General features: G+C 45.0%; 53 protein-coding genes and 1 pseudogene (2 of these 54 running past the window's edge). 27 read left to right on the top strand and 27 right to left on the bottom strand.

The genetic code is table 11. The features are described from left to right. From NFI80_RS00790 to NFI80_RS00780, 3 genes are all read left to right on the top strand, one after another. Window positions 1-901: the 3' portion of a Rossmann-fold NAD(P)-binding domain-containing protein gene (locus tag NFI80_RS00790; RefSeq protein WP_235164341.1), read on the top strand. It extends 137 nt beyond the left edge of the window; 901 of the gene's 1038 nt are visible here — the last part of the coding sequence; its start codon lies off the left edge, out of view; it ends in the stop codon at window positions 899-901. Window positions 902-1232: 331 nt separating this feature from the next. Further along, complete coding sequence (locus NFI80_RS00785; protein WP_235164340.1) at window positions 1233-2186, top strand: immunoglobulin domain-containing protein; 954 nt, start codon at window positions 1233-1235, stop codon at window positions 2184-2186. A 45-nt stretch (window positions 2187-2231) separates the two neighbouring features. Further along, entirely contained in the window at window positions 2232-2834 is a 603-nt protein-coding gene (locus NFI80_RS00780) for a T9SS type B sorting domain-containing protein (RefSeq protein ID WP_235164339.1), read from the top strand. Between the two features lie 245 nt (window positions 2835-3079). On the opposite strand, the gene NFI80_RS00775 is transcribed toward NFI80_RS00780, so the two are convergent. Both NFI80_RS00775 and NFI80_RS00770 read right to left on the bottom strand, forming a co-directional pair. Beyond that, entirely contained in the window at window positions 3080-4201 is a 1122-nt protein-coding gene (locus tag NFI80_RS00775; RefSeq protein WP_235164338.1) for a PQQ-binding-like beta-propeller repeat protein, read from the bottom strand. Window positions 4202-4565: 364 nt separating this feature from the next. Continuing rightward, window positions 4566-5492, bottom strand: coding sequence for a hypothetical protein (locus NFI80_RS00770; protein ID WP_235164337.1), 927 nt, complete (start codon window positions 5490-5492; stop codon window positions 4566-4568). A gap of 423 nt (window positions 5493-5915) precedes the next feature. On the opposite strand from NFI80_RS00770, the gene NFI80_RS00765 reads away from it, so the two are divergent. Together NFI80_RS00765 and NFI80_RS00760 are read left to right on the top strand one after the other, a co-directional pair. Further along, window positions 5916-6644: an AraC family transcriptional regulator gene (locus NFI80_RS00765; protein WP_235164336.1), complete on the top strand. Its 729-nt coding sequence runs from the start codon at window positions 5916-5918 to the stop codon at window positions 6642-6644. A 65-nt stretch (window positions 6645-6709) separates the two neighbouring features. Continuing rightward, window positions 6710-7198 carry a VOC family protein gene (locus tag NFI80_RS00760; RefSeq protein ID WP_235164335.1) on the top strand — a complete coding sequence of 163 codons (489 nt, stop codon included), beginning with the start codon at window positions 6710-6712 and terminating at the stop codon, window positions 7196-7198. A gap of 204 nt (window positions 7199-7402) precedes the next feature. Here the strand turns inward: NFI80_RS00760 and NFI80_RS00755 are convergent, their stop codons facing one another. The 10 genes from NFI80_RS00755 to NFI80_RS00710 all read right to left on the bottom strand — a co-directional run bounded on the left by NFI80_RS00755 (window position 7403) and on the right by NFI80_RS00710 (window position 23804). Beyond that, complete coding sequence (locus tag NFI80_RS00755) at window positions 7403-8392, bottom strand: nucleoside hydrolase (protein ID WP_235164334.1); 990 nt, start codon at window positions 8390-8392, stop codon at window positions 7403-7405. Window positions 8393-8492: 100 nt separating this feature from the next. Beyond that, a complete protein-coding gene (locus NFI80_RS00750; RefSeq protein ID WP_235164333.1) occupies window positions 8493-9950 on the bottom strand; it encodes a BNR-4 repeat-containing protein in 1458 nt (485 codons plus the stop codon). A 45-nt stretch (window positions 9951-9995) separates the two neighbouring features. Continuing rightward, window positions 9996-12173, bottom strand: coding sequence for a polysaccharide lyase family 8 super-sandwich domain-containing protein (locus NFI80_RS00745; RefSeq protein ID WP_235164332.1), 2178 nt, complete (start codon window positions 12171-12173; stop codon window positions 9996-9998). 26 nt (window positions 12174-12199) lie between these two features. Then, window positions 12200-14065, bottom strand: coding sequence for a heparinase II/III domain-containing protein (locus NFI80_RS00740; RefSeq protein ID WP_235164331.1), 1866 nt, complete (start codon window positions 14063-14065; stop codon window positions 12200-12202). A 2-nt stretch (window positions 14066-14067) separates the two neighbouring features. Further along, window positions 14068-15231: an alginate lyase family protein gene (locus NFI80_RS00735; RefSeq protein ID WP_235164330.1), complete on the bottom strand. Its 1164-nt coding sequence runs from the start codon at window positions 15229-15231 to the stop codon at window positions 14068-14070. Window positions 15232-15441: 210 nt separating this feature from the next. Further along, on the bottom strand, window positions 15442-16425 hold the full coding sequence (locus NFI80_RS00730) for a DUF4466 family protein (protein ID WP_235164329.1): 984 nt from the start codon (window positions 16423-16425) through the stop codon (window positions 15442-15444). 18 nt (window positions 16426-16443) lie between these two features. Beyond that, window positions 16444-16851: an SGBP N-terminal domain-containing protein gene (locus NFI80_RS00725; RefSeq protein WP_235164328.1), complete on the bottom strand. Its 408-nt coding sequence runs from the start codon at window positions 16849-16851 to the stop codon at window positions 16444-16446. Between the two features lie 40 nt (window positions 16852-16891). Next, window positions 16892-18730 carry a RagB/SusD family nutrient uptake outer membrane protein gene (locus NFI80_RS00720; RefSeq protein ID WP_235164327.1) on the bottom strand — a complete coding sequence of 613 codons (1839 nt, stop codon included), beginning with the start codon at window positions 18728-18730 and terminating at the stop codon, window positions 16892-16894. An 11-nt stretch (window positions 18731-18741) separates the two neighbouring features. Then, window positions 18742-21867, bottom strand: coding sequence for a SusC/RagA family TonB-linked outer membrane protein (locus tag NFI80_RS00715; protein ID WP_235164326.1), 3126 nt, complete (start codon window positions 21865-21867; stop codon window positions 18742-18744). Window positions 21868-22928: 1061 nt separating this feature from the next. After that, complete coding sequence (locus tag NFI80_RS00710) at window positions 22929-23804, bottom strand: alpha/beta fold hydrolase (RefSeq protein ID WP_235164325.1); 876 nt, start codon at window positions 23802-23804, stop codon at window positions 22929-22931. A gap of 472 nt (window positions 23805-24276) precedes the next feature. Between NFI80_RS00710 and NFI80_RS00705 the strand changes: the two genes are divergently transcribed. The 3 genes from NFI80_RS00705 to NFI80_RS00695 all read left to right on the top strand — a co-directional run bounded on the left by NFI80_RS00705 (window position 24277) and on the right by NFI80_RS00695 (window position 27137). Continuing rightward, window positions 24277-24600 carry a hypothetical protein gene (locus tag NFI80_RS00705; protein WP_235164324.1) on the top strand — a complete coding sequence of 108 codons (324 nt, stop codon included), beginning with the start codon at window positions 24277-24279 and terminating at the stop codon, window positions 24598-24600. Window positions 24601-24852: 252 nt separating this feature from the next. Further along, a complete protein-coding gene (locus NFI80_RS00700; protein WP_235164323.1) occupies window positions 24853-25794 on the top strand; it encodes an RraA family protein in 942 nt (313 codons plus the stop codon). Between the two features lie 59 nt (window positions 25795-25853). Continuing rightward, entirely contained in the window at window positions 25854-27137 is a 1284-nt protein-coding gene (locus NFI80_RS00695; protein WP_235159673.1) for a mandelate racemase/muconate lactonizing enzyme family protein, read from the top strand. Window positions 27138-27518: 381 nt separating this feature from the next. Here NFI80_RS00695 and NFI80_RS00690 read toward each other — a convergent pair whose 3' ends face one another. From NFI80_RS00690 to NFI80_RS00660, 7 genes are read right to left on the bottom strand one after another with little or no spacing between them, the layout of a single operon-like run. Beyond that, window positions 27519-28820, bottom strand: a complete 1302-nt coding sequence (locus NFI80_RS00690; RefSeq protein ID WP_235164322.1) for an OmpA family protein — start codon at window positions 28818-28820, stop codon at window positions 27519-27521. Window positions 28821-28854: 34 nt separating this feature from the next. Next, window positions 28855-29475 (bottom strand): response regulator, encoded by a 621-nt coding sequence (locus NFI80_RS00685; RefSeq protein ID WP_235164321.1) that lies wholly within the window; start codon window positions 29473-29475, stop codon window positions 28855-28857. After that, complete coding sequence (locus tag NFI80_RS00680; protein WP_235164320.1) at window positions 29472-31475, bottom strand: ATP-binding protein; 2004 nt, start codon at window positions 31473-31475, stop codon at window positions 29472-29474. The genes NFI80_RS00685 and NFI80_RS00680 overlap by 4 nt, the downstream gene beginning before the upstream one ends. Before the next feature lie 42 nt (window positions 31476-31517). Beyond that, window positions 31518-32954 (bottom strand): S41 family peptidase, encoded by a 1437-nt coding sequence (locus NFI80_RS00675; protein ID WP_235164319.1) that lies wholly within the window; start codon window positions 32952-32954, stop codon window positions 31518-31520. Further along, window positions 32951-33709, bottom strand: coding sequence for a MotA/TolQ/ExbB proton channel family protein (locus NFI80_RS00670; protein ID WP_235164318.1), 759 nt, complete (start codon window positions 33707-33709; stop codon window positions 32951-32953). The genes NFI80_RS00675 and NFI80_RS00670 overlap by 4 nt, the downstream gene beginning before the upstream one ends. A 27-nt stretch (window positions 33710-33736) precedes the next feature. Beyond that, window positions 33737-34585 carry a hypothetical protein gene (locus tag NFI80_RS00665; RefSeq protein ID WP_235164317.1) on the bottom strand — a complete coding sequence of 283 codons (849 nt, stop codon included), beginning with the start codon at window positions 34583-34585 and terminating at the stop codon, window positions 33737-33739. 33 nt (window positions 34586-34618) lie between these two features. Further along, window positions 34619-35350: an outer membrane beta-barrel protein gene (locus tag NFI80_RS00660; protein WP_235164316.1), complete on the bottom strand. Its 732-nt coding sequence runs from the start codon at window positions 35348-35350 to the stop codon at window positions 34619-34621. Between the two features lie 186 nt (window positions 35351-35536). On the opposite strand from NFI80_RS00660, the gene NFI80_RS00655 reads away from it, so the two are divergent. Continuing rightward, window positions 35537-35953 (top strand): hypothetical protein, encoded by a 417-nt coding sequence (locus NFI80_RS00655; RefSeq protein WP_235164315.1) that lies wholly within the window; start codon window positions 35537-35539, stop codon window positions 35951-35953. A gap of 175 nt (window positions 35954-36128) precedes the next feature. Beyond that, window positions 36129-36455 carry a hypothetical protein gene (locus tag NFI80_RS00650; RefSeq protein WP_235164314.1) on the top strand — a complete coding sequence of 109 codons (327 nt, stop codon included), beginning with the start codon at window positions 36129-36131 and terminating at the stop codon, window positions 36453-36455. 825 nt (window positions 36456-37280) lie between these two features. Here NFI80_RS00650 and NFI80_RS00645 read toward each other — a convergent pair. Together NFI80_RS00645 and NFI80_RS00640 are read right to left on the bottom strand one after the other, a co-directional pair. Further along, window positions 37281-37796, bottom strand: coding sequence for a DUF892 family protein (locus NFI80_RS00645; protein ID WP_235164313.1), 516 nt, complete (start codon window positions 37794-37796; stop codon window positions 37281-37283). 3 nt (window positions 37797-37799) lie between these two features. Next, window positions 37800-38159: a response regulator gene (locus NFI80_RS00640; protein WP_235164312.1), complete on the bottom strand. Its 360-nt coding sequence runs from the start codon at window positions 38157-38159 to the stop codon at window positions 37800-37802. 129 nt (window positions 38160-38288) lie between these two features. On the opposite strand from NFI80_RS00640, the gene NFI80_RS00635 reads away from it, so the two are divergent. From NFI80_RS00635 to NFI80_RS00620, 4 genes are all read left to right on the top strand, one after another. Then, window positions 38289-38651 (top strand): response regulator, encoded by a 363-nt coding sequence (locus NFI80_RS00635; RefSeq protein ID WP_235164311.1) that lies wholly within the window; start codon window positions 38289-38291, stop codon window positions 38649-38651. A 957-nt stretch (window positions 38652-39608) separates the two neighbouring features. Next, window positions 39609-40445 (top strand): phytoene/squalene synthase family protein, encoded by an 837-nt coding sequence (locus tag NFI80_RS00630; RefSeq protein ID WP_235164310.1) that lies wholly within the window; start codon window positions 39609-39611, stop codon window positions 40443-40445. A 105-nt stretch (window positions 40446-40550) separates the two neighbouring features. Then, window positions 40551-42020, top strand: coding sequence for a 1-hydroxycarotenoid 3,4-desaturase CrtD (gene crtD, locus NFI80_RS00625; protein ID WP_235164309.1), 1470 nt, complete (start codon window positions 40551-40553; stop codon window positions 42018-42020). 74 nt (window positions 42021-42094) lie between these two features. Continuing rightward, the gene (locus NFI80_RS00620) at window positions 42095-42670 is read left to right on the top strand and encodes a carotenoid biosynthesis protein (protein WP_235164308.1); all 576 of its coding nucleotides are present in this window, start codon (window positions 42095-42097) and stop codon (window positions 42668-42670) included. Between the two features lie 58 nt (window positions 42671-42728). On the opposite strand, the gene NFI80_RS00615 is transcribed toward NFI80_RS00620, so the two are convergent. Then, window positions 42729-43445, bottom strand: a complete 717-nt coding sequence (locus NFI80_RS00615) for a spheroidene monooxygenase (RefSeq protein ID WP_235164307.1) — start codon at window positions 43443-43445, stop codon at window positions 42729-42731. A gap of 193 nt (window positions 43446-43638) precedes the next feature. On the opposite strand from NFI80_RS00615, the pseudogene NFI80_RS00610 reads away from it, so the two are divergent. Then, window positions 43639-43773, top strand: a pseudogene (locus tag NFI80_RS00610) (IS3 family transposase); the annotation flags it as partial. Between the two features lie 366 nt (window positions 43774-44139). Here NFI80_RS00610 and NFI80_RS00605 read toward each other — a convergent pair. Next, window positions 44140-44499, bottom strand: a complete 360-nt coding sequence (locus NFI80_RS00605) for a winged helix-turn-helix transcriptional regulator (RefSeq protein ID WP_233793555.1) — start codon at window positions 44497-44499, stop codon at window positions 44140-44142. Window positions 44500-44627: 128 nt separating this feature from the next. Between NFI80_RS00605 and NFI80_RS00600 the strand changes: the two genes are divergently transcribed. The 6 genes from NFI80_RS00600 to NFI80_RS25635 all read left to right on the top strand — a co-directional run bounded on the left by NFI80_RS00600 (window position 44628) and on the right by NFI80_RS25635 (window position 49506). Further along, window positions 44628-45416 carry an SDR family oxidoreductase gene (locus NFI80_RS00600; protein WP_235164306.1) on the top strand — a complete coding sequence of 263 codons (789 nt, stop codon included), beginning with the start codon at window positions 44628-44630 and terminating at the stop codon, window positions 45414-45416. A 67-nt stretch (window positions 45417-45483) separates the two neighbouring features. After that, entirely contained in the window at window positions 45484-45807 is a 324-nt protein-coding gene (locus tag NFI80_RS00595) for a nuclear transport factor 2 family protein (RefSeq protein WP_235164305.1), read from the top strand. A 26-nt stretch (window positions 45808-45833) separates the two neighbouring features. Then, window positions 45834-46751: a hypothetical protein gene (locus NFI80_RS00590; protein ID WP_254414163.1), complete on the top strand. Its 918-nt coding sequence runs from the start codon at window positions 45834-45836 to the stop codon at window positions 46749-46751. 148 nt (window positions 46752-46899) lie between these two features. Continuing rightward, entirely contained in the window at window positions 46900-47805 is a 906-nt protein-coding gene (locus NFI80_RS00585) for an alpha/beta fold hydrolase (protein ID WP_235164303.1), read from the top strand. Between the two features lie 386 nt (window positions 47806-48191). Then, complete coding sequence (locus NFI80_RS00580; RefSeq protein ID WP_254414162.1) at window positions 48192-48725, top strand: TlpA family protein disulfide reductase; 534 nt, start codon at window positions 48192-48194, stop codon at window positions 48723-48725. A gap of 670 nt (window positions 48726-49395) precedes the next feature. Next, window positions 49396-49506, top strand: a complete 111-nt coding sequence (locus tag NFI80_RS25635) for an integrase core domain-containing protein (protein WP_374759653.1) — start codon at window positions 49396-49398, stop codon at window positions 49504-49506. Between the two features lie 192 nt (window positions 49507-49698). Here the strand turns inward: NFI80_RS25635 and NFI80_RS00575 are convergent, their stop codons facing one another. The 3 genes from NFI80_RS00575 to NFI80_RS00565 are packed head-to-tail and all read right to left on the bottom strand — an operon-like array spanning window position 49699 to window position 53720. Beyond that, entirely contained in the window at window positions 49699-52365 is a 2667-nt protein-coding gene (locus tag NFI80_RS00575; protein WP_235164301.1) for a cation-translocating P-type ATPase, read from the bottom strand. Between the two features lie 14 nt (window positions 52366-52379). After that, window positions 52380-52940 carry an NAD(P)H-dependent oxidoreductase gene (locus NFI80_RS00570; protein WP_235164300.1) on the bottom strand — a complete coding sequence of 187 codons (561 nt, stop codon included), beginning with the start codon at window positions 52938-52940 and terminating at the stop codon, window positions 52380-52382. A gap of 33 nt (window positions 52941-52973) precedes the next feature. Then, window positions 52974-53720: an SDR family NAD(P)-dependent oxidoreductase gene (locus tag NFI80_RS00565; protein ID WP_235164299.1), complete on the bottom strand. Its 747-nt coding sequence runs from the start codon at window positions 53718-53720 to the stop codon at window positions 52974-52976. A 237-nt stretch (window positions 53721-53957) separates the two neighbouring features. Here NFI80_RS00565 and NFI80_RS00560 point away from each other — a divergent pair, with 237 nt between their 5' ends. The 4 genes from NFI80_RS00560 (at window position 53958) to NFI80_RS00545 (ending at window position 55685) form a co-directional block, all read left to right on the top strand. Continuing rightward, on the top strand, window positions 53958-54335 hold the full coding sequence (locus NFI80_RS00560) for a hypothetical protein (protein WP_235164298.1): 378 nt from the start codon (window positions 53958-53960) through the stop codon (window positions 54333-54335). A gap of 226 nt (window positions 54336-54561) precedes the next feature. Continuing rightward, window positions 54562-54981: a hypothetical protein gene (locus tag NFI80_RS00555; RefSeq protein ID WP_235164297.1), complete on the top strand. Its 420-nt coding sequence runs from the start codon at window positions 54562-54564 to the stop codon at window positions 54979-54981. Further along, entirely contained in the window at window positions 54981-55172 is a 192-nt protein-coding gene (locus NFI80_RS00550) for a hypothetical protein (RefSeq protein ID WP_235164296.1), read from the top strand. The genes NFI80_RS00555 and NFI80_RS00550 overlap by 1 nt, the downstream gene beginning before the upstream one ends. Window positions 55173-55175: 3 nt before the next feature. After that, window positions 55176-55685, top strand: a complete 510-nt coding sequence (locus NFI80_RS00545; RefSeq protein WP_235164295.1) for a hypothetical protein — start codon at window positions 55176-55178, stop codon at window positions 55683-55685. On the opposite strand, the gene NFI80_RS00540 is transcribed toward NFI80_RS00545, so the two are convergent. Continuing rightward, a complete protein-coding gene (locus NFI80_RS00540) occupies window positions 55682-55906 on the bottom strand; it encodes a hypothetical protein (RefSeq protein ID WP_235164294.1) in 225 nt (74 codons plus the stop codon). The genes NFI80_RS00545 and NFI80_RS00540 overlap by 4 nt on opposite strands. A gap of 281 nt (window positions 55907-56187) precedes the next feature. Here NFI80_RS00540 and NFI80_RS00535 point away from each other — a divergent pair, with 281 nt between their 5' ends. Next, a complete protein-coding gene (locus tag NFI80_RS00535) occupies window positions 56188-57027 on the top strand; it encodes a putative universal stress family protein (RefSeq protein WP_235164293.1) in 840 nt (279 codons plus the stop codon). 11 nt (window positions 57028-57038) lie between these two features. Continuing rightward, window positions 57039-57671: the 5' portion of a universal stress protein gene (locus NFI80_RS00530; protein WP_235159627.1), read on the top strand. The gene runs 204 nt beyond the window's last position; the window shows 633 of its 837 coding nt (coding positions 1-633); the start codon lies at window positions 57039-57041; its stop codon lies off the right edge, out of view.

The following is a 57671-nucleotide window of genomic DNA, read 5'->3' as shown; positions in this document are numbered from 1 at the left end:
GCTGGCCGCTGAATTAAAGAACGCAAAAACAGCCTATGTTAACTTGGAGGAAGGACTTGATTTAAGCAAACTCGGTAACATCGATCTTATCATAACAGCGATGCAAGACCGGAGCAATATTTCAAGGGAGACTGCCATTTCGAATGGTATCGCTTGTATTACCGTCAGTGAATTAGCTGATCAAATCGCTCCGATAACATTTTTAAGTCTGCATAAACCGATTGTTGCCCCGATCGTCTTTGCTGGCCATTGGCAAGCAGGATTATTGACGCTTGCTGTTAAACACCTGGCCACCAAATTTAATTATATCACAAGTATTGAAATGGCAGGATTGTATGACACGAAGGACCAGGTAGGGCCGGAGGTTGCAAATGATGTCAACGGTTTTATAGGTCAGGCGCTAATCCGGCAAGATGGAGAGTGGCTATCCGTGCCCGCAAAAGATAACCCAAGAGAGATCTGCTTATACAATCGGTCTCTGGCCAAAGCTTATCCATTGAGTACGCTGGATGTTCCAAGTATTGCCGCTTTTACTAATGCTGCCAACATTCGATTTGATTTTGCTACGGGTGAATCCATTGGCAGCAGTAGAGGTTTAGAAGCCTCGCATGATCTGTATATCGATATGGAGGGTTTGTTGTTATCCGGAGAAAAGAAAAAGCTTCGAATGATTGTGTCTGGCAAAAAAGGAAACGCTCGAATGACCGCGGTGGGTGTCTATTTAATAACAGAACGGATATTGGGCATTAATGGAAAAAACGCAACAATAGCCGGAGGCCTCTATCTTCCGGAAACAATCGTTCAGGTAGCTGATCTTATAAATCGTTTAAAGGATTTCGATATAGAATTCATTGACATTAATGCCTTTGGAAGTTTGATTCACTTTGAATCGCGCACCTAAACTGTACTTCCCAACGGCTCAAAATATAGTTCAAATGTAATTGATATAGCCGTTTCAGGCAAAGATGTGTACTGTGTTACTAATGTAGTGTATAACGGCAATACTAACGCCGCATGAATCTGGAAAAATGGTGTATCAGTAAAAACTACTAATAGTCGTACAAGCGCATTGGCTAGTTCAATATTTGTCAAAAACCCATAACTATGCTAAAATGTCCCTCACCAACGATAGGTGGCAAGATCACAAGTTTATTTTTATTTGATAAGTAAGCTAGCAGGAGCTTGCACTTGAGTAATTGCTTTCTCATATCGATTCGTCCATAAATTGAAATATGCAGACGAGAATAAAAAACGGCAGGCGGATGTTGGCAGATTTTCCGGCTTCTTTACTGTTGATGGTGGCTCTGTCCTTCTGCAATGATGTTTTTGCTTCCGGTTCAGAAGCAGCGTTGTTATCTTTTGAAGGTATTATGGTCCCCCCAGGTTCTGATTCAATCGTTTTACAAACACCAGATACGTATTGCCGTGATACTGATCCAATAATATTAACAGTCACTGGTGAGAATATTACATGGTATGCGGATGCAGCCCTAAAAACTAAGCTTGCGCAGGGGAACACCTATTATCCTTCTCCGTTAAACGTCACCACCACCTATTATTTAACTCAAAATGTCAATGGACTTGAATCTCCGCCACAGGCAATCACTATTGAAATTGTTGAGTTTTTTTTGACCGATGTCACGACAACACGTGCCAGCTGTGGAAAAAATGATGGAACGATGATCATTAATGCCAGGGGAGGTTCGGTCAGTCACCCACTGCATTACAGGCTGGATGATGGAGATTTACAGCTTTCCCCCGTTTTTACTAGTCTTTCACCAGGTACCTATAAACTGTCAGTTTACGCAGCTAATTGTTGGGGCTCAATCGACATTAAAGTGGATCAACGACCAACGCCGGTCATTTCTTTAGTTGATTCAATACTGCCTTATTGTGGAAACTCGAATGGTTCACTACGCATTGTCGCCTATGGTGGCTCCGGTTTATTAAGCTACTCTATAGACGGCATTGATTTCAAAACCGATAATTTGTTTGGAAATCTGAACGGAGGGGCATACACCGTTTTTGTGAAAGACGATAGCCTATGCGTCGCTTCCCGGCAAGTTTTCCTGAAAAATAGTGTAAAGCTCAAAATGAATACCATTGAAGTAATGCCAACAAGCTGTGGAAAATCCAATGGTCAGATAAGAGTTGCCGCAGCGGAAGGAAATGGAGCAGTAATGTAATCTCTAACGGGTCATTCCGATCAGTCACAAAACACATTTGACAATTTGGAAGCAGGTAGCTATCAGCTATCAGCCAAGGACGAAGACGGCTGCACTGACACGCAAGTTGTGATAGTCGAAGGAAGCGAGGGGCCTGTGATTACGCGTATTAACACACAGATGCCAACTTGCAACTTGCCAGATGGTCAGCTGACTATTTCTACCGGTGGCATAGGTAATTATTATTATAGTCTTGATGGGCGGGCTTACCAGCGAGATTCTTCGTTTGCTGGACTTTTGGCAGGGACTTACTTGATAGCTGTAAAAGATGATTCAAACTGTATTGCTGAGCAAAGTATTGACCTGGGCGAGCCCTGCCGTCAGCTGTTTTACCTACCTACTTCGTTCACGCCAAACAATGACGGCATCAATGATGGCTGGGCTATTTTCTTTCCGGATGTCAGTCTGCAAATAGAGCAGCTAACCGTTTATAACCGCTGGGGTAATGTTATTTTTTTTAGCAAGCCAGGAACTGTACAAAGTGGAACAATTCTTTGGGACGGAATTTATAAAGGGGGCAGTGCAAATGGTATATTCACTTATCGATTGCTGATGAAGATGCCCTCAGGTCAAAGCCGCGTTTCTAATGGCGCAGTCATAGCGCTATAAAAGACACATTTTGCTAGGTCGCCCAGATAAATTTGACATCATTATCTATTTGCCGCGAGTGCAGATTAAATCGGACAATGATTTTTTGCAATTACCTGTCTGCTGCATCATCTTCAATAATTATGATCGGGCTTTGTTGGTTCATAGCCAGTAACTATGTTATGTCTTAGAAGAGACTCAGATTAAACTGGTTAGATCTAAGGGAAGTCTTTTTCTAGTCATTTCTCCATCTTATTTATTTTGCATTATTCCTGTACGCCGCTCACTCCGGAGTGGTATACATTACCGCTTGCAGTCACCACGCAGGGGGAAGAATTAATTAGACCCTCAGTTTGAAAGACCCATTCGCTGGCACCAGTAGTAGCATCAAGTGCATAGATTTTTTTTTCGCCGGTACAGGCGTATATTTTCCCTTCTGCGGCAGTTAGGCTTGAGTACATGGCGGGCCTCATGTCGTCCGTAATAAGTTGCCATTTTTTTAGGCCGGTAACCGCGTCGACCGCATACAATCTACCAGGGATACTTCCTACATACACAAAACCATTGCTGACGGTAGGGCTGGACATCCCTGTAATGCCAATCTCAAATTGCCATTTTTCTATTCCGGTGGCCGCATCCAGAGCGCGCAGTTTGAAGTCAAAGCTGGTTATATACACCAAACCGTTTTTAACTGTCGGGCTCGAATCAATACTTGCTTCTGTCTTAAATTCCCATTTTTTGGCACCGGTAGCTGCGTCAATGGCAAAAAGTGTCCTTTGAAAGTCACATGCGTAGACCACCCCATTGGCAAATGTAGGGCTCGTCGGGGTCGTCGCACTCGTACCGCTCATTGCAAACTCCCATTTTTTTGCCCCTGTAACAGCATCAAGCGCATATACCTTCTTGCCTTCACTTCCCACAAACACGACCCCATTCACCACCATAGGACTCGAATCCACACTACCCTCTGCTGCAAACTCCCATTTTTTGGCACCCGTAGCTGCATCCAGTGCGTATAGCTTTTGGTCAGTACTGCCTATATATACCACCCCATTTACAACGTATGGGCTGGAAAAAATAAGTCCATCCGTTGCAAACTCCCATTTTTTCGCCCCAGTAGCAGCATTCACGGCATATACCTTCTTATCAAAACTTCCTACATATACTACCCCATTTACAAAAGAGGGGCTAGAAAAGATAGCTCCATCAGTTGCAAAAGCCCACTTTTTCAAACCAGTAGTGGCATTAATCGCGTACAGATTTTTGTCATCGCTACCCACATACACGGTTCCAGTAACATCAGGCTCGGGTTCAGGGGTATTTTTCTTTTTGCAAGATGTAAAGCTATATACAATCAATAAAAGGGTAAATAGGCGGATGAACTTCATTGAGTTGACTTGATATAAAATATTTTTCGATAATAATAATCAAAAATAATTCTATTCTAGGTTAAACTCGATCAATGACTACATATCCTTACACTCCTAATGATAACATAGTGAATTTAGGTGTCAGAAATACGACATGTAAGCTCGGTGCATAAAGACAGCTCTTAGCTAGATCCGTTTTTACAATTGACCTTTCCCTAGCAAATGAGACAATTTAAAACTAGGAATTTTGGTGGTAAAAACGCATCGAAAACGTATGAACTTTTGATTGGGAACAATTAAGAGGTGCTGCGGAAAAGATAGAAGTAGGTTTTCCTAAAAGGCCAGCGACAACAGTTTATTTAAAAACGGTGGGCGGTCTCTCTTACGGCATCTTTTCAATAATATAACATGGTGCCATCTTTTTCTCTGTTATCCCTATATTAACTTCTTTCATCTGTACGGTAAATTGCAACCCATTTTTTTGCCATTTTACCGGGGTCAAGCCGGATACAGTCGACTCATATCCAAAATATTTCGCTACATCGCTGAAAGCAGAAAGATCACTCGCATACTTATTGATCCCCGTCACGGAAACCAGTTTGTCGTTTTCGAAAGCGAACGCTAAGAAGTTGGTCGCCCCTAACTGTGAATCAAATAGAAGGCTTTTTAGGAATAGGTCGGGGCCAACTTGTAAGAACTCCGAATCGGGAACATTTAATTCGTCTTTTTCCACTTTTTTAACTTCCTCGCGAGACATTCCAAAATTCGTATGAATCACATCTACGATCCTTTCAACTACTTCAATTTTAATTTTCGTAGAGCGGGATACCGATAAATTAAGCGCTTCGATTTTAAGAGTGGGTGTAAAGGTAAACTCTTCATTTACTGGACTGAAAAACTCAAAAGTGTTAACATACTCGCGCACCTGTTTGAGAGGATGCATTTCATCCGAGCGTAGGCTCATTATGGGAGTGTAATTAGTCGGGTTCACATTAAAACTTAGAAAGGGATAATAGCCCAAGACACCAATTTTGTATACGTACTTCCCTGGATCCATACGCATGCCAACCCTTCCTTTATATATGATAAACCTATATAGCAAATCCTTCGGAGGTGTACTCACAATATCGTCGTTATAATAAATTCCCCCATTTCCACTGATTGACGTGGTATCTTTCCCTACCTGCTCATTACCATCAAGTTTTTCAATATCCTTTTTTTTGCAGGACAAAATCAGAAAAACAAAAAGTAAAGAACAGCAGAATAAGTTGGCCGCGTGAGTGCCTGTTTTGATTTGATGTATATCCACGAGAGGTTGCATTTAGATTGGTGTTGTTTTTGCCCACCAACATCGGTATCTTATTTGAGGATCGCATAGTAGCTCTCAAAGATAAAAATAAATACAAGTTGCTTAAAGGCAATTCTCAAAATAAAGCTATCCATCCGCTGTTAGTATAAATCTACCATGGAATGTACTACATGACCTAATCCAGAGATTCATTTTGTAACCGCTATTGGCGTTTCGCAATCTCGGTGGCGGCCGTTGCACAACTGTTTTTCAAGAGTTCAGGATTTATCCAGCCTCAGCATTTAGATCAAAAATGCATTATATTTTCATGTCTTATAAAATCAGTATAAAGTGAATCTTGAAAGCTATCGTCCCTCTGCCGACCTTGCCTCATTCGTCAAATGCTTTTAGACATTAGAGGGGCAGGCAGGTATTAATACACCAATGCAACGTGTGCTTCCAGATGGGTGCATCGAATTGTTCTTTATTCTCGGCGACGATGTAAGGCGTTTTGTTTCGGAAAATGAATTTATCATTCAACCACGCGCGATGGTTCTGGGACAGATAACCGAACCTCTCTACATTCAGCCGACTGGAAAAGTCAGCTGTTTTGCGGTACGTTTTTATCCTTACGGTTTTGCCAATTTCGTAGAAACGCCCATCGTAAATCTGGCCAATACAGAAACGCCAATTGCAATGCTTTTTGGAGAAGAACAGGCTGAGTGTATTTCAAAGCAAATCATTAATGCCAGCCATACTGAGGAAAGGATAGCGCTGATTGAGGCATTTTTATTGAAAAGAATCAATGACAGCGCTGTTAGAGAGAGGATCGTAGAATCAACCATTGAAGCATTGCTGCTAGCCAACGGAAGCACAGCGATCAATTCGATGATGAAAAACGACTTATCCAAAAGAAGAAAACTCGAACGGTCATTCGCACGTCACATTGGTATTAGTCCTAAACAATTGGGAAAAGTGATTCGTCTGCAAGCGGTGCTAAAAATTCTTCTTGCTAGGGAATCGGCAGATTTGCTGCAGGTTGCCTATGATCACGATTATTATGATCAAGCGCATTTTATTAACGATTTCAAAGAATTGACAGGCACAAGCCCGGGACGTTTTCTGTCTGACGATACGCTTTCGCTGTCAACACTTCTTTATTCGGCTGGATAGTGTCGCAATTTTACAATTGCGGTTGCTTCGATGCGGCTACATTTGCTGCATAACAAGTATCGAACATGAAGCAACTAATTGCCGCCATCTTTCTAGCCGCTGTCACAGTTTCCGGCTGCTCATCTGACAACAAATCAGATTCACAAATCACTGATTCACTATCTTTTCCAAAAACCGCAAAAAACATGAAAAACCTGGTTTCCATCGTCGAGATCCCCACCGACTCTTTTCAAAGAGCAGTAGCATTTTATCAGTCCATACTCGACTTACGCATTGAACAGCTAGATATGCAAGGAACGAAGATGGGGCTTTTTTCTAGTGAAGAAGGCTCCGTCAATGTTGCGCTAATCCATGGACTTGATTATAAACCCTCAGATCGGGGCACGCTGATTTATTTAAATGGTGGAGACGATTTACAGTTAATACTGGATAAGGTTCAGCCCAATGGTGGAAAAATCGTAATGCAAAAAACTGAGATCGATCCTCAAAATGGCTTTTTTGCGACATTCATCGATAGTGAAGGAAATAAGGTTGGTCTGCATTCATTCCAATGAACTTCGAAAGTGATCAGAGAAACCATGACTTAGGTGGGACGGGGTCTGCTATTGCTATACGTGTCAACCTATCCCCTGCTCCAAACCGAACGAAGTAGTTGGCTTCTGCTTTGAATTTACTCATGCTGATTTTATGAAAATTATTGCTACATGAGTCATGCAGACTTCTTGGACTTAACCGTAACACTCCAATGAAGGACATCATCATTTGGAGCTGTTACTTTCAAACATCAATTGATCGATATGTTGACGTATTTTCTCCGTGGCGGTATTGATCACAAGGTATCCGTGTATCTTATTTGATGGCCAAACCCACTTGTTACTTCCATCATCTGCTACCTTACAGTGCCCGTTTTTGTTTAACACGAAAAATGGTCCAGCTCCTTCAACTGCTTCTAATATTGTAATCTGGTCCCAGCTAGCACGCCCTTTAAAGCCGTTGTAGAGCTCATAGGCTTTGTACACCGGACTTCTTGGATCGCATTGGGCTTTAAAAGATTCGCCACCCGTCATTATTCGGCTACCTATTTCCCAGCCTGCAAATGTTACAGGCAAGGTCCATTTGATCAGGGAGTTAACAGTCGAGACGGGATCTGGGCGGTAAAAATTAGCTTCTTTGCCCTCAGGGAACTGCCCGCCCATGCAAGACCAGCGCTTTACTTTTTGTTTAACAAGTTCCTGACCACTTAAAGGGCTGATTGAATCAGGCGAAGAGTCGAGCAGCCTGCTCAGGCTGGTCAAATGTCCAATCGTAATGATGACAACGCTTTGATCAGGCTGGCTGGTCAGCAGCCTGCGATAAACCTTGGTTCCATCCTCAGCATCGGTATTTGAGCTAAACCTGGCTGAAAACTGCTCGGAAACCTGCCTGGTATATTTTGAAAATGCTTTGAGTGAATCTTTCTGACTTACCCCTATGGGAATGTCCTTACGGCCAAACCATATATTGATTGCATCCGTACATGCAGCACTGTATTTCTCGTCACTAGTTACGATTATCCCTAAAATTCGTGCTTTTTTCTGCCTTTCATAAGCGTGAAGCATAGCCAGGGCTCCTACATCGTCAACATCAGAATCCATATCAGTATCTAGTATTACAGATACCGGTTCCTGCTCAACCGTTTGTGCATGGACAGCACTGGGCAGTTGCACTATCAAAAACACAGTCAAACAAAAAGGCAGCAATAGGAGCATAAACCTGAATCAAAAAAACCCAATAAGGTGTTGAGTGCTTGGAGCTCAATTTAAAACTGCCTAGCCGCTATTTACTTGGTATTGAATGATTAAGATATTGCTAATTGTAAATCTCCGGCGTAATCATTGCATTAGTAGAATGTCGTGGCAACCTGTACACCACTCCTTTCGCATCGGTAAAGTACAAATAGGATTCAGAAGGCTTCCTACCGTGTCCATCGGCCCAAATACCGTAAAAATCGGATCTGGCATTGACCGGTTTACGAACATACGAATGGTTCATAGGACTATCTTTCGTCATCTGTCTCTCTAAACTCCATGTATTTCCACCGTCTTTGCTGCCCCACATAGCCACTTCTCCGCCCGGGTTGTAAGTCTGTGGGCCGTCAACGGTTGGTCCTATTACTTTGATATTTTTCTCTGATTCAACATAGACCGAACCCATGTCATAGTTGCTGTCCGAAGTGGTTACCACATGATGATCCCACCTTTTTTGTTTCCAGCGAAAAAGCGTCCATTGTCTGGGATCGTTGCCAGGGCCCGCCTGAAACCCTTTGCTTGCAATGACCAGAATGGCGGGCTTCTGTTGCTGGTCGAAGGTGATATCGAGCAGGTAACAATTTTGTTTTTCACCTGCATAATCGTGAACAAGCGCCAGGTTATCGGCATCGCTCAACGGCAAATTCGCCTGCTCCCCTTTTATATTTTGCCAGGTTTTGCCAAAGTCGGAAGTTTCCAGATAATGCAGGTTCGTTCTGTAATTGAGCCCTTTGCCTTTCGGATGATAGTCGAATGCCACACCTACTTTGCCATTCGACTCCGCGCTGACCTGGTAATGCCCGTCCTGAATGTGGGCAAGCACTTTCCACTCGTTCCAATGCACGCCGTCTTTGGTTGTATTGAAGCCGATCACGCGGTGACCTGCCTTATTGTATTTTGTAAAAAGGGCAATAAAGCCTTTTCCTTTCATAGGATAGACCTGAAAATAAGAGAAGTTCTTGAATGGAACCTCCTTTCCATCAACTATTTCCGTCGCCTGTATGCTTTCAAAATCCTGAATGTTAAAAGGCTCTTTGCTCTTGTGAATATAAGAAGGGCGGGTAATCCCGTGCGACGTGGAAAAGATCCATATATATCCCTGGTCATCAATCGAGATCACCGGATTATCGTGGGCGTCGGTTGTTTTCTTATCAAGCAAAATAACGGGGTTTGCCAGCTTACCGGAATCATGGTCAAAGTACGACACGTTGTGAAGCAGTGTCGAGTTTGTCTCATCAGTGCCGCCAAAGCAGAAAAATGTCTTATTTACTTTTTTTGAATAAACCGCAAATGGCCGGTGGTTTGCAGGATATACGGCTAGTCCACCACTATATTTATACACATACTCATCATTGGAAGGCTGATTCATATACCAAATTCCTTTGAAACCATTGGCTTTTCGTAGGATGAGCTCCGCTTCGGCGTATTTGAGGTCCGCAGATATCTCCTGGGCCAGCAATGTGCCTGCGGTTAAGCTTAGAAATACCGCGTAAATGATCTGCCTAAATTTATTTTTCATCTGGAAATTATTTATTTCTTTATTCTGTCGGCTGGTATTCAGTAACTATGCTTTGTCCGGCCATTCCGCCATCCGGCATCTGAAAGGTAGCAGCGTTCTGCCCATACCGGCGTTCGAAAGCTGAACATGGTCAGAAACCGCTTTAAGATTGCCGCTGACTTCCAAGTGCAGCTGCGCGTGGTTGCCGGCAGGATCGGATAGCGTTATTTTGGCTATTTGATTAGCTGTTAATTGGAGCATTACCATACACGCTTCTTTTGCCTTAACTGAAAGCCCTTCTGTAAGCTGTATGGTCCCTGGCTCATAAAAAACAATTTGTACCACACCCAGCCCGATGTGACGGACTGCCTGCATTTGAGAAGAATTGGCAATGACCTGTACCGGAAGTCTCTGGCGATAGGTCGAGATTTCAGTAGCGCCAATTCCAGGAACAACAATGTAGTTGTAGCCCGCATCAGTAGGTTTTGAACCGTGATCAAGCCAGGCCTTAAACACATCTTTATTGATCTTTTCGTCTGTAGCCCAAGTGTGGTGATTTATTTGCCGCCAGCTGCCGGTCTGCTGCTGATTGCTTACATCCAAGCGCAATGGTTCAGTAAATATATAGGCCGTACTATCATGATGTAACCAGCTTGCTTTGTCCAACTTATGTGCACCTTTTTCCAGCGTAAGGGTTTTGCCCCCTACTCCCGCCGACACCTGCCCAGATAACAGACTTTGGTTCAATGTGGTTACTACGTTATATTCGGCATTCGATGTGACGCCCGCTCCTAGTGCAACATATTCTTTGTCAAAAAAGAACCACGCTTTTTTTGCTTTCAACGGATCATGCACGCTGGCAAAATCGAATGCAGCTGCTCCGTAGCGTTGATCGGTTACCCCGCCTGTGAAAGCATTGATACCTTGTTTTGCAAGCTCTTTCCAGTGCGGTAGCTCAGGTTTCTGCAATACAGTTGTTCCCGGGACTTTCTGCCAGTCCCAAACCGGAAAAATCTGGTCGTATTCATGACCAGTCCGGGTGATGAAATTGCTACCGTCGCCATAATGGTGGCTTTTTAAGCCTTCCTCATTGTGCGGCTGCTCCATATTCGCAGCGCGCTTGCTATGCATACGTACGGAAGCATAGTAGCCGGGCCGCTGGTGGGTATAATAGTGCGAATGCCAGAAATAATAATCTTTTCTCAGGTTCGGCTTTGCTTCCCCTTTCCTGATCCGGATGATATTTTCAAGTTCGGCTTTTCGATAGGAAGTTGCTGCCAGCAGATTCTCCGCCAGTTCAGGACCGGCTGGTTTCAATGCACCTTTTCGAGTGATTCCGCGGTTCTCAGCACCAGGATCAGGATATTTTCCAAAAGCATGCGATTGACAGACCCCATCCAGAAAATAATCGACGAGCAGTTTCATCGGCTCATCGGGCAACCTGTATTTGGTACCTTCCGTTTTGACAGCCCAATATGCAAATGCATTCGCATACCCAGTCCCGTAGGCCAATGTTGAAATCACATTGTCGGTCCGGTGGTGAAAGCTAAGGTCTGGTTTTAAGCCGCGGCCAGTCGAAACTTTAATTTCCGACACCATCACTTCCATAACGTGGCCCAGCACTTCGGGATTTCTCTGAAAAAGTGCCTGCTTGCCACGCATTCCAGCAATCTGAATCAGGTCACCGCCTGGGCGTGCACCCGAAGCTTCCAGGTTAGCCCTGCCCGCTATCCTTACGCCCTCTTTTTTTTGATTTTCGGTCAGCTCCTCATCCATGACAAGCAGGATATTAATCATTAACTGAGGCGTTCCCATTTCATTCCACCACCAGTTTTCACAAATAAAATCATGTACCAACCAAAAGTCGAGTGCATTGGAAACTGCTTTTTTCACTTCGGCTTTATGCAAAAAAGCAGAGCCTGGCTTTTTAAAAGCACGGGCCAATTCAAGCATATTCTTCAAATGCTCGCTATGTTCAAATCCCGTGCGGGAAACGTCTGTATAATTGATATCGGGCCAGGTGCCATCTTGCTTTTGTGTGTTGATCAAGGCCGCAATTTGCTGGACCCGCACGGGCGGTTCCAGCAAATCATCAAGGATGCGTTTTCTGATTTTTTCAAGATCGGCATCCGGCTGACCTTTGCCCGCTTCAACCGGCAAGGCAACATTGTCACCGGGTTTGCGTAATTGTTGGGCGTAGCCAAACTGCGCCAAAATCATCAACAGAAAGAATAATTTTTTCATCAGATTCGAGTTAGATGCAAAGGGTTTTATTTCCAGGCTGCAAGTGGTTTCACCTTTGGAATCTCCGTTGACTGTGAAAAAATTGCATTGAACTCCTCCGCAGTATTGGCCGGAATCGTCACTTCAAAGCCCACAAACTGCGTGTTGGGATTGGGCGCATCGTAGTCATGGGTCGGGGTCGTAGGCCAGGTTTTGATCACAATGTTTGCTTCCGTTACGAACAGAATGAACATTTTCTTCCCATTTTGGGACAGTTCCACCGTTTTTTGGTCAACCACTTTTACGGTGGCACCCGTCAGTAAGTTCCAGCGCATTTTAACAGCTTTGTCTGCTGTGTTCACTTCATCCCGCACTACAACCCATTTTTCGTTTAGGATCGAAATCCCTCTTTTGGCAGCAGTAATCTGATCTTTGTATAAATTGGAAAGATCAGTGACAGCCATCATTTCCGCTTTGCTGTCAGACCATGAATCGATCTTTGCATAGCCTTTCGCATTCACCAACTGACCGTCAAATGACAATGTATTGTGCGCAAAATTGTTGAGACGAAATACTTCCCAGCGTTGCGAATTCTGTGTGCGGTTCCAGAGATCCACTCCTTTCGTTTCCAAAGAATTATAGTCCTGCATCCCAAAATCCATTGCCCAGCGTTCGCCCTGTGCATCAATTACAAACGAGCCAATATCCATGTGCGCATGATTCACAGCTGGCGAACCAGTTTTTAGACCAACGAAAATCGCACTCGGACCAACCCAGGAAGTGCGCATCAATGCAACTGGTGAAGGCCCCTGCCCAACCCACTGCTTCTTTGATGGCGGCTTTACGGCGTCCAGGTTCGTTTTGATTCCCCAAATCAGCAGCGCAGGTAAGATCCGGTTGCCGACATTGCCGGCTGTCTGCGCTGAAAGCAGCTTTTTCTGCGTCCAAAGCAGCGACGGATCTTTGGTCTTTTCGGCAAACCAGAACATAGCCGGGCTCAATCCCTCCTTCAATCCGCTGTCGCCCCAGTTATGCGCCAATCCGGTCGGACCAACCAGATTTTGAAAAAACCCGGCAGTTTTCAGGAAACCCGGCGACTGCAAAAGTCCGAAATCCGTACCCAATGCCTTCTCTACTGCACTGACAAAAAGCACATTAAAACTCGTCCCATATCCCCAATAACTAAATCCCTCCGGATAAGCGCCGTCGGGCTCGTACGAGGGAATCATTGCTTTTGGAATGGTAGCAACAGCTCTTGCAATTACATTTGCCGCAATCTCCGGCTGAGTTTCGGCAATGGCCAATGCGCCAAATGAAATACCCGCGTTGCATACTTGGTTCCAGTTGTGCTCTGCATTCAGGAAAGCGCTGTATTTCTTTTCAAAAGAAGGTTCGATGCCTTTTTTTAAAATCGCATCTGCGATTTTAGTCCGGGCTTCGGCCGTTAATCCATCGTAAAGCCAGTCGTAGCCGATTGCGACGGCCATCGTCATTTCGGCCACGTCCAGAAAGTGAGTTGGGTTCCAATCCTCGAATGCAGACACCGCTAGCATTTCTTTTTCTGCGCGGCGGAGATATTTTTCGTCCCTGGTAGTCCGGTATGCGTAGGATAATTGAAAAACACGTCTTAAACATTCGCGCGACTTGTCGAGCAGCCGCTTCCCGATTTTAATTCGCTCCACGGGCGGCGTGTCCAGCAACTTATCGCATTCGGCCAGAATTTCCTGGTGAACCCCATTCCATTCCGGGTGTTTTTTGATTTGAGATAAAATTTGCTGCTCTTCCCCTTTCAGTAAAAGTATCCTGGGATGCTCCTCTTTCATGGATTTGAGCACATCGGTGCTGGATTGTGCCTGGCCGGAAAATCCGTTGAAACTCAGTAATATGATAAGCAGTACAACGATTCTTTTCATGGTTAAAGATTTGCGTTGGTGAGCAATAGCAGACTGTTTTCTTGATCGTTTCCCTCTTTTACTCCCGATAAATCCATATCAGGATACTTTTTTGAAATCGATTTGGCTATCCGGAAAAAACCGTCATACTTTATAGGCTTGATCTGCTGATGGGTCCATTCCTTTTTCTTTTGGGCAAAAGGCAGCATCCATTTAAATGCAGATTTTATGGATTTTCCGTCGGGCGTCACGTAGTTCCAAAGGTCAATGCCAACGTTATCTCCCAAAGCAGCGAGCTGAAAGAAACCTTGCAGGTTCATCATCGAGTAGTTCCAGGACACCGTGCGGGCAAGCTCGTGCGGCTGCGCCCCGCTGGTGTCAAGCTGACTGCTGATCCGCTTTTTGGTTTGTTGTTCTAAAATCTCCTTTGCCAGATCTGGCTGACCTGTAAAAAGTGCCATTGAGACCGTCTGGACATCGTACCAAGTGCCGTGATTATTATGCTCATCAGCCTCGTCCAAACCAATCGGACTCGTTCTCATCCAGTTCAGGAATGCTCTGTACCAATCCTGAATTTCGTGATAATCAGCAGCAGACAGACTTTTGGAATCTTTAAGCAGTTGCACCCCATCAATCAAAACAGCCAGGGCGCGGGTGTCAATGATACCAATCCCCCGTCCGTCGGTGCGGCCGGGAATGGCCTGTCCGAAGTTTAGATTAGGGTTCATGCGGGTTTTCTTATCCAAGAACCAAATCCTTAGTAGTTTAGCCGCTTGATCGGAATATTTGGTTTCACCGGTAAAATACCAGGCAAGGGAGAGCCGGTAAACATCCCGGCACAAGCTTCCGTGGTAATCGGCGTCTTTGATACTGAACCTTTCGGGATTTACCTGGCCATCTTTTCTGATGTAAGGCAGCCCATCGGCTTTTGTAGAATCCGGCCACCAGTACGGGCCAACGCTCATATAATCGTGCTTATCACCGCTCGGAGGCACTTTGCTTTTGTAGGTAACCGAGTAAGGCTCTGATTGCAATGCTTTGTCAGCCTGAGCCACTAAGTCCCGCAGTGCTTTTTGGAGCTGCTTATCGCCTTTTTTGATTTTGCATTTGGAGTCTTCCAGGAACTCTGGTTTGACTAAAAATGTCCGGACTTGATCAGCCGAATAAGTGGTGGCTTCTGACGCCATGCAATCGACGTTTTGAGCATGGAATATAGTCGTAACGGAGAATGAATTCGATTTTGCAAAAGTGCAAAAACACAAAATCAAACAGGCCGCCCCTTGGATGGACATGGCATTTTTTTTCATCATTAAGGGTGTTAGGAAGTAGAGAACTGCATTTCCCGCTGATTGCAGCGATTGCACCCGCGGAAAATGCAGTTAGATATTCAGCAATGCTTATTTCATTTGATAGCGCTTGATGCTGATCTTGGCGCTTCTGCCGCTGTTGTTAACCGAATTCACATAAACATAGGCGCGGTATTTCCCATCCTCCGTTTCTACCCACACGCCAGCTTCCGCTCGCATGTTGATGGCGTAATTGGGCGCCGTGGAGATGTTCAGCTGTTGAAAATCCAGGTCATCAATGTACACGCCATACTGCAAGCGGGCGAGATGAAAATCACGCAGGTTCCATACTTTTTGCACCTTAGTATTGCGGGTCGCGCCGGCCGGCAGGATTACACTGGGCAGGTAAGTTTTAGCGGAAGGCGCCACAAGTCCGTGTGAAAAAGTAATGTTTGGAATAGAACGATATAAATACACGAGGTCAATTTTGGAGGCATTCGCACCAGCAGTAGCGGCAGTATAAACGGCCATATCCTCGATGGAAATGAATGCTTTGGTGCTGTCGACTACGTCGAGATCAAGGACCAAATCCATTTCAGCAACTTTGTATGGACCCATTGAATAACTCACCGATTGTCCATTGCTGGCCTGCGCTGAAAATTTGAACGAAACCTCCTTCCCTTTTGCTGCGCCCGGAATGCGGTAAAAGTAACGCAGTGTAGCAGCGGAAGTATCTTTGGTAAAAGTCACAGTCGTTTTGCCGCCGCTGTTCACCGATTTGCTTCCAACTTCTATGCCCACGTCCTCACCGCTTCCATTGGTATAAAACGACCGGCTTTCAAGGTAAGTAGACTCACCGCCCGCAATGGTTGCTTCCACTTCGGCAGAAACAAGCTTGCCCATCGACTTGGGCAGCGCCATGGCGTAAGCAAACTCAATGTCCATTCCGACCAGGTTTGGTCCGAGCGTTCTCTTAATGACATCATTTTGAAGTTCCTGTTTCAACGTAGGGATTGCATATTCTTCCTCTTTACAGGAAGAAAGCGTTAAGCACCCGATCAAAACAAGAAAGTAATACAGACAGGTATTTTTCATGATCTTGCTGTTTAAGGGTTATGGGGTTTGCACGGTAAGATTAACCGTATAAGTTTTCCTGACCTTTCGGTTGCCCGACACAACAGTGTATTGCTTTGGGCTTGAAAGGTCGGAGAAATCCACTTTTCCGATGATTTTCGGATCGAGCTTGGCGTCGGTGACGAGCGTAAACTGCGGATAAAGATTTGTCAGGTCAGTACCATAAAAAACCTTCACATTGATCGTTTGGGCAGTGGTGTCAATGACTGCATTCTCCACCCTTACGGTTTGAAAATCAGGTCCAAGCAGTTCGAAGTTACTGACATAACATTGGCTGCGACTGGTGATCAGCAGCCCATCTTCGTCCACAGGGAAGTCTTCTTTACAGGATACCAGCACGCTGACTGTCAGCATCATTGCGGCGATCCATTTTATATTTTTTAGCATTGGGATAGATGTTAATGTTTTAAAACTGGCTCACAATCGCTTACAGCCACGGTGTGTTCTGGGTCAGGTTTGGATTACGGTCGCGCTCGCCCGGTGGGATCCTGAAAATGTAGTTCTGCTGATAAGTGCGCTCGGGAGTATTCTGAAAATACCTTTGCTGATTGGCTCCGTGCGTATCAATCCGCCAGATTCCCTCCGTATATGGAGCTCCCCACACACGTTCCTGCGCACGCCATCTGCGAATGTCAAAGCCACGGTGCCCTTCGGCTAAAAGTTCAATGATGCGCTCTTGTTCAATGGCAGCAAAGAATGCATCCGCATTTGCGGTTTTGGTTGCTTTAAGCGCAGGCAGATTTCCGCGGTGACGGACTTTGTTTACCAATGTAATCGCGTCAGCAGTAGGACCTTTCACTGCATTGGTTGCCTCTGCATACATCAGATATACATCGGCCAGTCGCATGACCGGGAAGTTGTAATCGCCATCGCTGCGTCCCTGCCCTGCATAGTTGCGCAGGAACTTGCGGAACACGTAACCCGAGTTGGTGCCGTCGGTATTGTAAGTCGTGTATTTAACGCCGTTAATTGTGATAGCCTGGTTCCAGGTTTTGTAAATAAATGGTGACCAGCCGGTTGATTTCAGTGAAGCCAAACCAACACTCAATTCATAATCCCACATAATGGAAGCTTTCATCCGGTAGTCACGGTTTTTATAGCTTTGTGGATTTACGGCAGAATTTGGCGCAGTGCGCCCCCCCGCATCCACCGGGTTCATAGGCACCAGCTTCGTAGCAAAATCGCCCGTTATGATAGACTGGTAGCGATCTGCAATCTCATACCGCGGCGCCACCCACAGTTGTGAACCTTCATGAGAACGACCAGCGAAGTCGCGCATCAGCTCCTCTCCCTGACTCGTTCCTGTGCCTCCGTGTGTGAAACCCATGATAATTTCAGGATCATTGTTGGCAGCCGGCGTGAACAAATAATAATAATTGGGCAGCTTATCAGCCTTGCCCAGCGAGTCAATGTCTCCCGGCTCTCCGTTGCGGAATAAAACCAAACCGTAATCGTTGATCACCGAGTTGAAATCTGCTGCTGCGGCCGTATAAGCTGCCGTGGCAGCATTGGCATCGGGTTTGAAACTTTCAAGCTCAGGCCAGCCGAACCGGTTCCAGCAAGCCCAGTAGAGTTGCAGCTTTCCGCGAAATGCCAGTGCCGCAGGTTTTCCGGCACGCCCTGCGCCCGGTCCTTTTTCAGGCAGCTTTTCATAAGCATAATTGAAATCCGCCATAATGGAATCTTTCACCTGCGTGATCGGCGTCCGCGCTAGTGTAGAGACATCTGCATTGCTCTCAGCGATTTTGGTAAAATATGGCACATCACCCCACATGGAGATCAGCCGAAAATAGACCATTCCACGCAGCAGCTTGGCTTCTCCAACAATCGCTTCTAGCTTGGGTACGGACTCAGGCTTTGCAGTCAACAGCATTCTTTCCACATTGGTGATCACATAATTGGTGCGGTTTACTCCGCCGTACAGGTATCTGTACATCTTGTCAAAATTGTCGCCATATCCGCTTGGGTTATAGTCACCATCGTGGTAAGCGTCGCCCAGGCGCAGGTTACCGCTTGTGGCGCTGGTTCCGCGTGTACGGACATATTCTCCATGCCCGTCAAGATAATAATCACGGTCAAAAAGCGGGCGAACTGATGCATAGGCACCATTTAAAGCAAATGTTGCGTCATCTTCGGTTTTCCAGAATGCATCGGTGGCCAATTCCGTCGTAGGGTCCTGTTCAAGCAAGTCCTGCGTACATGAGCCCATCCCGAAAATGAGGCATGTGAGGACAATAGCTAATATTATATGTTTAATACTTTTCATGAGAATTGCTTTTAGATTCCTATATTGATACCAACCGAATAGGATTTGTTCAAAGGATATGCATCGCTTCTGTTTCCGGCTTTCTCAGGATCCAGTCCGCGGAACTTGGTGATTGTAGCTAGATTTTCAGATGAAGCGAAGATGCGAAAGTTGGTCATGCCCAGCTTTTTGGTCAATGTTATGGGCAGGTTGTAACCCAGCTGAATGTTCTTCACACGCAGGTAAGACAGGTTATCAAGCCAGAAGCTCGTTTCCTCGCGGTTGGCATTTCCGTTCAGTCTCGGCCATGTACCGTCGCGGTTTTCCACCGACCATGGATTGTCCCAATGTCCTTGTGTGGATGCATAACGCTGCGCTCCGAAGTTGACATTGTTGTAGATATTGATCCAATAATCTTTGCGGCCCGAAGCTCCCTGCAAAAGGAATGTCAGGTCAATTCCACGCCACGAGACGCTTCCGTTTACTGCGAAGTTGGTTGTCGGGCGATCGCGCTGAACTCTCGGGTAAGCCACTTTATCCTCATCCGAAATTCTTCCATCGCCATTGACATCCTTGCGTAAAATATCGCCCGGAGAAGCACCTTGCGGCGTTGCATTGTACACATCCTGCCAAGTTTGGGCAACGCCGGCATCCTGGTAACTGTACAGAAAGTGATAAGGCATATTTAAAAAAGTGTAGCCTCTCGCCAGAAATTCATTCCATGATTCCAGGTTGGTCCTGTTGTAAGACGCATTCACTGCCAATGAGTAATTCACAGCACCTTTCCTGTCACGCCAGGTCAGGTTCCCTTCGATACCGCGGTTACGCAGGTTACCGATGTTCTTGCGCGGCGCATCATATGCACCCGTGAGCAGGTTCGACATTTCCGAAGGACGGTTCATGCCGGTGGTAAGGCGGTCGTAATAATCGATTTCAGCCGTGAGGCGGTTGTTCAGGAAGCTCAGATCCAGACCCAGGTTAAATACTTTTGTTGTTTCCCAGGACAAGTCTTTATTAACGAGTTTTCGATTTACAAAACCCTTTACAATCTGGCCGTTGACCATATAATTGCTTGCAGCAAGCGTAGATTGCTGCTCGTAACGGCCTACACCGCTGTTATTTCCAAGACTTCCGTAAGAAGCACGGATCTTTCCGTTGGTAAGAATACCACTGGTGTAACGGTTGATGAATGCTTCCTCCGTAAAGCGCCAACCCAATGCTGCGGATGGAAAGAAACCAAACTGGCTGCCAGGCAGGAACCTGGAAGAACCATCCGAACGGAAATTCACTTCGAGCAGATATTTGTCGAAAGCAGCATAATTTACCCGACCAATGTAAGAGCGCAAACCTTCTGTCGAAGAATTACCGGCGGTGGATTGAATGTCGGTCAAAGCTGCGTCCACTTCGTGCAAAGACGGGTGCAGCCTGTCGTTCCTTGAAGTAGCCTGATAACGGTCGTACCAGTATTCTTCACTGTAAACGAACATTGCGCCGAGCTCGTGGTTCTTGGCAATGGTCGTGTTGTAATTCAGCCTTCCGTTCAGGAGCGTTTTGTAACCCGTGTTTGTAAAGTTCCCTACACTAGCGTTTGGTCCTACATACACGCGACTGCCAAATGTGTTTGTCTGGAAATTGTAGGACTGGTTGGGCATGGCCGCATTCCAGCGAAACTGGTTGAAATAATTCAGTGCGTAATCAATGCGGGCAGTCAGTCCTTTGATCGGCGTCCAATCCACGTACATATTGACATTCGCTTCCTGCCTGTTTTGCTTGTTAAGCTGGTTGACATAAAGTGTGTATGGGTTATAAGCCTGAGGATCTTCGTTATAAGCCATCACACCTCCAAAGTAACCAGTTGTCGGATCATACGGCAAAATACCCGGAATTGCATATTGCATATCAAAGCCCGCTGTGTTGGCAGCGTCGTCATCGGTGAAACCGTCCTCCAACGCATAAGTCATATTCGACCAGTTTCCATTGAATTTCACACCTGTATTAATGTTCTTTCTTATCTTGTAATCGTAGTTGAAGCGCGCATTGTAACGTTTGAAATCATTGTTGACCTGTAATCCTTTTTCATTCATTAACCCCACGGAAATGAAGAAATTAGACTTGTCGCCGCCACCGGAAGAAGACAGGTTGTAGTTCTGAACCGAACCTGTGCGCAGAATCACATCCCACCAGTCGGTGTTCGGAAACGCGACCGGATCAATCATTCCCATCGCCATCCATTGGTCAATGGTGCCGTCTTTGAAATTGAAGTTGGAACGCAATGTGTTCACAGCCGCTGCGCGCTGGTGGAGCGTGAGCGTGCGCGGATAATTTGAAAGAAATTCATAGGATCGGGTCGGAACCTGAACCCCATAGTTTCCTGAGAAATTGATGGATGCTTTTTCCTGTCCCTTACCCGATTTGGTGGTGATCAGGATAACGCCGTTTGCAGCACGAGATCCGTAGACAGATGAAGATGTGGCGTCTTTCAGAATAGATACAGTTTCAATATCATTCATATTCAGTCTGTTGATGTCCACATCAGGCATTCCGTCGACGACGACCAGCGGGCTAGCGTTGTTGACGGTTCCCAATCCCCGGATCACCAGCGACGCATTGTTTCGGCCGGCCATACCCGAATTCTGGTTTACGGCAAGCCCTGGTACCAATCCTTGAAGACCCGATGAAACGTTGCTGAGTGAGCGGTTAGTAATTTTGTCGTCGATTTTAATGGCTGAGACTGCGCCGGTGACATTCACTTTTTTCTGGGTTCCGTAGCCTACAACGACTATTTCATCCAACGATTTGTCCTCTGGGGCGAGTTGAATACTGACCGATGTGCGGTTTTCGACGGTAGTTTCCTGGGGAATGTAGCCGATAAAGCTGAATGTCAGCACCGACGAGGCGCCGGCAACTGTGATCTTGTAGTCTCCGTCCGGGCTGGTGGTGGTCCCGTTGGCAGTGCCCTTTTCGATGACATTCACCCCGGGTAGCCCGGCCCCTTTTTCATCGGTTACCTTACCAGTGATGGTCACAGCGGCCGTCGATTCGTGCCTGACGCTCGCCAGGATGCCGCTTCTTGCTTCCGTTTGAAGCCCCGGGCACAGCCAGATACCTGACAGCAGAGCGAGACTTCCCCACGGAATGCGCGTAGAGGGTCGTTTCATAGTTAAGTTGGTTTAGAGTGATTTGTACCCACAGGTGACGCAAATCGGTTTAAACCTCCCTGACTATCTTTATAAATATTATTTAAATAGTCTATTAGATACTCGTACCAATTACTATATGTTATAAAGTCGGTATTAGACCTCGGTACGATTGTGCTGAGTAATTAGCCAATAACTGAAAGAATCAAACGTAACACTGCTATTCCATCCCCTGAAGGGCGGTCTTGTCGCACTTTTTGACATTTATGTGACAGGGGCGATAAATATTAATGGTACTTTTCGAAGCCCTGTGTTACTCAGGACTCATTTCAGAACTCCAAGGCTGACGCTCTTTGATGCACAATGCTGAGTAAAAATTGACCTTGAAGGTGTAGATCTTGTGCTGTTTGTGCCCGATCCATCCCAAGTATGGCACGTTGTCGTCAAGCTTAAAGTCCTTAGCCTGGCATTGCAGGAGCAGTTTGTCATACAGATGGCATGCGCACACGGCCTGGTCAGCTCTCAAAAGGATTTTTACTCCCAGGTGCAACGAGCTCCAAAGTATCGCCCTTGACCTTGAATGAAAATCTACCAATTATACCATTTCTAAATGACCAAACTGAGTCACCACCACCGGTATCCAAACATGCTTTTTCTGTACCAATGAATGCTGCGACATTTGATAAGGTATAATTGACACCCCACCTTTACAACCGCATTCTGCCCTATTAAACGTATTATTTGCTATTTCAAATTCTATGCTATGCGTGTTTGCAGGGTAAGATGTGTCGAGCTCGGCGGTAGCAGTTAAAGCAACATAGGTGACCTCTCCTTGGTAGAGTCTATTCAATGGCTTAGAAGGAGAGATAGTATCATTTTGTTTGCAAGCGGGAAGCAATGCGCACAGCAGAATTAAAAAAGTAAGTTATCTTTTCATAATTATGTAACTGCTTTATAGACAATGCCTTGTTAGAAACTTAAACGGAATATTTAGATTAATACATATTTAGCGACTACCACTAAATTGCTCACAAACTCTTCGCTCATAAGGCAAATATTCTTTTATTAAGCAGCCAGTATAATTATTTCGCTGAAGCGTTACTTAATACGGCTTTCTCATTTAAAAATTCAATGGCTATCTGGCATAGCGTTTCTCCTTTTTCGTCTGGCATTTCATGCCCTATATTAGGATAAACACATAATTGTCCATAGCGAAGTGCTTCAAAAATCGATATCGTATGGCCGAGTTTGATCATATCCCTGTCACCACGTATTAATAACACGGGCACCTCGATGCTTGCGATTTTGTCGTCTGGAATTTTGATTTCCCTTTCCCAAGCCTTTTGATTGTCCTCCCAAAATTTTATCCATTTTTCAGGTTCGGGATTCATTCGCTGATAGTTTTCCAACCAATCCTTGTCCTCTTTTACCGCTTCAATGGTATATTCTTTCAATAAACCGCGGGCTTCATCAGTTAGTCCACTGGCTTTGGAGTTCGAAGCACCGCTGACGACTTTTTTTATTTTGTCAGGTCTGTTGGCGGCAAGCAGCAGTGCAGTGTTCCCTCCTGTGCTCCAGCCCATCACATAAGCGCTGTCCAGTTTCAGTTGGTCGATAAGCTGTGAATTGTATTCAGCTAGCAATTCGCCACTTAAACTATCAGCATGCTCGGAGCGGCCGTGTCCCGGCGCATCCGGTGCTATAACTCTATAATGTTTTGAGAGTTCGGGAATGATGCCCGCTAGGTTTTCGATCGAGCCCAGCCCTTGATGCAAGAGTAGCAAGGGAATTCCTTTACCATATTCCTCGTAATAGATTTTTGTATTGTGTATCGTCACATACTTCCCATGATTTGACCCATATTTAATAGGTATGCCTGTCTGGCTACTAGGTTTTTCAACTCGATTGCAGGAAGCAACGAACAAATTAAATAAAAAAAAATAAACGAGTCGTTTCATCTTTATGTGTCTAAGTACGCGATTAGACGTATATGCAAATTTCAAGATTAAATACGCAATTATTGCGAAGAGTGTTGAACTACATAGACAATTTCTCAAATTTCTCAGAGGTCCCATAGTAAATGGTTGGCTCAACCCACCAACACTTGTATCCAGAAAATAAATATTTATCTATCACTGTAATCTTCTTCAATAAATCCCTACTAATACTGCGGATTAACAGGAAAGAGATGAAAAGACTAAAAACATATTTACTCGTTTTATTTGTGTACCAGGCTTTCTGACGCAATCCGTAGCCCCAGATTCAAAAAGAACAGACCGACTTGATTGACCGTTATTTGAGCGTGCAGCAGCAATCAATTGGCTTTAACGGTACAGTACTGATTGCCGGGAATGGTAGTATAATCTATCGACGGTCCGTAGGAAAAGCTTCATTGGAGCTAGACGTCCAGTTTCCCTCACTCCATTGCGTATGGATCATACAGATGTAGGCAATGCAACAGACATTATCAATGGAATGGGCTCGCCGCATCATCAATTAGCAGATCGACTAATCGCAGCACCACATCGGGACTACGCTTTAATGAAAGGGTCGGGCAACCTGTATTCAACTGCGAGCGATCTATCAAAGTGGAACATGGCAGAACATGGTAGTGGCCATTTCAACAAAATGGTCACTAGTCTAAATCACAGCTCCTCTAAAAATGGGAAGCCTACAAGCAATAAACTTGGCTGTATGAAAGTGTTTGGTGTTCAAGCGGGAATGCGAGCTTGGACAATAGAGTGGAATATGTAGAACTGGGTTGGAGGTTACTTTGTTTTATTATTCGCTTGATTCTTAATTGTGTGCTCGAACCAATAAAGCGTTTCGGTAAGGACATCTTTCCTTTAGAAAATTTAGACGGCACACCCAGCTCTTGCTTTGATTGGTTACGCATATGAATAAAAAAAATGATGTTTAATATTGATATTTTTTCTGCCTGTTGTTCCATTTTTGCTTAAAGTAGAACGATGTTGAACGGGTCTTTATCAAAGATAATTTGATATTATGAAAAGACTGCTTCTACTTGTACTCGGTCTGCTTTGCACAGAAAACGTTATTTCTCAGCAAATCACAAAAAATGAACTGCTTTTTCTCACTCCGCTCTGGAAGGGTGATCGATTTTCCGACGGCCGACCGAAAGTTCCTGACGCCATTCTGAAAAGAATGAAACTTGTCACATTGGAAGAGGCTTGGGCAGTATTAAAAGGAGAAAATTTCAAACATCAGTATGACGACAACTGGCAGACCATTAATCCAGACTCGGTGCTTGTTGGACGGGCCTTGACGGCTTCATTTATCCCCGGGAGGCCAGACATCCACCTGGCGATCGATGAACGTGGTCATACCAAAGATGGCAGGGTAAAGTCACAAAATTCCTGGCCTATTGATATGCTCGTGAAAGGTGATGTGTATGTGGTCAACCAATTTGGAGCCCATGAAGATGGCCCAACTATCGGTGACAATCTGGCAAATTCTATTTATGTCAAGAGTGGAAATGGCATTGTGTATGATGGGGCGGTCAGAGACATTAATGGTTTGAAAGAAATAGGTTCATTTACCTCATTTTTCAGGAGTTATCACCCATCTCACCACCTTACCAGCCCTGGTAAGGAGATAAACACCACCTTGGTCGGCATAAATCAGCCTACAAAAATCGGAAATGCTGCCGTCTTGCCAGGTGATGTTGTACTGGGTAGGGATGGAGGAGTGATTTTCATTCCTCCACATCTGGCTGAAAAAGTTGTCAAAACTTCTGAGGTGGTCAGATTGCGGGATATGTTTGGGCACCAGCGCCTTCGTGAGCAAAAGTATACACCCGGACAGATTGACTCAAGGTGGTCTGATGCAATTGAAAAAGACTTTTCGCAATGGCTCAATGATCGTATAGATCAATTGCCGGTTCCAAAAGAGCAAATCCAGGAATTGTTGAAGACCCGAACCTGGTAAATTCATGGAGACAAGGCGGTTCGTAGCTCAATTTTTTAGCAAACCACAATTCACATTCTATGGCAAGTCCTACTTCAAGACGACAGTTTTTCAAAAATGCCGCAATTTCAACTGCCTTGGCAAGTGTACCCCTTGCCGGGTTTGGCGAAGTGTATGAAAATGCGATTGATAAAACACCAAAAAATTCGGCTCCTTCGGATTTAAAAATCACTGACATTAAATGTGGATACATTCGAAATGGCCATAGTCTGTTTGTTAAAATATACACCAATCAGGATATAGTGGGACATGGCGAAGGCGTGGATGCAACACCCGGGACATACCATCTGGTAAAGATGTTCGCTCAGCGGATCAAAGGCAAAAGTCCGCTGAATGTCCATCGGCTTTTTGAAGATATCAGGAGAAGTGGTTTTTTCGAAGGTGCTCAGTCGGGCATGTATATTGCCGTTCTCACGGCAGTGGAAACCGCACTTTGGGATTTGGCCGGGAAGGCTCTGGGACTGCCAGTATATCAGCTTTTGGGCGGTAAATTTAGAGACGATATCCGAGTTTATATGGATACCGCTTTGTATCAAAACCGGCTGCCCAAGCCCGAGGATTTTGCCGCAGCAGCAAAAGAAGCTGTTGGTATGGGCTTCACTGCGGTGAAGTTCGATCTGGACCAGGCAAATGACCCGAATAAATATGATAGGTATAACTGGACGGCCAGCCCGGCTGAAGTGCAGCGAATGTATGATCAGATGGCCGCCACCCGAGCAGCCGTGGGTCCGAAAATTGACATTTGTGCCGACATGCATGGCCGATACGACGCTCCTACAGGTGAAAAAGTTGCAAAAGTCCTTGAACCTCTCAATTTGATGTGGCTGGAAGAGCCAATACCCGCAGAAAATGCGGAAGCGTACAAAAGAATAGCGGATTCGACCAGTACTCCCATTTGTGCAGGTGAAAATCATTATTTAGCCTTGGGTTTCAGACCATTATTGGAGCTTGGCGCTGTGGATATTATTATGCCAGATCTTCAAAAGGCAGGCGGACTGGGCGAGGCGCAACGGATAGCCAACCTGGCCAATTTGTATTACGTCCCATTTGCACCACATATGGTGGCGTCATATCTGGGTGCAATGGCGTCAACTCACGTTTGCGTTTCAGTCCCTAATTTCATGATCATGGAGTGGCAAATTTACTTCCATAAGGATCCAATGTTTAAAGAGATTGTTACGTTCGAAGGAGAAATGGTGACCAAAGGATTTATCAAAGTTTCTGAAAAACCCGGGATTGGTGTTGAAATAAATGAAGAAGGTATGCGTAAATACGCAACCCCCGGCGTTCCTTTCTTTGAATGACTAGGGATTGAACCGTCAAACTGTATTATTCAAAAATGTTTCCGGTTCTAGAATTCAGCACGCGTATCGAACCACATCCGGTTGTATCCCACCACAGCACGTTTGTAAAACACTCCGCTTTACTTGTTGAAGTTGGCAGGGATGATTCTTTTATTTGTACCAGGAGCACAGCAACAAAACCTAATATATCGGTCAGAAGATAAGCCGTATCTGTGAATGACGCGGTCTGATGCAGGAAAGTTTGCCTAAATAATTCGGTCAATCAAGGCAAAGGTATATTGTACTCAACTAAGCTTTTGTGCCTAATCTATACGCTTGGTTGGCAGTGAACGCCATTGCTTCCCTCACCTCATCGCACAGCAACTATCACCACCACAATTGCTAAAGTCTGACAAATTCGACGCGGCGATTATTTGCCTTTCCTAAGATTGTATCATTCGAATCTGCTGGCTGCGATTCTCCTTTGCCATCTGTTTCAACGCGTGAGGCGTCCACTTTGAAAACTGTAATAAGAGATTCTTTAATAGCAGCGGCACGGCGCTTCGACAAGTCGAGATTTGCATCATCATTTCCATCGGAATCTGTATGCCCAACGATTTGAACGCGCATAGAAGCATTTTCGTGTAAAACCTGCGCAATGTCTTTGAGGCTTCCATAGGATTGTGGCAAAATATTTGCACTATTTACATCGAAAAGGATCCCGCGCGTAGTGAATTTGCCTTCACTAATTAACTTATTACGGGTATCAGCAGCGCCAACGGCGAGTTGAATGTTCCCCAGGAAAAAGGCGCCGCCTTTCTGGTTAAAATCGGGCGAGATAGCTGTGAAGGCCAATGTATTCAAAGCTGCCGCCGCATCCAGCGCTCTTGGAAGATCCAACACCTTTGTGCTGTCCAAATAGACACGCACCCGTTGCTTCTGCCTCCAGATAGAGACTTTAACCGCATTTTTCTCAATATTGAATTCCGGTACACCGTATTTAAACTGGCTACCGATCAAATTTGAGGAATAAGTCAGCTGACCTTTATCAGAAGAAGTTGGCTGAAATGCGACTTTGAAGTGAGGCCCGCCAATGCTTTTTGACTTGCCCAAATCAAACTTCTGGTCTATGTCGCTGGTCTGCATGAAGCTGATCATGAATTCACCAATATTGGAAACATTTTTATTGCCTATCAGGTCAAGCTGCAGCGTGAAGTTTTCAGGAAGGTCACTCGTTAAGTACTCGGGATAGAAAACGCCATCCTGGTCAATTCGCAGCCACTTTCCCGTTTTGCCTTCGATGTTAACAATTTCAGCGCCCGACCGCGTGTTCCAGTTAGTAGGAAAATCCCCGATCTCATCCTTTGAAAAGTCCTCATGAACAATGATCTTGTTTCCAGCGATAAAATCAAATTTTGAATATGAGGTAATGTCGCCTGTGTTCGTTAGAGCGGCTACTACTGGTTGATGAGGATCAGATTGTGTAGGCACATTGGGGGTATTTGCCTGTTGCTCATTGGTTTCTGGAGTCATTTCAGCAGCGGTGCCGTCTTTGTCTTTCTTTTTTTGTACTGCTTTATCAATAGATTGATCGACCTGATCAACGACCTTTTGTTCGACCTTATTTTTGATCCGGTTCAAAAGCTGCGCCGGACAAGCAATGCAAACCAGAAAAAAAGGGACTACCAGAAAGATTTTTTTCATTTCAAATATGAATTAATGGATTGTTTAGTATGGATCAGGTCAGACCCAGGTCTGTGGCGATCTTAATGACGGTGGCCGTGTTGGGGGCGCCAAATTTTTCGATCAAGTTTTTCCGGTGGCTTTCAACTGTATGGGTGCTAATAAAAAGTGCTGCTGCAATCTGCTGCGTAGTATGCCCTGTCCCGATCAGTTGCAGGATTTCTTTTTCCCGTCTGGTAAGCCGGGGAATTTCCTTCTGATCGCTGGGCGGGCTGCTGTTGAGAACAGCCTGCGTGCCCTGGCACAGATAAATCTGTCCGTCCATGGCGGCGTGTAGTGCAGTGATAATGTCTTTGCCTATCGCATTTTTGAGCACATAGCCGCTCGCCCCGCTTTGCAGCATGCCCATGATGACTGTCCGCTCATTATGAACGCTTAATGCAATGATCTTTGCAGCCGGAAATTTCTGCTTGATTTTCTGGCATAATGTAACACCATTGATATCGGGCAGATTAATGTCCATCAGCATGGCATCCGGGACAGTGGTTTCGAGCGCATCCAGCACAGCTGAGCCGGTTTGATACATGCCTGAGACCTCCATTTCTTCCCTGCTTTCGAGCAGGTTTCGAAGGCCGTCGAGCACAATCGGATGATCGTCAATGATAAATACTTTCATAGCATGTCACATTCTACCGTTACAGTTGTTCCTTTTTGCGGTGCAGACTGGATTTCAAACCGCGCATTCAAAAAATCGGCGCGTGCTTTGATGTTGGAAAGCCCCGACCCTGCTTTGGTGTTAGTTTTATTGATGTCAAAACTCTTGCCATCGTCCTCCACGGTTACAAATAATGTATCGCCACTTTGTTGAATGATCACCAGGATCTGTGACGCCTGAGCATGCTTCAATGCATTGTTGACCAGTTCCTGAATAATCCGGTAAATTACAATCTGTTTTTCCCTCGGCATGGAATCTTTGTAATTAAAAACCTGGCAAACCAGATTAGCACCGGTTTCTTTCAGGTTCTTACAAAATTCCTTTGTAGCTTCCGCAAGCCCATATTTCATCAGGATCTCGGGCATCAGGCTGCGTGCAATCCTGCGCAGCTCATTCACGGCTTCATCCAGATGGGAAAGCGTTTTGTGTATTCCCACTTTCATTGGTACATGCTGTTTGTCAGACAGTTGCGAAAGCTCAATTTTAATGCTGCTCAGCAGGCCACCCAGGCCGTCATGCAAGTCACGCGCCAGACGCGTACGTTCCCGCTCCTGCCCATCGAGCATGGCAGAAAGCATGGAGATGCGGTGATCCTGTTTTATCTTTTGCAATTCGAGCTCGTGCAATTGCTGCTGCTGCGCCCAAAGCCTTTTATTATTTCGGTAAAATAACAAAACGAGCACCGTGACCACGAGCAAAAACAAACAAACCACAGCCAGGAGCCAGCTTAGGAGCCTGTTATTCTTAATCGTTAATGTGGCCCGTTCATTTTTAGCCTGTAAGTCATTGATCTTTTTTTCTTTCTCAACCGACTTATATTTGGCTTCCAGATCGGCGATTTCGGCTTTCGTGCGTTCCTGATATGAGCTGTCGGCGAGTTCGGTATATCTGCGAAGCCACTGATAAGCACCAGTCATATCTCCCACTTTCTCGCTGGTCTGGGCAAGCTCGTAATAATACAGCATCCGGTCTTGGTAGCGCGTTATCGGCGGTTTGCTGCGCATGATGGCCTTCATTGTCTGCAATGCTTTGGGATAGTTTTCCTGCGCTTTGTAGGTAAAGTAGATTTGAAGCATAATGCCGCGACGGTCATAAGCTTTTCCCAACTTGTCGCAAAGTAAGATCCCCTTATCAAAACTTTCCATGGCTTTGGCATACTGGCGCAACCGGGAATAATACATGCCCTCCACCAGGTAAAAATCGATAAGGTAAACCGAGTTCGGATCTTCTGAAAGTATGTCGTAGGCGCTGTCCAGCATAGGCCGGATGGGTGGGTAGTCTTTAAGGTAAATGTAATTTTTAGAGGCAAACATATAAGCATCAGCCATTTCAAGAGAATTAGGCGCTATTTTTTCCAGAATGGAAATGGCCGAGCTGAGATAACTTTTGGCCTTTGTATAATCGAGCTGATTGGAGAAGATCATACCGAGATTATGGTAATTCCGGGCCATCCGGGCGCTGTCGCCTGCCTGCTGGGAAAGCGGGATCACATGGTCGAGCAGGATGCGGGCATATTGCAGCTCGTCGTCCTGGCGTTGCCGCAAAGCGCCGTAATTGTTCCAGGCCCTGGCCCGGTAAACAAGCGCCGCCTTTCCGGCAAACCGCCTCAGCAGTTGTTCTGCACGCAGGTAACCTGCCTCGCTCCTCTTAAAATCCGTATCAAAATAAACGCCAGCCGTGTAAAATTGCACAAGCGCCGCCTGAAACGAGTTTTGTTTCACATAACCAGCCGCCTTTCTTACATATTGCACCGCCAGTGATGTATCCTTGTCGCTGTAATAATCTGAGAGCAATAACAATGTTGCAATGCGCAATGAATCACTCTGCTTGCCTTTCAGGATATTTTGCAAACTATCGACATAACTAACGCCGGTAACCGGGCTCTGCGCACAAAGCGGCAAAGCTGGCACGGCTAAAAGCGAATAAATGAAGCTGCTGATTATGAAGATCTTATTTTTCAAAACATTCCGATTTGCCAGCAATAAATGATAATAATGTTGCCCTTAGTCAATGGGAAGCGGCATTGCTTCGCCCGTGTCGCGGACCATCAGCCCGTTCCATGCTGCTGGTGTATCCCTGAGTGTTTGGCGAACTGTTCGCTGCACCTGCAATCTTCCAGCCATGCGTGCAGGATTCCGGGTTGTAATGCCCATTTGGGTCAATGCTGCGTGCAGCAATGTTTCGTTCTCATCCCCAAAGGGCAGAAAAGGCACATTGGAATCGTCAACAGCGTGTGTTGGCTTTATGCCCTCGACAGTGCCGTAATCAGAGTCGCCATTTGCATTCACTGTTTGTCCCAGCATCACATAAAGTCCATATTTCCACCGCTTTTTCTCATCCCCGATCAACGACCCGAAAAGGTTCTTTCCCGCTGTGTTATCGCCAATGGTGATCACCGACATATGCGGTTTGAGTCCATTGATAATCAGCTCGCTGGCCGATGCCGTCCCATTGGAAGTGAGCACGAATATCCGGTTGAGCCTGTTACCAATGTTGCTGGGTTCCTTGGCAAATTTATAGGTTAGTGCATCCGGACCGTTCTTTTCCTGCCAGTATTTAATGTATTTTTCGTTCCACTGCTCTTTATAAAAGACCTTGGAAGCACTGTAATTACTGACGATCAGCGAGCCCAATGTCACCGCAGAGCTCAGATATCCGCCGCCATTCAGCCGCAGATCCAGCACCAGTTCCTGTATGCCCGCCTTATTAAAATCCGCAAAAATATTCCGTAACTCGTTGTCATATTTAACTTTATCCGCATCCGTGCCGGGAACGAATTGATTATAAACCAGATAACCGATCTTCCGGTTTTGTTTGGTAATGATTTTTGAAAAAGCAATCGGGCTTTCCGTAATCTGTCCCCTGGTCAACGTCACTTCCTGGCCAACACTTTCGATCACTTCACCATTCACTTTGCCCATAGTCACCCGGATGGATTCTGCACCGAGCAGATCAGCATAGTTGGCATCGGTCAGCTGGGTTCCGTTCACTTTGATAATGATGTCACCTCGTTTTAAACCCGCTCTCTGGGCAGGACTTCCGTTGCTTACGTGCGAGAGAAATGCGGCAATGTTGGATTTTCCGCTATCAATAAAACCAAGCATATAATGGATCCCGAAAGCTTTGGTAACCCCGTTAAACTGCTGCTGCGTGGCTTCAAAATCCGGCGTGATCATGGAGAAACGGTCATGCGTTTTGCGGTTAAAAATCAAATTTTCAAAGTAGGCATCCGGCTCGGCGCGGGCATCCAGTTTGCTTTTGGCAGGCATTTCTTTATACCAGAAATAGCCGTCCTGCATCGTTGCATACACCCATTCATTGACCGCATTTTTGTCACCCAGCAAATCGCCAAGGGTGTTAACATCCTTTTCGCGGCAACCGGCAATGCAAAACAATGTTAGGAAAGCCAGTTTAAAGCCGATTTTTTGAAATGTTTTCATGATTGTTGCTTATAAATTCTACTGATCAGGTTATCAATGATATGTGCCTTCATTCTGGAATAAAAAGTATCGATCTCTTCCAGGTAACGGTGGTAGAAGTAGCTCAGGATCAAACCCAGAAAGAGCGCGATGAATGTGGTGTCGAAGGCAATGTTCAGACTTTGGGTTACGAGTGGCATCCCTCCTTCCGTTTTGGCCAGATGGAAAAGTCCGATGGAACCGGCCAAATGCAAAATGGTGCCGATAAAGCCCAGGGAAGCAATCGCGTTGATGAGGAAACGGGCGATTTCCAGCCTGCCTTCCAGCTCGGTTTTACTGTTGTCGATCTGCACATTGAGCACTTGAAGCGTTTCCGAAATGGATTGATTGTTCCGGTATTGCGTGCATGCCCTTTTGATAAAATCGGTTAACATAAAGCTGAAACCGTGTTTTTCCAGATCCAGGACGCTCATTTTTATCCTGGCCACTTCATCCGGCGAAAGCACAAGCTGATCCTCCACAGGCAGCACATTCAGGCCGAAACCTTCGTTTTGTTTTCGGATAAACTTGCGATAACTGACAATTTCAAGAACGCCGAAAATAAAAGCCGTGTAAATGATCGCATGAACGAAGCCGCCGAAAGACCCGCCGAATGCCTGAAGGAAACGGTTGATCCCGTGACTCAGTGACAGGGAAGACAGCAAGATCAATGCAAACCAGATAGAAACGGCGACTATCAGACTGACAGACAAGTGATATAATCTTTTACTGTTCATGATTTCGAGATAATTTTTGAAAAGTTTTTAATTTTTGACCAGTTTGAATTCTCCGTTTTCTGCCAGCGTTACCGTTGCAAGCAGCAATCGCTCCGCATTCAGCTGCAATGTCGAAGTGAATGGCTCGCCCTGCTCCTGTCCGTTTTCATTTTTAGAATAAACAAGCCCCCGCAGGGCTACGGAAGCACTATTTTTGGCACTTGCCTTGAAAACTGCATACATTTTATATTCGCCTGGAATCACCTTATCAAACTGCCGGACGGCCTCCTGCGTTGTCCGCAGATCGCTTCCGAAGAACTTGGTTTTGGCTTTCCCGCTATCCCATTGCCCGATATCGCGTATTTCACGTGCCCCGCCGGAGACGCATTTGGCGCCTTTGCAAACAAACAGATCCACATTATCGCCGATATCCGCCCAGCTAATTTCGAAAGAAACCTTGCAGGGCACGCCCGGCGGATCGCCTAGATACTTGGTGTTTTTAAGCTCCTCGGGTTTCGGTGGCTCCGGCTCCTTTTTTTCCGGAGTGATATCTGCCTGATCTTCATCGGGCGCGACGCTTACCCGGCGAGTGTCAGCCGGAGCGGACGTTTCACATTCAGGACATTCGGGGCAATCTTTTGCAGACGGAAGCTCCTTGTAATCAGCAAGTATAACGAGTAATGTGTCGCCGGGACGCTTGTGCCTCAGGCTATCGTCCACAGTGGCGAACAACTGCCTGTGCAGGGTGTCATAGGAAACGGCCAGCTGCTGTTTGTAAGAAGGAGGCGAACCGCCTTTTGGCACAGCGATGAAGAGAAATATTACCGCACCCAGCGCTCCGCAGATCACGTCCAGAAATGAGATATTGAAGATTTGAGGTTCTCGGTTCCTTGCCATAACTGTTGATTTGGCCGTGCTTAATGATACAGGTCAGTATTTATCGCCAAAAACAAAGTGGTGTGTATAGGTGACGTTCAGGATCGCGGAAACATTCATAACCTTTCCGTTGATGCCGCGCGCTGTTGCATTGCGCTTATTCACTGCATCAAAACCAAGATCAAACAACATGTTCACTGCCAGCTTTCCTTTTTCGCCGACCGGCATCAGCATGCCGGGGCCAAGCATAAATCCTGGCTGGAAGCGCTTGTAAGTATCATTAATGCCGCTGCCAAAGTTGATATCACCCGACTGACTCCGTGAGCCTACGCCCGCCACTTCGAGTTCAAGCCGCGAATTGCCGCTGACTGCGACATTGAACGATGGCCCGGCAGATGCGACCAATCCGATTTTTTCACCCAGGATGCGGTAACGAAAAAGCAGCGGAATGCTAATGAATGACGTGTTTTCCCTTGCTTTTACAAAACCCACATAATCGTTTTCGATCCGGTAATTATCGGTCTCGGCCTTGGTTCCCTTCTGTATAAAGTTTACGCCGGAAACGATTGCCATTTTCCCGAACTCCATCCCGAACACGAAGCCGCCGTTTAGTCCCGGTTTGGCGCTGGAAGAAGTATAGGTGTCCGCGTAGTCGGCTGTGTAGGAATATGTGGACAGGTTTCCGCCACCGCCGCCACCAATGAAGATTGACATATCGTTCTGTGCGCGTGCAGCAATTTGGAAAAATGCAAAGAATACGGCTGTTAGAATGAGTTGTTTTTTCATGTTTTGAAAAGGTTTAATAATTGGAGATGAATGGTTATCAGGAGGTTTTGCAAAGTTGAAAGGAAGATATTTTGGAAACCATCCCTGAAAACAGCCATTTTCAACAACACCAATTATGGCTGATTTCAGGGATGGTTTTTGTTTTAGGAACTGCGGAGATTTGCAGCGGATCAAATTTTGAACACGATGAAATCAATCATTTTAACATTACTAATGCTGCCTGCTACCCTTTCATTCGCGCAGGAAGAGGTTTTGAAAAAAGGCAACACCGTGTATGTGGAAGCCAATAAAACGGATGTGGGAAAAAGTGCTGCGCAAGAGCTTAAAACTGCACTGCAGGATTGGGATTACTGGAAAGTAGCATCCTCCAAAGCCGAAGCTGACTTTGTGCTTAAACTTGAAACCAAAATTTCCGGCGGTGTCACCTGGACATCGTGGGGCGGCAAAGGTGTGGCATTGAGTGCCTCTCTGCAATCAAAGGACAATGATGAAATATGGCAATCGGAGTTTTACAAGGCCAGTCCCAACGGTATGAATGGCTTCAACTCCCAATCAGCTGCCGTGAAAAAGCTGGTAAAAGGGCTTAGGAAAAAGTTTGATTGAGGCATTATATGCGCAGGCGCGAGCAAAATCTCTGAACTCCTCTGACTGGAATGGCAAACCGAATACTTGCAACACTGTGTAGCTTAATGTTTGCATATACGATTTTGTAGGCGTCAGTTCCCGGGATCATCCTTGGTGTCTTGTCCTGAAATAAGTTGACCACAATGATTAAATTATGGATCAACTCAAACAACTACGTATGCGGCAGCATAGACAAACCATGCTTAAAATGGTATCTGAGATTCATCAGGGCAAACTTAACATTACTCAGGCAGCTAACAAATTTAGCGTCACACGTCATACGGTCAAAACTTGGTTAGTTAAGGTAGAAGACAAGGCTTTCGAACATCCAGTTAGCAAAAAGCTGGTTCCGTCTACATCAAAAATATTACAGTTTGGTAGAACAGACAAAGATGCAGCCGCGCAAGTTGATGAATTGATGGCCAAAGTCAGTTCACTGGAAGAAGAATTGGATGCTGCCAAATTTAAGGCTATTTACTAGTCCACGCTGATCCAAGTTGCAGAGCAGGAATTTGGACTTGACATCGAAAAAAAGGCGCCGGGGCCCGGTGCGTTATCAAGCAATCAGATTCATTTTAATGAATTACCATACTATTCAAATACGACAGTTAGAAGAAGTGCCGCTTCGGCGGTCCGATTGGCTTCACCCTACAAAGCTATTATCGATATTGGAAGCGTCGAGCTGGTCAGCTAACATATGATTCTGATGTCATCCTTCTTGTATATGAAATTCGCCGTGATCACCCTAGGATCGGTGGAAGAAAACTTTATAGCATGATCAGAAAATCTGAACGAGAGCGGAATAAAAATGGGAAGAGATGCCTTCTTAAACCTTTTCGCGATCAACAGCTTGCTGGTGTGAAGTAGCAGATGCATGGTAAAGAGTACTTTTCCCGCCACAAGTTCAGAAAGTACTCTAATCATTAGGTACTTTGGGCAAATCCGAAAAGAAATCATAAAGATCTTCCCTTCCGCCGGCTGAAAAGCCTATGGCTACGATAAACAACTTCTTGCGGGCCATCATGATCATTATCTAATGCGATGGTGGAGTACTTTTGTGCAAGATAACCATATAATACTAGGTGACTATTTAGCACTACGACACGTGTAGAAGGCCGCAGACACCGGCTTCACTTAACCTGGTGTTATTTTCCGCTTCAATGTTGCATGATAGGGATTTCAAAAATATTTTCAAGATCAATTTCCCCTAGCAACAACTCACATTTCCAGGTGACCATTTTTAACCCGTATACGGTGGAATGTGTGGAATTCTCTCACTCTGGAAGCCATCATCTAGGTGAAGGCTCTATTTATTAACCGTAGAAATATATTTGGCACTAATCAGCAGGTACAAGGTTTTATCAGCTTTCGCGTCTTGGTAATTCTGCTTTATTAATTCTTTTACCTGGTCGTTCTTGATTTTAACAGAGGCCATTTCAAGTATTTGAAATGAAGCCGTTTCGATACTTTCAATACAATGAAGATAAAATAGGATCGACATATCACGTAATTCCGGATTAGTGCTATGCGCTTTAATTTCACTGAACGAATCCTCAATTAGTCCTTTTAGCCCTTTCGAATGGATCTTCGCATGTACAATAGGCAAAGCTTCATAGATCTTATCCATTCTTGCTATCTGCTGCTTTACCTCTCCAATGGTATGATCAATGGCTTCTCGCAAATCTGAGAAGTGAGCATTGGTCATCAGCTCAGGTAGTTCCGAAACGAGCAATGTTTTGGCGGTGTAAATTTTGTTCAGGTGATGAAGGAAAAATTCTTCAAGATCAACCTTTGTAACATTAATCCCGTCGTGCTCCTGCATAGGTCAATTGAGAAATTTGTTTACTATTACTTGTAACCCTAGCATATCTAGAGGTTTGGCAAAATAAGCATTTGCATTGCATAGTTTAGCTATTTTAGCAAGATTCGGTTCACCAGAGATTAAAATTATGGGAATTTCATGCGTAGCTGGATCACTTTTCAGTTCTCTGCAAATGGCTGCGCCTGACTTTGGCGAACTTTCTAGTGTCACGTCAAGTAAAATCAAATTCGGCCGAAGTACCATAATGTCATCAATTTCGAGTGCTCTGTTTGAAAAAGTTACATCATAACCGGAGTCACGGAAAACAATTCTTAACAGTTCTAACATGTCACCATCATCCTCCACTATCAGAATTCTCCTCATGAGATAGAACTGGGTAAAGAAATCTAAACATTAAAATTCCCATACCAGTTAATATCATTTCGTGGCATACTTGTTTGATTATAAGACAATATGTTATTTCAGCAATACCACTCCTCACTTGGCTAATTTATGAAAAAGAGAATACTTATCATTGATGACGATAATGACATTTTGGAGCTTCTGAAAATCGTTTTCCGTGATTCAGGCCACGAGTTAATTTTTTCCCAGACAGCGCTTGACACAAACCATATCAGTATACTACATCCAGACCTCATTTTGCTGGACGTTAGAATAAATGGGGTTGCTAAAAAAGGGGCGGAACTATGTATGGAGTTGAAAGCCGACCCGAAAAATAAAAAACTCCCCGTCGTTTTATGCTCAGGCGAGTACAATTTACCTGAAATTGCTCGTGAGTGCCATGCTGACATGTACCTGACAAAGCCATACGATTTGATGGGCCTGCTATTTCAAGTAAATCGATATCTTTCATAGGATTCTAAAAAAAATCAGATCAACCTGGAACACATTACATCGCCTTTTACTTTGTCCATAAGCATACGACGGTTTGAATGTGTATTTACGTCACTGGGAAGTGCAGTTTAAGGTGCTCGGCTTAAAGTAAATTAAACTGTAAAAGGCACTCATCAGCTCCAAACATACATTTGAGACAATAGTCCCAATTACATTTTAACCACCGTTTCTGCATAGGGTTATAAACGACTAATGGTAGAGAGCTATGAACATTCACTAACTGCTGGCCATGCAAAACTTGAACAAATATATACTTCTTATAAGAGGAAGCTTTTCTAATTTCTAGACAGATCTAGGTAAGCACTGTTATTTTACCCATCTTACATGTAGTATTCCCGGCAACCGAGATCCATCATGTTATTGTTAGGTGGAAATCTCTACTCATCCTGGAATGGTTCCTAAGGTTTGGCCGTTCTATGCAGTATCTCGTATAGAATCAGAAAGTTGTTTTGTGTCTCAACGGATACTTTCACGATGTTGAAAGGGCTGGCTCAGCGTCGGGAACTCTGCTTACGCCATACCCGGTGGTTAACTTGCGCATATTTATACCTAAAAAGCGTAGCGGTTCCGGCATTTGATAGGAGTTAATGTAATCAATTTAGCATCTATTGTTAGAATTTTATGGACAGCATTAATAAGGCGGAACCTATGTTAAATTTGCTTCCTGGCCGCAGCCGTAATTGTATCAATTCATGCTCTTTGCGTGATTCGTAAGTCTACTTCAAATCTTGTAGTTAAATACCATTCACCTTTATTTTTGACTCTTTCACACTCTACCATTGACTAGTGGCTCCCTTCTTGGAACAGAATTAGCTTTTCTTAGGGTTTCTTCGATAAGTGTTTGATAATCTTTCACCACTTCAACGAGCAGGTTTTTCCGTTTGAACCAAAATAGTCAGCTACCAAAACCAAAATGCGATGAAGGCTTTATATGATCAATTGTCGGTCTGTTGCAGCAAAAAAACCACGCAGCTGTACAGCACTTCTTTCTCGCTAGGGATCCACTTTTTACAACCTAAATTTCACGCCCCAATTTACAGCATCTACGGGTTTGTCCGCCTAGCCGACGAGATTGTCGATAGCTTTCACGGCTATAACAAGCACGGTTTAATGGCCAAAATCAGGGAGGATACCGCCGAAGCGATTGCTGCCGGCATCAGTATCAATCCAATTTTAAACAGCTTTCAACACGTTGTAAACCAGTATGGCATTGAGTGGTCATTGATTGATACATTTCTAAAAAGTATGGAAATGGACCTTGGTCAGAAGCAGCATAGTCCAGATAGTTTCAAGGAATATGTACTCGGCTCAGCCGAAGTGGTTGGCTTAATGTGCCTGCGTGTATTCACCGAAGGCGACGCAGCGCAATATGAAGACCTAAGGTATTATGCTATGAAACTGGGCGCCGCATTTCAGAAAGTCAATTTTTTGCGTGATTTAAAAGCTGATTACCAAGACCTGGGTCGTAGTTATTTCCCAGGCATCAATTTTACACTTTTTACAAGTACGGACAAAGATATTATCCAACAACAGATCCGACAGGATTTTGAGCAGGCATTGATTGGTATAAAACGACTGCCTGCATCGTCCAGGCGTGGTGTATATTTGGCATATTGTTACTATCAAAAACTTTTCCTTCGAATCAGTCAGACGCCGGCCGAAAAAGTAATGGATGCCAGGATCAGGATCCCTAACCACAATAAGATCGGGCTTATGCTGCGCTCATTGTTAAGACATCAATTGAACATGCTATGATTCTCAAACCCTACTCTCCCATGGGTATAACCTACACGTACTTCTTTCGTAGCTTTATACGCTTCCAACAAATCAAAAATCATTCATAAAAATACATCTTCAAAAATGCCGTCAGCAATTATTATTGGTTCAGGTATAGCTGGCATTGCTACTGCATTGCATTTGCGTGCTGCAGGCGTTGAAGTGGATGTTTTTGAGAGCAACGATTATCCCGGTGGCAAGCTGCATGCTTTCGAAATAAACGGCTTCCGTTTTGATGCAGGGCCTTCGCTCTTCACCATGCCACAACTTATTACCGAGCTTTTCGAACTGTTTGGTGAACAACCATCTGATTTTTTTCAGTATCACCGCATGAAGTCGGTTTGCAACTATTTTTGGGAAGATGGCATCCACTTTACTGTTGATGCCGATCGTGAAGTTTTTGCAAAAGAGGCCGCAGCCAAATTTGGCATTGACGCCGCAACTATTTTATCTTATCTGAAAAACGGACAAAAGAAATATGAGCTTACCGCTTCTTTATTCATTGAGAAATCTTTGCATAAAATGGGCACTTATCTTTCTGTGGATACACTTAAGGCCCTGGCTCACCTATCGGAAATGAATTTGGGCACTAGTCTGGATGCGCTTAATGAGGCAGCGATCGGTGAGCCGCATTTGGTTCAGTTATTTAACCGCTATGCTACTTATAACGGCTCATCGCCGTATCTCACACCGGGGATCATGAGTATGATTCCACATCTTGAACTTTACCTCGGCGCTTATTATCCAAATGGCGGTATGCACAGTATCACTACCAGCCTGTATCAACTGGCACTTAGACAAGGCATCCGATTTCATTTTAATCAAAAAATAGAACAAATACTGGTTGAGAGGAATAAGGCAGTTGGGGTTAAAACGGCAAGCAGCCAGCATTTTGCAGACAGCATCGTGTCGAACATGGACGTATTTTCTACCTATAAAAAACTGTTGCCATCACAACCGCATCCCGAGCGCACGCTCAGGCAGGAGCGGTCAAGTTCTGCTGTGATATTTTATTGGGGCATTCGCGGTACGTTTGATCAATTGGACTTGCACAACATATTTTTCAGCAGCGATTATCCGCAGGAATTCGCGCATTTGTTCGAACATCAAACGCTTTTCAATGATCCTACGGTTTATATCAACATTAGCAGTAAAGAAACTTCGGGTGACGCACCTTCGGGATGCGAAAATTGGTTTGTGATGATTAATGCCCCGGGCGATTATGGTCAAAACTGGGAGGCATTGGTGGCACAGGCGCGCGAAAATATTATCAGCAAATTAAACCGCCTGCTCGGCACCGACATTGCAGCACTTATCATGGCAGAAGATGTGCTAACACCCCCGCTAATTGAAAGACGAACAAGCAGTTACCGTGGCGCATTGTATGGTGCGGCAAGCAATTCTAAACTTGCGGCCTTTCTAAGACACCCCAATTTTTCAAACAAAATAAAACAACTGTATTTTTGCGGAGGATCCGTCCACCCCGGGGGCGGTATTCCTTTGTGCATGCATTCTGCAAAGATTACTTCAAAGCTCATCATTTCGGCTTTATGAATAATGAACTATCATTTTCGGCTGTCAAAAGCAACACTTCCATATTTGCAATATGGCTGGTAACCATTTCAGGCATGATAGGCATATGGCTAGGTTATGGCGCTTGGTTTTTGCCAAAAACACCATTCAACCTGCTGCTTGGCTTGGCACTTTTGTACTGGAATTTTCCACTTAAAAATGTTTGGCCAGGCATCTTAATCTGGTCACTTGTTTACATTACCGGTATGGGCGTTGAAATGATTGGAGTAAACACCGGTTTGCTTTTCGGAGACTATTGGTACGGTGAAAATATGGGGCCTAAATTGGCTAACGTTCCCTTGCTGATTGGCATCAACTGGGTGGTGCTTACTTTTATAACAGCCACTATCGCAAAGCGTTTTATTGGTAACCCATGGATGGCGCCTGTTTGCGGAGCTGCGCTAATGGTTGCGCTCGATTTTTTTATTGAACCCGTGGCTTCGGTATTCGATTACTGGCATTGGAATGCAGGTTATGCACCGCTGCGCAACTACATAGACTGGTTTGTAGTTTCATTGGTATTGCAGGTGCTTGTAAAAAATTATGTACCTCAGGCAAAGTATCCGCTGCCGTTACATCACTTTGCTTCTCAGGTTCTATTTTTCGTCTTCTTCTATTTGATAAGTAAGTAATAAAGGCGCCCAATTTTAATTGCTACACACAGAGCGAGTCTGGGCATTCAGCAAAGCGTCAATGGTCTAAATAGGGAGCCAAAACATTTTCACCACCCCAGGTTCCTACTGAGCGGTAAGGCTGAAAACGCGCAAATAACTCTTCTTTATACCAATCTATTTTTCGGGTTTTTCGGATGGCCTCCTGATGTTCGGGGCTATTGTAGGCATAGTTTTTCAAGGCGTCTATATTCTCCCATATGCTGAAAGTGGCCATCTGAACCAGCGGTGCCTCGCCAACTCCTTTGGTATAAATCAGCCCTTCACAACCTTGCACAATGGGTTGCTGGGATGTAGGAACATAGTCCCAAAATCTGATCAGTTTACTAGCCTTAATGGTTGCACGCGTAATTACTGCAATGAGCGGGTTGTCATCATCCAAATCTGTTGAGGGGGTAAATGGATTACGTCCTGACCAAAGGCCCTTGGCTTGTATGGGTTTCATGTAGATGGTCCACTGCTCACTGCTGTGCGCCTGGTATCGCTTAAAAATTTCAGTATCGTTAAAAAAATGATCAGCGCTTTGCTCATTGTCCCAAATACCCAACATAGCATACACACCCCAGTCAGGCAATGGGCTAAAACCCGGCTCGCGACCGCTGCCCATGAGTTTGTAAAATTGCAACCCTGGCGTTTTGCTGATATAAGCATGTGCAAACTGCATTTGCCCGAAAGCCCACATTTTAGCTTGTGAATTTTGAAACCGAAATAAAGTAAGTGTAGTGATGGAACTCATTAGAAATGATAAAGTAGCCAATCAAGAAATCGATTCCATTTGCATTAGGACGGAAAATATTTGACGACGTGAATGTACCGAGAGAATTTTATGAAATCAAAAACTGTCATATATGTGGTCCTGACTTTTAAGCTGATAGCATTTCCTCGAAAATAACTAATTGTATTACACTGAAATAGCCTCACACTAATTCAGTAAGCGAGTTCACCGCATTAATCAAGTTTTGAAGCTGAATAAGAGGCGAAAGGGAAAACGGCGATTACCTGATCGGGTCAAGAAACCTTTGGTTCAGCCGGAGCAGGTAAACGAAGTTTGGAGCGTCGATTATTAACCACTCAGAGCCTTGCCCGAAATGTTTGAAGCCTAAATATTAAACGTCTCCGAAACTTCTGAACTTTCAGATCATTATACAATAATTGCCGACTTCAAACATTAGAATGATGGATGTTCAGCAGTTACACTTTAAGGTGGTGCTATTTTTAATTACTTTACCAAAAAGTGTTAAATCAGCTTCAATTCAAGCAAATTTACTCGGAGATAACGTCTTAGGAGAAGTTCAGAAATACGACCGACTTTTTAGACTAACCCAGCCGTTACATAGTGATGCTGACTAATATGGGCGACACGCCGATCCCTGGTTTGCTTCCGGAAATGGAGCAGATTTTGGAAAAAGCGTGTGCGGAAAATGTGTCTGCTAAGACTGAATGTTCTTTTCGATAAGCTCACGCAAACGCTGGTCATTTTGATCACCCCACTCGCCGATTGCGCCAATGACGGGGATCAGTGATTTACCAAAATCAGTAAGATAATACTCGACTTTTGGCGGGACTACGGGATAAATGATTTTCCCGACCAGCTCATGATTTTCGAGTTCTTTCAACTGCACATTCAACACCCGGCGGGATGCATCAGGGATTTTCCGTTGCAGCTCGCTGGGGCGTTGAAAACCTTGGTGAATGAACCACAAAAGCCGTATTTTCCATTTGCCATAAAGCACCTCACCGATCAGGTCGAGCCCGCAATTCAGGTTGGGCATTGTCTTTCTTTCGTACATGCTGCAAATATAAACATATGCCTTGGGAGGTTCAATAGGGATAAATTTATCCCTATCTGAATCGTAAGTCCGTACTTGTCGGCGCGTAGCATAGTGCTGAAATTTGTCCTACACAAATCGATAACGACATGGACTTCAATTTTGAAAACGAACTAAAAGATAAAATTGCCCTGGTAACCGGCGGCAGCAAAGGAGCCGGAAAAGCAATCGCCGATCGTCTGTTACAAGCAGGTGCAACGGTGATCATTACAGCCAGAAACAGGCCGGAAGAAGAAAATAATACCCTGCATTTCATAGCAGCCGATTTAAGCAAACCGGAAGGAACGCAGAAAGTGGTGGACGAAGTCATTGAAAAATTCGGCCGACTGGACATTCTGATCAACAATATGGGAGGCTCGGAAACGCCTGCGGGTGGATTTGCGGTGCTTTCTGATGAAGACTGGGAATCCTCTTTTCAAACCAATCTGCTGGCGCCTGTGCGGCTGGATCGAGGATTTTTGCCAGGAATGATCAACCGGCACGAAGGCGTCATTATCCACATAGCATCCATTCAGGCGAAACTTCCTTTGTACGACTCCACATTGCCTTATGCGGCAGCAAAAGCCGCTTTGGTCAATTACAGCAAAAGTTTGTCTAATGAAGTAGCACCGAAAGGTGTGCGCGTGCTGACCGTTTCGCCCGGCTGGATTATGACCACGGCTTCGGTCAGAATGATGGAGCGGATCGCCGAAAGTTCGGGCGTAACCACCGAGCACGCTGAGAAAAGCGTCATGGACGCATTAGGAGGCATTCCGTTTGGCAGACCGGCGTGGCCATATGAAGTTGCCGAACTGGTCGGCTTCCTGGTTTCTACGAGAGCCACTTACCTTACAGGCACCGAATATGTGATCGATGGCGGCACCATTCCCACATTATAATCCCTTTTTTTATCAAGATTTTATTCAATACAAAACCAATTTTAAATCAACATAAACATTCAAAATCATGAAACTTCCAGAAAACATCCAAGGCTTTATCAAAGCACAAAACAACCAAGACAGCACAGCATTTGCCAATTACTTCACAGAACACGCAACCGTTTCCGACGAAGGTTCGTCCTATTCGGGTAGGGAGGAAATTGAAGGGTGGATCGAGGAAGCGACAGAGAAGTATAATATGCAGCTGACACCCATTGATTTTAGTCAAACCGGCTCAAAAGGGAAACTGACTCTGGAAGTAAGCGGCACATTTCCGGGTAGTCCACTTGTGATGAATTACCATCTTGAATTGGATGGTTCTTCTATTAGTTCGTTGAAGATTACAGATTAATTCAGAAAACACTTATGATCAGAAAAATGCGGTTAGCATACACAGTTGTAGCTTTAATAATGCTGTTTTTGCCAACATGGTCCTTTGCACAAAGTGGAGATACATTAGGTAAATCTGAACCTTACGAACGTGTAAAAATTGCCCCCGAAAGTGTTTTCAAAATGTTTCGAGAAGATGGGATGAAGCCAGTTAACCACGCGCTGACGACAGTAGAAAAGGACAAAGTGCGTAATGCTTTTGCACATTTGCCGCCTCTGCACCAGCGCATTTTGAAACAGCATTTGCAAAGTATCAGCTTCATGGACAATATGCCCAACACGGCATTGACCTCATTACTTGAATCTGGCAGCGGGCCGACAATGTTCAACATTACATTCCGCGCCGGGCTGCTGGATGAGACCATTTCGGAATGGGCGACATGGAAGGAAAATACATGCTTCAAATTAGAAGGTCAGGGAAGTTATAAAGTACGTGTGGAAGGCGGCAAGATGGATGCGCTCCTTTATGTGCTGCTGCACGAGGCTACGCACGTGGTAGACGCGGTAGCGGAGGTAACGCCTTATTCTGCCGAAAAAGATTCCATTGTTACGCCGACGCCTTATACCAAAAATGTCTGGCGCATGGTGACCGTGCCCGAAGATCCATACATTGATTCGCTGCTGGAACAGACACGTTTCCGAAGCGGTAAAGCTATTCCGATCAATCTGGCACCGGATGTTTATCGCAAGCTCGCCAAAACCCCTTTCCCTTCATTATATGGAATGGCGGCGTGGTCCGAGGATCTTGCAGAACTCGTGTCGGTTTACCACATGACCAGCAAGTTGAATCAGCCGTTTCATGTGGTTGTGACCAAAGACAATATAGAGGTGGCAAGGTTTGAGCCAATGAAAAATGCGCTGATCAGGCAGCGATTGGATCAACTTTCCAGTTTTTACAAGCCATAATTTCGCCTTTCGGGAAAAATGTACAAGGCGCGTGGCTTTTTATCCATTCCTTCGGGCTGACTAAGCTGCCACCTTTGTAATGTCAAAACGATATGACAATCAGCTAACCGTTAGCCGATTAACTCAAACATTCAAACTTACTACTCAGATGAAAACCATTGCCTTGACTATCGCATTCCTTTTCACTTTTATCCAAAGCCAATCTCTATTTGCACAAATACGCAAGCCCGCCTCACTGGGAAGAGAAGAATACATTGAAGTGGAGAAAAATGTAAAACTCCACGTGATTGACCTCGGCGAAGGCCAGCCCGTCGTGCTCATTCACGGATGGCCGTTGAACAATGACATGTACGAATATCAATACCAATATTTGGTTGAAAAAGGGTTCAGGGTGATCGGGATTTCACTCCGCGGCTTCGGAAAATCGGACAGACCTTACGGAAAATATGACTTCGATACTTTCTCCGACGACATTAAAGTAGTTTTGGAAAAACTGAAAATCCAGAACGCAACCTTAGGCGGATTTTCAATGGGCAGTGCCGTGGTACTTCACTACGTAACCAAATATAATGGTGCCCATATCAATAAGTTAGCCGTATTCGGTGCAACTGGTCCATCATGGAAACATCGTGAAGGCCATCCTTACGGCATCACTGAGCAGGGCGCAACGGATTTGATCCAACAGACTAAAACGAACCGCGAACAATTGGTGGCAGGCTTTGGAAAAGCATTTGAAGGACAAGAAGGCGGACTTACGCCGGAATCCATCAAATGGTTGGAAAGCATCAACTTAAATGCATCCCCTTACGCAACTACGCAGGCTATCAGCGCATTGGGTGACCTGGATCTTCGTCCGGTGCTTGGAAAAATCAAAATGCCGGTTGCGATATTCCACGGTGTGAATGACAAATTGTGTAACTATGCTCAGGCTGAACAGCTTAACAAAGCCATCAAAGGTTCTTACATCGTAAAATTTGAAAAAGGCGGACACGGATTGTTCTTGGAAGAAATGGATAAATTCAACTTTGAGCTTGAAAAATTCGCTAGAAACTGAGAAGACAAACCTCACCTGTGAAGCCAATGACCGCTTCACAGGTTTTTCTCTATTTTGAAACAAAAACCTCAGCATTCACAAGCGTATATAGTGAAACAATGTATGTTTTTTTTAAAGTGAAAAACTGAACGCTTCCAGCGCGTTAGTGCATATGGTTACATTTTAAGCTAGGAGCTGAACCAGTTTCTTGAACCAAAAACATCCTTTGCAATCACGATGTAATGATTCTTACATAGGTGTGGCCTACTACTATCACAATTCCACGGTTTGAAAGAACAACGCTCTGTACGTAACGAGATTGGGCTGATTGTAGATTGTGTAAACATCCCGGAACGACACAACTTACTCCTTTACAAGGCTTTAAAAGCAAGAATCCAGAAGAAATTGTGTTAGAGTTAGATCATGTTAATTCGCAAACCGAAGCTGCATTTTACCATGGAAACTTTGTGACGGGAAAGACAGATGCCGATATTAAGCATAATGCTGATCTTGTTTTAAAATATCCAAAATCCATCTATTTGCTTAACACACTTAACGTGAGTAAAGGGGATTTAGACGAAAAGCAACTTGCAAGGTTATTATCTGGGTTTGACAAATCGCTAGCGAACTCGTCAGTATATAAAAATATACAAAATTTTCTATCGTATAATAACGATACCGGAAGCCAATTCCCGGCCGATCTAAAACTGAAACAGCCTGATCAAAAGATCATTTCTTCAATACTTAACCAGGATAATAAATTCAAATTAGTCGTATTCCGGGCGAGCTGGTGTTTACCCTGCCGAAAAGAAATTCCTCAGATAAAGTCATTACAAGCAAACTACGGCAACAGCCTTAGCATTTACAGCATTTCAATTGACAAAGATGAAGCACATTGGCAAAATGCTTTAAAAGAAGAAAGTATGCCTTGGCAACAGTAGCTATTAAATGATACCGAAAGCTTTACAAAGCTCAATAAAAAATATCAACTGGAAGCAATTCCTGTATGGGCATTATTTGGCCCTGATAACTAACTAATAGAAAAACGGGTTGGATATACTACAGGTGAGGGGTCGATTGAAAATGCGGTCGCTGCTAAGCTAAGAATGTAAAAGGCGATTTTTCAACCAAAACCTCTCTTTCTCTACTGCTCCTGCTTGGGTTTAATTTTCAGCTGCTAAGAATTTCGCCAAAAAGCCAAAGACCACCTTGTTCTGTGTTACAGCATTTGGCCCCATCTCTCCCCTATGATACACATGTCAACCGTTCTGGTTGTGATACGTGGAAATTGTCAAATATACCCGACGCTTAAAGAGGCTAGGTGAAAGCTAACCTACCCTGAAAGTGTTAGGTTCGCACGGTGTATGATGATGGACGTCGTTTTCGTACCGCAGCGGCGGCCGCCTTGAATGTATTGGATGATTATAATCGTCAGGCACCGGGGATAGATATTGACTTTTCCTACCTGCAAGGCGGGTTGTCCGGCTTCTGGAACAGGCAATCGAAACAGATGGCAAACCGACCGCGGGGCGGACCGCACAGAATGCGTACATCGAACGATTTAGTGGCACTTTTTGGTCGCGAAGTTCTCAACGTTTATTTATTTAAAATTTGCCACAGGTTCGAGAAGTGGTTGGCCACTGGATTAACGAATACAATACGCAAAGACCACATCAAGAACTTGGTTTTTTAACACCAGATGAGTTTAAACAAACGGGATAGGCTCTATTCAACAATTGATCACCAAAGAGGGAATAACACAATGGCAAGAACAATTGGGAAGCGGCAACATCAGCTCGATAACCTAAATCAACTGCTATCAAATAACTTGTTGACCTTTTAAAAACCTACATGTAATATTCGATTTAACCGATATTGTTCACCCAATGCCACTCTTGCTAGTCCTCGATAGGACTATCCCAAAATTCTTGAATATGACATTCGTGCAATCTGAATAATTCCAAGGGGTAAAATTCCCCCTATCATTATCAATCCGAAAGATTGCATGTCGAGCGTATGCAGGGAAAGTACTTGTTTTAGAAATGGAATAAAATAGGTGCTCAGCAGGATCAGAATGCACAAACCTTGCGCCTGCCAGATGAACTTGTTGCGCGTAATTTCATTGTAAAAAAAACTGCCTTTACTAGAATAAAGATTAAACACGTGCAGTAACTGCGCCAATGACAATGTATAAAAAGTTACCGTATTGCCCTCCATCTGGCTCAATCCCAGCTGACTGGTTCCATACCAGAAAACACCAAGGACACAGACAGTTATCACCAGTGCATAATAAACAATCCTGCGCCAGTCTTTCATTTCAAGGACGGGCTTCTTGGGATCTCTTGGTGGCGAATGCATGAGTTTGTGATTTTCTTTTCCAACACCGAGGGCAAGCGCAGGAAACACGTCGGTGATGATGTTGATAAATAGGATTTGCAGTGGCAGCAATGGGTTACCGACGCCCAGAAAGCCTGCAAAGGTTACCACGAAAATCTCGCTCATGTTACAGGAAAGCAGGAAAACGATGAATTTTCGAATGTTCTCAAAGATAACCCTGCCCTGCCCGATTGCCCTGACAATGGAGCTGAAAGAATCGTCTTTCAAGATCATATCGGCCGCTTCTGCGGCTACGGCCGTACCACGCAGTCCCATCGCAATGCCAATATCTGATTTCTTCAATGCTGGCGCATCGTTTACACCGTCACCAGTCATGCCGACAATGTCTCCACGTTTTTGGTAAAAATCAATCATGTCCAGTTTCTGAGCCGGATTGACCCGCGCAAAAACCTGGCATCTCAGGATTTTATCCCGATCTGTTTCGGATGAAAAATCAAATGCTTGAAGGTCTTTCCCGGTCAAAACAAGTTGTTCCCCGGGCCCGACCAGCTCGACCTGTCTGGCAATGTTCAATGAAGTAGCAGGATGATCCCCTGTTACCATAATCACTTTGATACCGGCATTACCGCAGGCCTGTAGGGCTGGCGTAACTTCTGTAAGCGGCGGGTCCAAAAAGCCGATTAGCCCCAGGTATGTGAGCTTTTCTTCTCTTGTAAAATCCTCAGAAGGTATTCTCCCAGTATCATGGTAGGCAAATGCAAGAGTGCGAAGCCCTTGAGCTGCCATAAGTTCCGAAATTTCAAGCTCCTCTTGTCTTTTACTATCGCTTTCCCAATGGCAAAGCTCACATACTTCCTCGACGGCCCCTTTCACAGAAACATAGTATGTCCCCTCCGACTCGTGCAGTGTCCCCATAATGCGCGTGTCCGAACTGAACGCCTCTTCTGCCTTTCTGATGTATTTCGAACCAAAAGCTTGCAGATCAATGCCCGCGCCCTCAGCGAAACGCAGCAGCGCAATTTCCACCGGATCCCCAATCTGCTTACTATCCGACTCCACCGAATTCAGCTGCGCATTGTTAGCCAGCACCCCTACCCGTGCCAGCAGTTCAAATTCCTTTGAGCTGGAAAGGTTTAAATCCTCGCCAGCCAGTTCCATCTCTTCCCTTCCATTTTTTCCTGGGCGCAGGGTTACCAACAAATCACCTGCCGGAAAATGTAACTGACGTACTTCGATCTTGTTCTGGGTCAATGTGCCGGTTTTATCTGTAAAAATCACATTAGTCCCGCCAAGCGTTTCCACCGCCGAAAGTCGTTTTACGATCACTTTCTTTTCAGCCAGCCTGAGCATCCCGTAGGCAAGTGCGACGGTTGCCACCACCGACATTCCTTCCGGTATCGCGGCAATAGCCAGCGCAACCGCAGTTTCTATTAGCTGCTTTGTCTGCTCTCCTCGCAGCAAGCCTACTACCAAAAACAGCATCGCCAAACCAATCGTGATCCAGATCAGTACTTTGGCCAGCGAATCGAGTTTAGCTTCAAGCGGTGTCGCAGTGCGTTTGGCCTGGTGCACCATGGTGGCGATTTTGCCCAATTCGGTCGCCTGACCAATGCCGGTAACGATGGCTTTGGCATTCCCGCTAGTTACAGCTGTACCTTTAAACAACCGGTTGTGCTGGTCGCCTAGTGGCGCATCCGCAGCGGAGGGTTCAACACGTTTTGCCGATGGGAGCGATTCGCCCGTTAAGGCAGATTCATCTACTTCAAGTTGGTTGGACTGTACGATATTCGCATCCGCTGGTACAAGATCCCCGGCTTCCAGAACCAGTACATCGCCTTCGGTGACGTTTTCAGAATGTATCTCCATGATTTGCCCGTCCCTTTGAACCCGGGCCGGCGTCGTATCCAGCTTGCGAAGCGCTTCCATGGATTCGCGAGCGTTGTATTCGAGTATGAATCCGGTTGCCGCATTGATGAAAATAACCGCCATGACGGCAAAGCCTTCAACGGTGTCCCCCATTAAAAATGACACGATCGTGGCTGCTGCCAGTATCCACACAATAAGGCTGTTGATTTGCCGGAGCAGTATCGTCCATAAGCTCTCAGGCTTCTCGCGACTCAGCTCATTGAGTCCCAGACGCTGATTCCTGGATTCGGCTTCGGCACTGGAAAGACCCTTTGTAATGTCCGTTTGAAGGGTTTGGGCCAATTGCTGCGGACTGACTTCTTGAAAGGTTTTGGTCATATGTTTTAAAAGGGCTAGTCTGCGGCTATATTCTTGATAATCTTACTGCGTTTCTCTTCGTCCAGATATTTGACTCTGCCAATGCGGGTAACCTTTACCGGTTTGATCCCGCAAAATTCCAGTGTTGCTTTCTTGATGGCTTTGATATCACTGTTGGAGTATTGCCACCATAACCAGATTGGCGGTGCGTCCGAGGTAGCAATAACGTGCGCTGACCTTTTGCCCAGGAATTTGTCCCAGAATGGATCTTTTTCATGGTATTTAAAACCAAATCCTGGCAGTAATGCCCTGTCTAAAAGCCCTTTGAAGATTGCCGGAACCGAGCCCCACCAGACGGGGTATATGATCACCCATTTTTGGCACCACAAGATATTTTCCTGCGTCTGCTGCAAATCCGGTTCAAGCTGCTGAATGACGGAGTAGCCTTTCCACAGAACCGGGTCAAACTGCATTTCACCTATATTCTGTCTGCGGACCTGATGCCCGGCCAGTAGCATTCTTTGCTCACAAGCATCAGCAAGCCGTCCATTGAAACTATTTTTATCGGGGTGAGCCAGCAAAATGTAGATGTTCATGAAATTGTATGTTTAGTGGTTGACAGAGACTGCTCAACCAGCGAGATAACCGCCATCTACCGGATAATATGAGCCTGTAACAAATGACGATTTTGAGCTGCTCAACCATAATACTAATTCAGCAACTTCCTCAGGTTCCCCCAACCTGCCGATCGGGTGCTTGGTCACCAGCCAGTCGAGTGTACCAGCATCCAGGTCTTTTAGAAGCGGTGTTTTGATAAAGGCAGGCCCTACTGCATTGGCCCTGATACCTTTTGTGCCATATTCCAATGCTATATTTTTTGTTAATCCAACAACCCCGTGCTTGGCAGCGACATAAGCCGGACTATTTGCAAATCCTACATTTCCCAGAATCGAGGCCATATTAACAATCGTGCCCCCACCAGCATTCAGCATCGCTGGGATTTGATAATGCATTCCATAAAAGATACCGGAGAGATTGATACCGATCACTTTGTCCCATGCCTCGATCGGGTATTCTCCCACTGGTGCCGAAGCACCACCGATTCCGGCATTGTTGCAAGCGATATGTAAGGCACCGTAAGTCGCAACTGCCACATCGACAAGTGCCGCATTGTCAGCCGGAGAAGACACATCCGCCTTGAAAAAGAAAGATTCTCCTCCTGCCTGCTTTATCATGTCCACGGTTTCCAGCCCCTCCTTCCGATGAATATCTGAAACGACCACCTTAGCTCCCTCCGCGGCATAAGCTAATGCTACACTTCTGCCAATGCCGGAACCAGCCCCGGTAACTATTGCAACGCTATTTAGTAACTGCATGATACCATCATTTTAAGTATAAAGATCTGGCGAAGATATAGAGACTAGTAGCCAGAATAATTGACGTTCGCGGCAATCCATTATGATATTAGTCAGCTTTATCCAGCGTTTTACAGATTTGGAATCTTAGTGGTGCCACAATCCTGATTTATATCATACAAAAAGCAGATAGACGTCATCAGGGACTAGCATTTTCTCTCCACAGGATTTTCATCCATGGTAGAACATTTATCAGATATGATCAAAATTCAGAATCTTGATAAAGACAAATATCAGCCCTGCAATTTGCTCGTACACATTTTAGCGACAATAAATTCTTTAAGTCTGCAAATTAGATCATTGAATGCCTCGGTATTGACCAATGTTGACCCCGGGCTGCAGGTCTTAGCATATGCGGCCTATCTGGAAAGCATCATTTTTAATCTTATTAGTAATGCTTTGAAGTACCGGCATCCGGTCAGGGCCCCGAAAATCAATATTGACACGGTTTACACCGACACCCACCTACAATTTCGCACTAAGGATAACGGTATTGGGGTCTACCTGCAAAAACACGGTAAGGACTTATTGGAATGCACAAAACATTTAATGGCAATCCGGATGCAAGAGGAGTAGGGTTATTCATTACAAAATTTCAGATTGAAGCCTTGGGGGGACATATTCAGGTCGACAGTGAAATAGGTCATGGGTCTTGTTTCAAAGTGTCTTTGCAACCTGCATAGGCCAGATATTCTCTTTCCCTACCAGTCAAAGCTGACAGAAATCATATTGTTAACAATTCATCGTCAGCCTATACGAGCCCTGCATACGGTTATTTTGATACAGAAATCAACAATTAACTATGCGCTCCGTTGCACTGATATTGGCTTTATTACTAGCCAGTTGTGCCAATCAAAGCCTGATTGCACAAGGGTATTCCAGTTGGAAATATGCCAGGCTTACAGCTGCTGGAATGGACACGCTTGCCAGACTATCCGATAGTGTGGAATTAAGCAGGACACTATATATGATAGCGTACGGATCGCCAGATAAACGCTTTCCTAATCAGCTGCTGAAAACGATAGATTCTACCAAGATGGGCCAGGTGGTTGGGCGTATTTTAAAGGATACTTCGCAATGGAATTTGCAGGTTATTTCGCCACAAGGCAAACTAATTAGTCCGGAAATGATCGATTGGGAAAGTTTGACAGCGAAATATACCGCTTTCTTAGTCATGGTTGCATCCGGGTCGCTGAGCCCATTAAACTTGACGACTTTTTAATGGAAAAAGAATGGCTCTCCGATGCGTTTACAGAAGCCAGTTACCACAATCTGCCTTCAAAATCATATCCTCTACCTCACACCGTCCCGGTCGTTATCACTTACACGCTGGTGGAAGCAGATGCGGGATTAGTCTACTACCAAGATATCTATAATGCACTTGCCAATAAACCCATCACTTTCACCCGATAAATCATGGAAACATACGGAATATCACCGCTCGCATTCTGGTCTGCATATGCTGCCAGCAATCTGGTTGCTATGGCCCTAATCTGGACTGCTAAAAACCACCCTGGATTTACCAGGGCAGCCTTTTTTGTAATCTTTATCGGGGCTGCCGCCGCAAATACCTACATCGCCATTGACTCCCCTTGGGCCTATCAGGACTATGCTGACACAGCTATTCCTCTTTACAAACAATTCATCCTGGGTGCCTTTGAAGCTATCATTACTCCGATGATCCTGCTCATTGCACTCGCACAACTTTTGATTGCGTTGTCAATGCTATTCAAAGGGCAGTTTCTGATTACCGGGTGCTGGGCTGGCATTACTTTCGGGATCAGCATCGCCCCACTGGGATTATATGCTGCTTTCCCCGCAACCCTTTTGATGGCAATAGCCTTGTTTGTATTGCAGAAAAATAATGGTGTGGAGCCCGAAAAGAAAAAACCATCAAGCTTTCGCGGATTGCAGCCCACGCATTAAAATAAAATCATGAAACAGGACTTATCACGGATCGCCAATACGGGCTTGGTCTCAAAGATCACAAATGAAAACAATGCCGATTCATTGATCAAAAACGGAATGGTTGTTGCTTCCAGTGGCTTTACAAAGTCTGGCGACAGCAAGGCCGTACTTCTGGCTTTATCAGAAAGGGCCGAGTTTGATCCCCTGAAAATCACATTGATCACAGGCGCGTTGATCATCAAGGTAAAAAGCCTGTTATCGAATACGGAATTGTTTATACATCCTACTTCCGGGGTGTCGGCAATCACTCACTGGACCCAACCGTTGAGAATACCAAAATCATATTTGACACTCCGTTCATGTTGGGAATCAACCAGTTTAATTATACAAAGGACTTTATCAACGGGAAAACATTTTTTCACTACCGGGCTTACGCGATCCTTGACGATGGGTCGGTCCTCTATGGCAACCGGATCAGTTTCATGATTTGATCAAAAGGCTCATCTAAATCGAAGCAATAATGAAAAATATTCTTTTAGCAATCAATCCGGAAAAACCCAGCATTCCTTGTATGCAGTTTGGATGCTACCTGGCGCAGCTGACACAATCCAGACTTACCGCCGTTTTTGGAGAAAAGCACCTGGCAGGTGAATCGCCCGCTTTGAAAACAGTTTTTGGCGTGCCTTACGTGGAGACGATCCTTGGCAGTGACCTGCCCGGCTATGCTGAGCATGAAGAAATGCGTGCCATATACATGGAGACATTCACGAAAATTTGTGAAGACAGGGGCGTGCGACACAGCATAAACCCGGATCTAACCTCCCCACGCGAAGGACTCATCCAGGAAAGTAGGTTCTCGGATCTGCTGGTAATCGCCAAGGATACCAGTTTAGAACACAAAACCGGACAGTCACCCTCGGATTTTATAAGAGATATTATTGTCAAAGCAGAATGCCCTGTGATAGTGGCCCCCATTACATTTACCGAAATTGATGAAATCCTGCTGGCCTATGATGAAAGCCGTTCCTCGGCATTTGCCGTCAAACAGTTCAGCTATCTCTTTCCGGAAATGGACGAATTAAAACTAACGATGCTACATGTAAATGAAAGTGGGCATGAGAATGAACTACAAAGAGAAAAGCTTTCGCACTGGCTCAGCGCCCACTTCAATTATGCGGCCTTTAAGGCTGTGTCCGGTAAAGCAGGCCCTGAACTCTACAAATACTTGTATGATAAAAAAAGAACATTGGTCATCATGGGTTCTTATGGCCGAACTTCATTTTCAACGCTGCTATCTCCGAGCACAGCTGATTCGCTGCTGGAAAACCTAGACTTACCATTCTTTTTTGCTCACCATTAAACCAGAAACTTATGAAAAAGATCATTGCGGCCATCGATGGCCTTAAATACGCAGAAAGTACAGTACAATTTGCCATTCAGATTGCCCGTGAGACCCAGTCTCATCTGGTCGGGGTGTTTCTTGAAGATTTCAGCTATCATAGTTATTCCATTTATGAGCTGGCGCCACGGCTTGAACCCTGGGAGCAGCAACTCCGCAAGCTCAATGAGCAAGACCTTGTTTCAAGGGCAGAATCGGTTGAGAAATTTACCGCGCTTTGTCAAAAGGCAGACATTGAGTTTAATATCCACCACGACCCCAATTTTGCATTGCCGGAATTATTGCACGAAACGGTTTACGCCGATCTTTTGATCATTGGCAAAAATGAAACGCTATCGCCTTATCCGCAAATACCGCCCACGGGTTTTCTGCGTGATTTGCTGGGAGATATCCAGTGCCCGGTGCTGGTAGCACCCGAAGATTTCGAGCTAGTTGATAAGATTGTACTTTTATACGATGGACAGCCTTCCTCGATGTTTGCTATTAAGATGTTTAGCTATTTGTTACCGTTCATGAAAATGTTTCCAGTGGAAATACTAACCGTTAAGCCACAGGAGGAGAATATGCACGTGCCGGACAACCGCCTTATGAAGGAGTTTTCCAAG

The sequence above is a fragment of the Dyadobacter chenhuakuii genome (assembly GCF_023821985.2).
Classification (GTDB): domain Bacteria; phylum Bacteroidota; class Bacteroidia; order Cytophagales; family Spirosomataceae; genus Dyadobacter; species Dyadobacter chenhuakuii.
Note: the sequence above shows the minus strand (reverse complement) of the source record. Positions and strands in the feature narration are given on the sequence as shown.

Bases quoted from the DNA above. Each gene is read 5' to 3' on its own strand.
- NFI80_RS00785 (WP_235164340.1), top strand. From the start codon at position 1,233: ATGCAGACGAGAATAAAAAACGGCAGGCGGATGTTGGCAGATTTTCCG.
- NFI80_RS00775 (WP_235164338.1), bottom strand. From the start codon at position 4,201: ATGAAGTTCATCCGCCTATTTACCCTTTTATTGATTGTATATAGCTTT.
- NFI80_RS00765 (WP_235164336.1), top strand. From the start codon at position 5,916: ATGCAACGTGTGCTTCCAGATGGGTGCATCGAATTGTTCTTTATTCTC.
- NFI80_RS00760 (WP_235164335.1), top strand. From the start codon at position 6,710: ATGAAGCAACTAATTGCCGCCATCTTTCTAGCCGCTGTCACAGTTTCC.
- NFI80_RS00755 (WP_235164334.1), bottom strand. From the start codon at position 8,392: ATGCTCCTATTGCTGCCTTTTTGTTTGACTGTGTTTTTGATAGTGCAA.
- NFI80_RS00750 (WP_235164333.1), bottom strand. From the start codon at position 9,950: ATGAAAAATAAATTTAGGCAGATCATTTACGCGGTATTTCTAAGCTTA.
- NFI80_RS00745 (WP_235164332.1), bottom strand. From the start codon at position 12,173: ATGAAAAAATTATTCTTTCTGTTGATGATTTTGGCGCAGTTTGGCTAC.
- NFI80_RS00740 (WP_235164331.1), bottom strand. From the start codon at position 14,065: ATGAAAAGAATCGTTGTACTGCTTATCATATTACTGAGTTTCAACGGA.
- NFI80_RS00735 (WP_235164330.1), bottom strand. From the start codon at position 15,231: ATGGCGTCAGAAGCCACCACTTATTCGGCTGATCAAGTCCGGACATTT.
- NFI80_RS00730 (WP_235164329.1), bottom strand. From the start codon at position 16,425: ATGAAAAATACCTGTCTGTATTACTTTCTTGTTTTGATCGGGTGCTTA.
- NFI80_RS00725 (WP_235164328.1), bottom strand. From the start codon at position 16,851: ATGCTAAAAAATATAAAATGGATCGCCGCAATGATGCTGACAGTCAGC.
- NFI80_RS00720 (WP_235164327.1), bottom strand. From the start codon at position 18,730: ATGAAAAGTATTAAACATATAATATTAGCTATTGTCCTCACATGCCTC.
- NFI80_RS00715 (WP_235164326.1), bottom strand. From the start codon at position 21,867: ATGAAACGACCCTCTACGCGCATTCCGTGGGGAAGTCTCGCTCTGCTG.
- NFI80_RS00710 (WP_235164325.1), bottom strand. From the start codon at position 23,804: ATGAAACGACTCGTTTATTTTTTTTTATTTAATTTGTTCGTTGCTTCC.
- NFI80_RS00705 (WP_235164324.1), top strand. From the start codon at position 24,277: ATGGATCATACAGATGTAGGCAATGCAACAGACATTATCAATGGAATG.
- NFI80_RS00700 (WP_235164323.1), top strand. From the start codon at position 24,853: ATGAAAAGACTGCTTCTACTTGTACTCGGTCTGCTTTGCACAGAAAAC.
- NFI80_RS00695 (WP_235159673.1), top strand. From the start codon at position 25,854: ATGGCAAGTCCTACTTCAAGACGACAGTTTTTCAAAAATGCCGCAATT.
- NFI80_RS00690 (WP_235164322.1), bottom strand. From the start codon at position 28,820: ATGAAAAAAATCTTTCTGGTAGTCCCTTTTTTTCTGGTTTGCATTGCT.
- NFI80_RS00685 (WP_235164321.1), bottom strand. From the start codon at position 29,475: ATGAAAGTATTTATCATTGACGATCATCCGATTGTGCTCGACGGCCTT.
- NFI80_RS00675 (WP_235164319.1), bottom strand. From the start codon at position 32,954: ATGAAAACATTTCAAAAAATCGGCTTTAAACTGGCTTTCCTAACATTG.
- NFI80_RS00670 (WP_235164318.1), bottom strand. From the start codon at position 33,709: ATGAACAGTAAAAGATTATATCACTTGTCTGTCAGTCTGATAGTCGCC.
- NFI80_RS00665 (WP_235164317.1), bottom strand. From the start codon at position 34,585: ATGGCAAGGAACCGAGAACCTCAAATCTTCAATATCTCATTTCTGGAC.
- NFI80_RS00660 (WP_235164316.1), bottom strand. From the start codon at position 35,350: ATGAAAAAACAACTCATTCTAACAGCCGTATTCTTTGCATTTTTCCAA.
- NFI80_RS00655 (WP_235164315.1), top strand. From the start codon at position 35,537: ATGAAATCAATCATTTTAACATTACTAATGCTGCCTGCTACCCTTTCA.
- NFI80_RS00650 (WP_235164314.1), top strand. From the start codon at position 36,129: ATGGATCAACTCAAACAACTACGTATGCGGCAGCATAGACAAACCATG.
- NFI80_RS00645 (WP_235164313.1), bottom strand. From the start codon at position 37,796: ATGCAGGAGCACGACGGGATTAATGTTACAAAGGTTGATCTTGAAGAA.
- NFI80_RS00640 (WP_235164312.1), bottom strand. From the start codon at position 38,159: ATGAGGAGAATTCTGATAGTGGAGGATGATGGTGACATGTTAGAACTG.
- NFI80_RS00635 (WP_235164311.1), top strand. From the start codon at position 38,289: ATGAAAAAGAGAATACTTATCATTGATGACGATAATGACATTTTGGAG.
- NFI80_RS00630 (WP_235164310.1), top strand. From the start codon at position 39,609: ATGAAGGCTTTATATGATCAATTGTCGGTCTGTTGCAGCAAAAAAACC.
- crtD (WP_235164309.1), top strand. From the start codon at position 40,551: ATGCCGTCAGCAATTATTATTGGTTCAGGTATAGCTGGCATTGCTACT.
- NFI80_RS00620 (WP_235164308.1), top strand. From the start codon at position 42,095: ATGATAGGCATATGGCTAGGTTATGGCGCTTGGTTTTTGCCAAAAACA.
- NFI80_RS00615 (WP_235164307.1), bottom strand. From the start codon at position 43,445: ATGAGTTCCATCACTACACTTACTTTATTTCGGTTTCAAAATTCACAA.
- NFI80_RS00605 (WP_233793555.1), bottom strand. From the start codon at position 44,499: ATGTACGAAAGAAAGACAATGCCCAACCTGAATTGCGGGCTCGACCTG.
- NFI80_RS00600 (WP_235164306.1), top strand. From the start codon at position 44,628: ATGGACTTCAATTTTGAAAACGAACTAAAAGATAAAATTGCCCTGGTA.
- NFI80_RS00595 (WP_235164305.1), top strand. From the start codon at position 45,484: ATGAAACTTCCAGAAAACATCCAAGGCTTTATCAAAGCACAAAACAAC.
- NFI80_RS00590 (WP_254414163.1), top strand. From the start codon at position 45,834: ATGCGGTTAGCATACACAGTTGTAGCTTTAATAATGCTGTTTTTGCCA.
- NFI80_RS00585 (WP_235164303.1), top strand. From the start codon at position 46,900: ATGAAAACCATTGCCTTGACTATCGCATTCCTTTTCACTTTTATCCAA.
- NFI80_RS00575 (WP_235164301.1), bottom strand. From the start codon at position 52,365: ATGACCAAAACCTTTCAAGAAGTCAGTCCGCAGCAATTGGCCCAAACC.
- NFI80_RS00570 (WP_235164300.1), bottom strand. From the start codon at position 52,940: ATGAACATCTACATTTTGCTGGCTCACCCCGATAAAAATAGTTTCAAT.
- NFI80_RS00565 (WP_235164299.1), bottom strand. From the start codon at position 53,720: ATGCAGTTACTAAATAGCGTTGCAATAGTTACCGGGGCTGGTTCCGGC.
- NFI80_RS00560 (WP_235164298.1), top strand. From the start codon at position 53,958: ATGATCAAAATTCAGAATCTTGATAAAGACAAATATCAGCCCTGCAAT.
- NFI80_RS00555 (WP_235164297.1), top strand. From the start codon at position 54,562: ATGCGCTCCGTTGCACTGATATTGGCTTTATTACTAGCCAGTTGTGCC.
- NFI80_RS00550 (WP_235164296.1), top strand. From the start codon at position 54,981: ATGGAAAAAGAATGGCTCTCCGATGCGTTTACAGAAGCCAGTTACCAC.
- NFI80_RS00545 (WP_235164295.1), top strand. From the start codon at position 55,176: ATGGAAACATACGGAATATCACCGCTCGCATTCTGGTCTGCATATGCT.
- NFI80_RS00540 (WP_235164294.1), bottom strand. From the start codon at position 55,906: ATGATCAACGCGCCTGTGATCAATGTGATTTTCAGGGGATCAAACTCG.
- NFI80_RS00535 (WP_235164293.1), top strand. From the start codon at position 56,188: ATGAAAAATATTCTTTTAGCAATCAATCCGGAAAAACCCAGCATTCCT.